The sequence below is a fragment of the Acinetobacter sp. ANC_7634 genome, from assembly GCF_056779875.1.
Window position 1 is genome coordinate 1 of sequence record NZ_JBWYIT010000003.1, and the last position, 57,671, is coordinate 57,671.

At 38.0% G+C, this 57,671-nt stretch carries 48 protein-coding genes, 4 tRNA genes and 1 other RNA gene (1 of these 53 running past the window's edge); 23 read left to right on the forward strand and 30 right to left on the reverse strand.

Annotation, left to right across the window (positions count from 1 at the left end; all coding sequences use genetic code 11):
• Positions 1-237 precede the first annotated feature (237 nt).
• From AC1M9A_RS05040 to cxpE, 7 genes are all read right to left on the reverse strand, one after another.
• Entirely contained in the window at positions 238-1,158 is a 921-nt protein-coding gene (locus tag AC1M9A_RS05040; protein ID WP_481609775.1) for a hypothetical protein, read from the reverse strand.
• Between the two features lie 17 nt (positions 1,159-1,175).
• Positions 1,176-2,306 carry a toxic anion resistance protein gene (locus tag AC1M9A_RS05045; RefSeq protein ID WP_481609776.1) on the reverse strand — a complete coding sequence of 377 codons (1,131 nt, stop codon included), beginning with the start codon at positions 2,304-2,306 and terminating at the stop codon, positions 1,176-1,178.
• Positions 2,307-2,314: 8 nt separating this feature from the next.
• Entirely contained in the window at positions 2,315-3,097 is a 783-nt protein-coding gene (locus tag AC1M9A_RS05050; RefSeq protein WP_180027900.1) for a tellurium resistance protein, read from the reverse strand.
• A gap of 128 nt (positions 3,098-3,225) precedes the next feature.
• Positions 3,226-5,637 carry a CSLREA domain-containing protein gene (locus tag AC1M9A_RS05055; protein WP_481609777.1) on the reverse strand — a complete coding sequence of 804 codons (2,412 nt, stop codon included), beginning with the start codon at positions 5,635-5,637 and terminating at the stop codon, positions 3,226-3,228.
• A gap of 12 nt (positions 5,638-5,649) precedes the next feature.
• Positions 5,650-7,440 (reverse strand): rhombotarget A, encoded by a 1,791-nt coding sequence (gene rbtA / locus AC1M9A_RS05060; protein WP_481591830.1) that lies wholly within the window; start codon positions 7,438-7,440, stop codon positions 5,650-5,652.
• A 179-nt stretch (positions 7,441-7,619) separates the two neighbouring features.
• Entirely contained in the window at positions 7,620-8,327 is a 708-nt protein-coding gene (hda, locus tag AC1M9A_RS05065) for a DnaA regulatory inactivator Hda (protein WP_035266869.1), read from the reverse strand.
• Positions 8,328-8,342: 15 nt separating this feature from the next.
• The gene (gene cxpE, locus AC1M9A_RS05070) at positions 8,343-9,566 is read right to left on the reverse strand and encodes a chloramphenicol efflux transporter CxpE (RefSeq protein WP_481591829.1); all 1,224 of its coding nucleotides are present in this window, start codon (positions 9,564-9,566) and stop codon (positions 8,343-8,345) included.
• Between the two features lie 135 nt (positions 9,567-9,701).
• On the opposite strand from cxpE, the gene purM reads away from it, so the two are divergent.
• On the forward strand, positions 9,702-10,772 hold the full coding sequence (gene purM, locus AC1M9A_RS05075; protein WP_481609778.1) for a phosphoribosylformylglycinamidine cyclo-ligase: 1,071 nt from the start codon (positions 9,702-9,704) through the stop codon (positions 10,770-10,772).
• A gap of 18 nt (positions 10,773-10,790) precedes the next feature.
• Positions 10,791-11,420, forward strand: a complete 630-nt coding sequence (gene purN, locus AC1M9A_RS05080) for a phosphoribosylglycinamide formyltransferase (protein ID WP_481609779.1) — start codon at positions 10,791-10,793, stop codon at positions 11,418-11,420.
• 15 nt (positions 11,421-11,435) lie between these two features.
• Here the strand turns inward: purN and AC1M9A_RS05085 are convergent, their stop codons facing one another.
• On the reverse strand, positions 11,436-12,245 hold the full coding sequence (locus tag AC1M9A_RS05085) for an alpha/beta fold hydrolase (protein WP_481591826.1): 810 nt from the start codon (positions 12,243-12,245) through the stop codon (positions 11,436-11,438).
• The gene (gene sppA, locus AC1M9A_RS05090; protein ID WP_180027906.1) at positions 12,242-13,255 is read right to left on the reverse strand and encodes a signal peptide peptidase SppA; all 1,014 of its coding nucleotides are present in this window, start codon (positions 13,253-13,255) and stop codon (positions 12,242-12,244) included. The genes AC1M9A_RS05085 and sppA overlap by 4 nt, the downstream gene beginning before the upstream one ends.
• A 131-nt stretch (positions 13,256-13,386) precedes the next feature.
• On the opposite strand from sppA, the gene AC1M9A_RS05095 reads away from it, so the two are divergent.
• Entirely contained in the window at positions 13,387-14,322 is a 936-nt protein-coding gene (locus AC1M9A_RS05095; RefSeq protein ID WP_481608706.1) for a lysophospholipid acyltransferase family protein, read from the forward strand.
• Here AC1M9A_RS05095 and AC1M9A_RS05100 read toward each other — a convergent pair.
• From AC1M9A_RS05100 to AC1M9A_RS05110, 3 genes are all read right to left on the reverse strand, one after another.
• A complete protein-coding gene (locus tag AC1M9A_RS05100; RefSeq protein ID WP_481609780.1) occupies positions 14,319-16,808 on the reverse strand; it encodes a DNA internalization-related competence protein ComEC/Rec2 in 2,490 nt (829 codons plus the stop codon). The two genes, AC1M9A_RS05095 and AC1M9A_RS05100, sit on opposite strands and share 4 nt — an antisense overlap.
• Before the next feature lie 82 nt (positions 16,809-16,890).
• Positions 16,891-17,568: a lipoprotein-releasing ABC transporter ATP-binding protein LolD gene (gene lolD / locus AC1M9A_RS05105; RefSeq protein ID WP_035266856.1), complete on the reverse strand. Its 678-nt coding sequence runs from the start codon at positions 17,566-17,568 to the stop codon at positions 16,891-16,893.
• On the reverse strand, positions 17,561-18,796 hold the full coding sequence (locus AC1M9A_RS05110; RefSeq protein ID WP_092766794.1) for a lipoprotein-releasing ABC transporter permease subunit: 1,236 nt from the start codon (positions 18,794-18,796) through the stop codon (positions 17,561-17,563). The genes lolD and AC1M9A_RS05110 overlap by 8 nt, the downstream gene beginning before the upstream one ends.
• Before the next feature lie 23 nt (positions 18,797-18,819).
• On the opposite strand from AC1M9A_RS05110, the gene AC1M9A_RS05115 reads away from it, so the two are divergent.
• Positions 18,820-19,395 carry a PilZ domain-containing protein gene (locus tag AC1M9A_RS05115; protein WP_481588954.1) on the forward strand — a complete coding sequence of 192 codons (576 nt, stop codon included), beginning with the start codon at positions 18,820-18,822 and terminating at the stop codon, positions 19,393-19,395.
• A gap of 9 nt (positions 19,396-19,404) precedes the next feature.
• Here the strand turns inward: AC1M9A_RS05115 and AC1M9A_RS05120 are convergent, their stop codons facing one another.
• Both AC1M9A_RS05120 and AC1M9A_RS05125 read right to left on the reverse strand, forming a co-directional pair.
• Positions 19,405-20,313 carry a DMT family transporter gene (locus tag AC1M9A_RS05120; protein ID WP_481588953.1) on the reverse strand — a complete coding sequence of 303 codons (909 nt, stop codon included), beginning with the start codon at positions 20,311-20,313 and terminating at the stop codon, positions 19,405-19,407.
• A 23-nt stretch (positions 20,314-20,336) separates the two neighbouring features.
• Positions 20,337-20,804 (reverse strand): YaiI/YqxD family protein, encoded by a 468-nt coding sequence (locus AC1M9A_RS05125; protein ID WP_035266848.1) that lies wholly within the window; start codon positions 20,802-20,804, stop codon positions 20,337-20,339.
• 270 nt (positions 20,805-21,074) lie between these two features.
• Between AC1M9A_RS05125 and AC1M9A_RS05130 the strand changes: the two genes are divergently transcribed.
• From AC1M9A_RS05130 to AC1M9A_RS05155, 6 genes are all read left to right on the forward strand, one after another.
• Positions 21,075-21,150: transfer RNA gene (locus AC1M9A_RS05130), tRNA-Glu, on the forward strand.
• A gap of 108 nt (positions 21,151-21,258) precedes the next feature.
• Positions 21,259-22,671 (forward strand): amino acid permease, encoded by a 1,413-nt coding sequence (locus AC1M9A_RS05135; RefSeq protein ID WP_180027912.1) that lies wholly within the window; start codon positions 21,259-21,261, stop codon positions 22,669-22,671.
• A 214-nt stretch (positions 22,672-22,885) separates the two neighbouring features.
• Positions 22,886-22,961, forward strand: a tRNA-Glu gene (locus AC1M9A_RS05140).
• Positions 22,962-22,985: 24 nt separating this feature from the next.
• Positions 22,986-23,061 (forward strand) — tRNA-Glu (locus AC1M9A_RS05145).
• 45 nt (positions 23,062-23,106) lie between these two features.
• Positions 23,107-23,182: transfer RNA gene (locus AC1M9A_RS05150), tRNA-Glu, on the forward strand.
• Between the two features lie 158 nt (positions 23,183-23,340).
• Positions 23,341-24,744, forward strand: coding sequence for an iron-containing redox enzyme family protein (locus AC1M9A_RS05155; protein ID WP_481609781.1), 1,404 nt, complete (start codon positions 23,341-23,343; stop codon positions 24,742-24,744).
• Positions 24,745-24,803: 59 nt separating this feature from the next.
• Here AC1M9A_RS05155 and AC1M9A_RS05160 read toward each other — a convergent pair whose 3' ends face one another.
• The 6 genes from AC1M9A_RS05160 to AC1M9A_RS05185 form a co-directional block, all read right to left on the reverse strand.
• Positions 24,804-26,048, reverse strand: coding sequence for an NADH:flavin oxidoreductase/NADH oxidase family protein (locus AC1M9A_RS05160; protein WP_481590238.1), 1,245 nt, complete (start codon positions 26,046-26,048; stop codon positions 24,804-24,806).
• 102 nt (positions 26,049-26,150) lie between these two features.
• Entirely contained in the window at positions 26,151-27,728 is a 1,578-nt protein-coding gene (locus tag AC1M9A_RS05165) for a dipeptide ABC transporter ATP-binding protein (protein WP_481609782.1), read from the reverse strand.
• Positions 27,706-28,716: an ABC transporter permease gene (locus AC1M9A_RS05170; RefSeq protein ID WP_180027916.1), complete on the reverse strand. Its 1,011-nt coding sequence runs from the start codon at positions 28,714-28,716 to the stop codon at positions 27,706-27,708. The genes AC1M9A_RS05165 and AC1M9A_RS05170 overlap by 23 nt, the downstream gene beginning before the upstream one ends.
• 2 nt (positions 28,717-28,718) lie before the next feature.
• A complete protein-coding gene (locus AC1M9A_RS05175; RefSeq protein WP_180027917.1) occupies positions 28,719-29,789 on the reverse strand; it encodes a microcin C ABC transporter permease YejB in 1,071 nt (356 codons plus the stop codon).
• An 11-nt stretch (positions 29,790-29,800) separates the two neighbouring features.
• A complete protein-coding gene (locus tag AC1M9A_RS05180) occupies positions 29,801-31,654 on the reverse strand; it encodes an extracellular solute-binding protein (RefSeq protein WP_481609783.1) in 1,854 nt (617 codons plus the stop codon).
• Positions 31,655-31,687: 33 nt separating this feature from the next.
• Positions 31,688-34,900, reverse strand: coding sequence for a lytic transglycosylase (locus tag AC1M9A_RS05185; protein WP_481609784.1), 3,213 nt, complete (start codon positions 34,898-34,900; stop codon positions 31,688-31,690).
• A 215-nt stretch (positions 34,901-35,115) separates the two neighbouring features.
• Between AC1M9A_RS05185 and dnaQ the strand changes: the two genes are divergently transcribed.
• From dnaQ to nudC, 3 genes are all read left to right on the forward strand, one after another.
• Positions 35,116-36,531, forward strand: coding sequence for a DNA polymerase III subunit epsilon (gene dnaQ, locus AC1M9A_RS05190; RefSeq protein WP_481609785.1), 1,416 nt, complete (start codon positions 35,116-35,118; stop codon positions 36,529-36,531).
• A 119-nt stretch (positions 36,532-36,650) separates the two neighbouring features.
• Positions 36,651-38,291, forward strand: a complete 1,641-nt coding sequence (locus tag AC1M9A_RS05195; RefSeq protein WP_481609786.1) for a chemotaxis protein — start codon at positions 36,651-36,653, stop codon at positions 38,289-38,291.
• Positions 38,291-39,049, forward strand: a complete 759-nt coding sequence (gene nudC / locus AC1M9A_RS05200; protein WP_481608714.1) for an NAD(+) diphosphatase — start codon at positions 38,291-38,293, stop codon at positions 39,047-39,049. The genes AC1M9A_RS05195 and nudC overlap by 1 nt, the downstream gene beginning before the upstream one ends.
• Positions 39,050-39,072: 23 nt before the next feature.
• Here nudC and AC1M9A_RS05205 read toward each other — a convergent pair whose 3' ends face one another.
• The 4 genes from AC1M9A_RS05205 to AC1M9A_RS05220 all read right to left on the reverse strand — a co-directional run bounded on the left by AC1M9A_RS05205 (position 39,073) and on the right by AC1M9A_RS05220 (position 42,071).
• Positions 39,073-39,954: an alpha/beta hydrolase gene (locus tag AC1M9A_RS05205; protein WP_092766808.1), complete on the reverse strand. Its 882-nt coding sequence runs from the start codon at positions 39,952-39,954 to the stop codon at positions 39,073-39,075.
• On the reverse strand, positions 39,954-40,646 hold the full coding sequence (locus tag AC1M9A_RS05210; RefSeq protein ID WP_035266827.1) for a BON domain-containing protein: 693 nt from the start codon (positions 40,644-40,646) through the stop codon (positions 39,954-39,956). Before AC1M9A_RS05210 ends, AC1M9A_RS05205 begins: the two co-directional genes overlap by 1 nt.
• Positions 40,647-40,710: 64 nt before the next feature.
• Positions 40,711-41,127 carry a YraN family protein gene (locus AC1M9A_RS05215; RefSeq protein WP_180027924.1) on the reverse strand — a complete coding sequence of 139 codons (417 nt, stop codon included), beginning with the start codon at positions 41,125-41,127 and terminating at the stop codon, positions 40,711-40,713.
• 14 nt (positions 41,128-41,141) lie between these two features.
• Entirely contained in the window at positions 41,142-42,071 is a 930-nt protein-coding gene (locus AC1M9A_RS05220; protein WP_481609787.1) for a penicillin-binding protein activator, read from the reverse strand.
• An 11-nt stretch (positions 42,072-42,082) separates the two neighbouring features.
• Between AC1M9A_RS05220 and rsmI the strand changes: the two genes are divergently transcribed.
• The gene (gene rsmI, locus AC1M9A_RS05225; protein ID WP_481595865.1) at positions 42,083-42,925 is read left to right on the forward strand and encodes a 16S rRNA (cytidine(1402)-2'-O)-methyltransferase; all 843 of its coding nucleotides are present in this window, start codon (positions 42,083-42,085) and stop codon (positions 42,923-42,925) included.
• Between the two features lie 40 nt (positions 42,926-42,965).
• Here the strand turns inward: rsmI and AC1M9A_RS05230 are convergent, their stop codons facing one another.
• From AC1M9A_RS05230 to AC1M9A_RS05250, 5 genes are all read right to left on the reverse strand, one after another.
• Positions 42,966-43,214 (reverse strand): hypothetical protein, encoded by a 249-nt coding sequence (locus AC1M9A_RS05230; RefSeq protein WP_035269751.1) that lies wholly within the window; start codon positions 43,212-43,214, stop codon positions 42,966-42,968.
• Positions 43,215-43,384: 170 nt separating this feature from the next.
• Positions 43,385-44,623: an FAD-dependent monooxygenase gene (locus tag AC1M9A_RS05235; RefSeq protein WP_481609788.1), complete on the reverse strand. Its 1,239-nt coding sequence runs from the start codon at positions 44,621-44,623 to the stop codon at positions 43,385-43,387.
• Complete coding sequence (locus tag AC1M9A_RS05240) at positions 44,620-45,828, reverse strand: FAD-dependent monooxygenase (protein WP_481609789.1); 1,209 nt, start codon at positions 45,826-45,828, stop codon at positions 44,620-44,622. Before AC1M9A_RS05240 ends, AC1M9A_RS05235 begins: the two co-directional genes overlap by 4 nt.
• A gap of 196 nt (positions 45,829-46,024) precedes the next feature.
• Positions 46,025-47,344 carry a Xaa-Pro aminopeptidase gene (gene pepP, locus AC1M9A_RS05245; RefSeq protein ID WP_481609790.1) on the reverse strand — a complete coding sequence of 440 codons (1,320 nt, stop codon included), beginning with the start codon at positions 47,342-47,344 and terminating at the stop codon, positions 46,025-46,027.
• A gap of 82 nt (positions 47,345-47,426) precedes the next feature.
• Positions 47,427-48,047 carry a UPF0149 family protein gene (locus AC1M9A_RS05250; RefSeq protein ID WP_092766815.1) on the reverse strand — a complete coding sequence of 207 codons (621 nt, stop codon included), beginning with the start codon at positions 48,045-48,047 and terminating at the stop codon, positions 47,427-47,429.
• Positions 48,048-48,112: 65 nt separating this feature from the next.
• On the opposite strand from AC1M9A_RS05250, the gene AC1M9A_RS05255 reads away from it, so the two are divergent.
• The 4 genes from AC1M9A_RS05255 to AC1M9A_RS05270 all read left to right on the forward strand — a co-directional run bounded on the left by AC1M9A_RS05255 (position 48,113) and on the right by AC1M9A_RS05270 (position 50,612).
• A complete protein-coding gene (locus tag AC1M9A_RS05255) occupies positions 48,113-48,664 on the forward strand; it encodes a hypothetical protein (RefSeq protein WP_035269763.1) in 552 nt (183 codons plus the stop codon).
• Between the two features lie 2 nt (positions 48,665-48,666).
• Positions 48,667-48,951 (forward strand): cell division protein ZapA, encoded by a 285-nt coding sequence (locus tag AC1M9A_RS05260; RefSeq protein ID WP_180027932.1) that lies wholly within the window; start codon positions 48,667-48,669, stop codon positions 48,949-48,951.
• A gap of 101 nt (positions 48,952-49,052) precedes the next feature.
• Positions 49,053-49,236: non-coding RNA, 6S RNA (ssrS, locus tag AC1M9A_RS05265), on the forward strand.
• A 401-nt stretch (positions 49,237-49,637) separates the two neighbouring features.
• Positions 49,638-50,612 (forward strand): hypothetical protein, encoded by a 975-nt coding sequence (locus AC1M9A_RS05270; RefSeq protein ID WP_481607591.1) that lies wholly within the window; start codon positions 49,638-49,640, stop codon positions 50,610-50,612.
• A gap of 253 nt (positions 50,613-50,865) precedes the next feature.
• On the opposite strand, the gene AC1M9A_RS05275 is transcribed toward AC1M9A_RS05270, so the two are convergent.
• Positions 50,866-52,122: a putative solute-binding protein gene (locus AC1M9A_RS05275; protein ID WP_481588933.1), complete on the reverse strand. Its 1,257-nt coding sequence runs from the start codon at positions 52,120-52,122 to the stop codon at positions 50,866-50,868.
• A gap of 225 nt (positions 52,123-52,347) precedes the next feature.
• On the opposite strand from AC1M9A_RS05275, the gene AC1M9A_RS05280 reads away from it, so the two are divergent.
• The 5 genes from AC1M9A_RS05280 to AC1M9A_RS05300 all read left to right on the forward strand — a co-directional run.
• Complete coding sequence (locus tag AC1M9A_RS05280) at positions 52,348-52,962, forward strand: 5-formyltetrahydrofolate cyclo-ligase (protein ID WP_481609791.1); 615 nt, start codon at positions 52,348-52,350, stop codon at positions 52,960-52,962.
• Between the two features lie 116 nt (positions 52,963-53,078).
• Complete coding sequence (gene lon / locus AC1M9A_RS05285) at positions 53,079-55,505, forward strand: endopeptidase La (protein ID WP_481609792.1); 2,427 nt, start codon at positions 53,079-53,081, stop codon at positions 55,503-55,505.
• Between the two features lie 156 nt (positions 55,506-55,661).
• On the forward strand, positions 55,662-56,144 hold the full coding sequence (gene rlmH / locus AC1M9A_RS05290) for a 23S rRNA (pseudouridine(1915)-N(3))-methyltransferase RlmH (protein ID WP_035268469.1): 483 nt from the start codon (positions 55,662-55,664) through the stop codon (positions 56,142-56,144).
• A 100-nt stretch (positions 56,145-56,244) separates the two neighbouring features.
• On the forward strand, positions 56,245-57,021 hold the full coding sequence (locus tag AC1M9A_RS05295; protein WP_481609793.1) for a DODA-type extradiol aromatic ring-opening family dioxygenase: 777 nt from the start codon (positions 56,245-56,247) through the stop codon (positions 57,019-57,021).
• A gap of 153 nt (positions 57,022-57,174) precedes the next feature.
• A protein-coding gene (locus AC1M9A_RS05300) for a DUF4377 domain-containing protein (protein WP_481586469.1) crosses the window boundary here: on the forward strand, positions 57,175-57,671 show its 5' portion. It continues 280 nt past the right edge of the window; the window shows 497 of its 777 coding nt (coding positions 1-497); its start codon is at positions 57,175-57,177; the stop codon falls past the right edge of the window.

A 57,671-nucleotide genomic window follows, 5' to 3' on the forward strand; every position in this document is an offset into this window, starting at 1 on the left:
TTCGATTGGACCTTCAAGGCGTTCTAAAAGCGTTTTTAATTGAGCTGAAGTATTTTGATCTAACATTGCTAACGTCTCCAAAGGAGTAATATTTATTTGATAAAGCTATATTAGAAGAAATACAAAAATAGGTAAAACAGTTAGTTTGCATAAAGACTATCGAAAAATTGAATTAAAAAATCATTCATTTAAAAATGAATGATTCTTTTATGATGGTCGTAACAGTACAAACTTTAACTATATCTCCAAACGTTGAGTGATCGTTTGAATTCTGCTTTTAAAACTACGAGCTAATCCAAAGAAAATAAGTATTAACAATAACATGATGGCTGAGAACACCATTAATATCATCTTGACGACTTCTGAAATTAGTCGTGCCTGATTTGCCCGATGATCTATCGCTTTTGCCCAAGGAGTAATAGATTGACCATAAACTTGTTGCTGCATTGACCATAACTGCTCTGCATTAAAACCATATTCGACAAACTGTTTTTCATTTCTTTCAGCTTGCGCAAGTCGAGCTAAATATGTAGTTGCTAGCTTGGTATCTTCAGGTTTGTGAATCAAAGCCACTTGCGCAAGGACGTAGGCTTGTATAATTGGATTGACCTGTTGTTCAGTCATGATGACAGCAATCAGACTTTCGTGAATCGATTTATCATAATGACTTAATTGATATTGTTGTTCCAACGACTCATCATTCAAGTCATATTGAACATAGGTCAAACCTGACCAAATTAAAATGACAGCAATTAACCAACCAACAAACTTAAGTACAAATGATTGAAAGCGCACATAGAAAAAACGTATTTTCTTTAAAAAATGAACGATAAAAAAAGCACCAATGACTGAGCTAAATACTTTTAGAATGAACCAACCTAACCAAGATATTAAATTAAAAAAATAGTCAGGCTGATGTTGGTACACGTTTACGACTTCATCTAAACTATGTGGCAAATGAAGCTGCTGAACAGTTTCACTCATGCCCATAAAACCATAAATCATGTCCTGATGAATAAAAAGCGACACGACTGAAATGATGAATACACTGGTACTCAAAAATCCCCATAAATTAAGTATGCGATTTCGTTTGTACAATTCAGGCAATCTTTTCTGAATCTCAGTCTGCGCCACAAGATATTCATTGGTTTTATTCAAATTTAAACCTCAAGAAATTAGTGTTTTAGCTGATTTTGACTCGAATCCAAAACAAGTTGTTGAAGATTTCCTTGCAAAGCCTTAATACGGATTGATGCCTCTTCACGTTTTTGCATCCCTTCTTTCTGAATACTAATAACATCATTCACTGTTTTAATGAGGGTATTTTGAACATGTTCAAGTGTTTCAATGTCAATCACTGAACGTTGATTTGCTCGAGCAGTATCGACTGAATTCTGGTGTAATAAATCTGCATTCCGTTTAAGTAACTCATTCGTCGCATCATCAATAGTATTAGCCAATTGGACGCTATTTTTTTGCTCCTGTAATGAAATCGCTAAACTAATTTGATTTTTCCAAGCAGGAAGCGTGATATTTTTTATCGCATAAAACTTATCCACCAACATTGAATTATTTGATTGAATAATTCGAATCATCGGTAATGTCTGCATCGCAGATTGTTGCAATACCTGTAAATCACTCACTCTTTTTTCCAAATTGTTTGCTAAGTGATTTAAGTCGTAGATTTTTTGATTGGTTTGCGCATCTTGTTCTAGCGTACTCAATTCAGCTATTTGCTCTTGAACTTCTTGTTGTTTAATTTTCCCTGCAGCAATATAAACCCCTAATTGTTTATATTCATCCTGCACACCATCAAACATACGATCCAATGTATTTACACGGTCTTTTAAACCTTGTTGAGAGGTTTCAATTTCTTTAACTAAAGCATCTATTTGTTCTTTAGTGGTATTGAACTTTTGATCAAAACTCTGTTTAGCACCCCTAAATCGATTTAAGATACTACCCAAGAAGCCTGAACTTTTAGCAGGACTTAAAATACTGTTTGTATTGAGCTGTTGAGCCACTGTAACGACTTCATTTAACTTTTGACCTGTTGCATCTAAATCTTTATTTTTAACTAGATCCAGTAATTCATCCGTATAAGTCGCTGTTTTAGTCGCGATATTTTTCCCATATTCAGCAACCGTAGCATGATTCATATCAGCTAGTTCTTGGTGAACTGATTCGACTGCTGCAAGGTCTGACGTCGTCAACCCAATTTCTTTTAAATCTAACTTGGAAAACTTTTCCTCCGTAGAGATTAAGCTTAAGGATTCATTTTTCTTTTGAATTGGAAAATCAGACATAACACACCTTATTCTTTAATTAGTGATTTTTTTAGAGATCGAATCAGTTGTTCGCGACTTTGATCTAACTTTTCAATATCGACTGCGCCATTTTTAATTTGAGTTTGCTCAAGATGATATTGCCAAGCTGGGATTAATACTTGCTGCGCTTCACGAAAACGATCCGTCAGAGTTAATGAAAGTTGTTGAGTCAATTGCATTTGCATGAGAGAAATATCATTGTTTGCTTGTACCGACTCTAATGTTTGTATTTTTTTAGCCAATCGCTCCTCAAAGTTATCGAGTGGATGGCGATGATGAGAAAAATCTGTGTATTCTGTTAAAAATTGTCTTGCTGCTTGAATGTAGCGCGCCATTTGCTCTCTCAAACCAACTGCTTGCTGAAATCGAGAACTAGACTTTTGGATTTCAATGTGAATACGTTGGGACAGCTGATCAGCATCTAGAATGAGTCTATCTAAATCACGAATATAAGAAATTTGACCCGCACCGAACTCCAAATCCAGACCTAACCACTTTTGGAGAGCATTAAATTTTTTTTGTTTTAATTTCTTTTTGGATTGATTCAATTTTTGAATAATATCTGAAATTGTTTCGCTTAATTTTTTATTTAAAGTGGGGTCTATACCTACCAATAGAGCATTTTGTGCCTGCACAATATGTTCAGCATATAAATTAAGTTTAGACGAATCAGTCAATAAAGGAACAAGATCATGCCTCTTAATTGAGAGCAAATCCGAAGGATTAACTTCAATTTGATTTAAGGGTATAAGCTCATTAAAGGATGACATGGGTGTAATTTAAGAAAGTGATCAGCAATCTTCAAATGTAGCAATAAACTGTTCAAAATATACTATTTTTTTGCAAAATATTACACAAAATCAAACACAAAAAAAGCCAGCAAATGCTGGCTTTTTTATTAATGAGGTTTAGATTTTCTCATTCTAAGCCAACTTAAACCAATGAGTCCTAAAAGCCCAAACCCACCTAGGCTACCCCCTCCACTCGTACGAGAACTTCCAGGACCTGTTTCCGTATTTAGAACAGCTAATGTTCCCTCACCTGATGAAGCGCCGTCTGCGTCCAATACTGAGTACTTCAGATCATAGGAAAAGACATCCAAATTATTGTTCAACTGAACTCGAATGTTTCCACCATAGCACTTTTTAAAACGGTCATTAGCACATGGCTCTACCCGATCCGCGATAATTGAAACGGGATTCGGTACTCTTGCAAAATAAATTGATACCTCATCCCCATTAGCATTATGGTAAAACTCCTTTTTATTTGGAGGATTGATTGCATTTCTGTTGCCATCACCAGCATCACTCGCTTCAGCCAGTAAATTTACACTGATTTGAGTCGATTTTTTTGGATTGATTGTATATTCCACACGTTCAGGAACAGTTGGCACGATATTGATAAAATTACCAATTAAATATGCACTTGATGTTTTTTTACTGTCGCTTTTTGAAGTAAGCGTATATGTACAGAATTCAGAGTCTCCACTCGGTGTTATGCGACCATCTGTTCTATACATCACTATCTGCTTAAGCTGCGGTTTCCACTCACATTTCAACCGATCATCAAACTTACCTAAGAACGTTTTATCGATATCTAATTTCCCAACTCCCACAACCTCAACTTTGACATCATAATTATCAACATTAAGATGCTCAATTTTTCGCACCTTACCATCAGGAGAAACAAATTCATCCGGTAAATTCAATTTAAATGGATCGAACAAAATTGGACGATATTGATTAAGATTATTTAACTCATTCAAAAATGCTTTTTGATCGGTGAGCTCCTTATTATAATAATCAATCACTTCTTCTTTGGTTTCAGGATCGGCAATAGCTTCTTCGAATGCTTTAATTCTATTCTCAGTTGATTGCTTTATCTGAACCAGTGATTCATTTGCTTTACTTAAATTGGAAACAGTCAACTTTAATGTTTCTATCGCACCAATATCGCAAGTATTGGGAGTCGCATCTAAACTGTTGAGCGAGTCCAATCCAATCCGATTAATACCTCGTTGATCAAGCAGCGAACAACCATCAGTACCAAAATCAACTAAATCTGTACCACTAGAATTAATCTTCGGAAAAAAGACAGGATGAAAGTTAGTATTCTCATCATTAACTGGTAACGATGTTGAAAACAGATCATTGATACTCAATTGACTAACATCAAGACTATTTTTTTGTGCATTTTCTGACGCTTTTGCTGGTAGATCACAGTCTATAGATGGATTACTCAGTGGAATAGCATTTGCCAATAATTCAATACCTGCTGACTCAACTTGGCTCACATCACCGGGACTATATATACAGGCTTTAGCCTGATTAAAACCTATCACATTATGATTTAAGGCTTTTGCACCTGTATTTCCATACCAAAGCACAGATCGCGCGGTATTCGCGATAATCGTATTACTATCGAGCTTCAAAATAGAATTGGGACTCAAATTTATTTGCCCCCCATCTGTTAAATGATCACTAAATTGAAAAATTTGACCTTGTGTAGTATTTAATACATTGGAAGAGATTGTATTTGCTTGCAATTGAGTTGTAGGTTCACCACAAAATGAGAATAAACTGTTTGAAGCTGTATTTCCATTTTCGGTAATAGACATACGGGATAAATCAATCTTACGACGTGTGAACACAAGATTATCCAAACAAGACATCGCGATAACAGCGCCTTGCTGAGCTGTATTACCACTCACCCACCCGACTGAATAACTTAAAGAGCTATCACTGTCATTCAAAAATATCGCTCCACCTCTTAATGCAGAAGAGCTAGTGATATTTACATTATATAAATCAGTCTCGCCTCCCAATAGCAAAGCGCCACCGTTGGTAGATGATTTACCATTTCTCAGCTCTATATTTCTTAAACTCAAACTCGGTCGATTTAGATTGGTCGTATTGAAAATGCGATGTGTATTTTGACCATTAATTATAGTTTGAATTTTAGTTTGCGCAGGATAACTATTTGAAATGACATTCGGTTTGGAATAATCGACAGGCTCTTTACCCCTAATAATCACTGAAGAAGTTGGCTGAAGCTCTGCATTCAAGCTATAGGTACCAGCTTCAAGCTGAATAATGTCAGTTTGTACTCGATCCGTATTACCTTTAGCACAACCTCCATAAGCTCGATTAGTCGAAGCAGCCGTCAACGCTTCTCTGAGTGAACACTTTGCATCATTAGTACCGTCTTCATCATCAAAGGTAGTGACATAAATTATTGTATCTTCAGCAGCCATCAAGGACATTGCAGAAAGGACTGCTAAGGTCAAAAAAGCTTTTCTACTTTTCAACATACGATTCCCTTATTATTTTTTTCTACGTATCGCGATTAAAGTCATCAGACCTAATACGGAGATTAGACCTAGCCCCCCACCAGAAGTTTTTACTTTATCGCTTGTATAAGTATCTCTGGGGTCTTGTTTAATGACAGTTGGAATTTCGATATAAGGATTCATTGACTCATTCAATTGACGTGTAGATACAACGACCAAAACTTTAAAATCATCAGTTCCGTGCCAATTCCCTTGAGGTGTATAAGTAAACTCTCCATTTTGGAGTAGTTCAGCTTTACCTTTACTAGGAGAGTTATTTTGTTGGATGATCATACAGCCCGCTTGCCATTCTTCTTTTTTGGGATGAGGTCCGACTAAGGCATCACATTGACTAGCAGGTATTAGCTCACCATCTCCTAGAAAATCATTAATATTTAACTTAACAATTTCTCCGTAAAAGATATCCTTGCCAAATCTGCCTGAAGACGTACTTGACTGAATAAGTTCGATCGCGCCTCGATCACACAAAATACGATCCTTACGTGCGTTGCCACGCTGATCAACTGTTTCACATGATGTACCATTTGAATCTGGTCCACGATTAATGATCGGAGAATCTGTTAATTGTCGATAACTAGGCAACACTCTTGGGCGGAAATATCCTAAAGCATAGCCAGAATAGACTTTGAATGGACATAAAATGCCAGATGAATTAACATCACACTCACCTTCTACATCAGTCCCAGCTAATAATGTGCGCTCGCCCAGTTGTTCTGAAGCTGTGCCCTCACAACCAAAACCATATAAATTATTGTTTAAATTTGATTGATCTATTGCAGTCTCTACACGACAGTCTCGATTGCCATTTTTTGCAATTATATTGTTAGTAAGCAATGCCTTCTTAAACGGCGCATTAAAAATCAAGCCAAAATCATTAAAGACCAGCGTATTGTTATTAAGTGCAATACCATCCTTAACATTGATAATATAGCCCTTATTATTAAAAATTGTTGAATTGGTCACTTTGGCATAATTGAGATTGGTCACCTTAGTTTCATCTTCACTCAACACTTTATGGCTATAGATTGCGAAACCTTCTGAATCTGTTGTCTTATTACCTTTAATAACAGAAGCACTAATGTCAAAATCAGGATATTCACTATACAAAACAGCACCTTGTTGTGCTTGATTGTTTTCCAATAACGAATTAACTAGATTCACTCGCGCGGAACGAATTTTGCTAGTTTCGGATTCAATAAATGATTCAACATTATAAATCGCACCGCCAAAATTCGCTTTGCCATTGATAAGATGGCTTTTATCAAATTTTAGCCGTTCATAATTGAGAATTAACCCACCTTTTTCTTTGCATACTGATGCGGCACAACCTTGCAAGGTAATTTCGTAAAATTCCACACCAATTGCAGCATCTCTAATTTCATCATCAGCTTTAGGACGAATTCGCTCAATATGGAAAATTCGATCAGTACCCTTCATTGTTATGACGGCATTTTTTGTACCAGGAATATCGTCAACAATGGTAGTTTCATACTGCGTTCTAAAAACCATCGGTTTAGAGATGCGAACTTGCTCGTTTAGGAGATATTCTTTCGTAGATAAGATAATATTATCTGTGGCATCTTTACCACCACAGCCATTGAGACCTGCTTCAGGTTTACCCTGATTAATATATTCAATTGCTTCACGCAACGAACATTGATCATCATTTTTGGTGATATCTTCAGTGGTCGTAACCACAATATCTGCACTGAATACATGCCCTGTTGCACACAACAATACAAGACCTAAGCCCCGTCTGAGCATTACCATCTCCTTAATTTTTCTTTATTTTTTTAAGTAGCGAACTTTAATTATGTAGCGCTATTTGTCCATTTTGACTAATCTGTCACAAATTTTTAGAATTCTCAATTATTTTTAAGTAAAAAATTGCCGAGTTCAGATAAAGTCTACATTTTGAGTTTTGAATAACATTTAAAAAGCATTTAAGCACTATACTGATCGATGAGCGCGTAGATTTGCTTAAGGGTTGCGTTGGATAGCTTAACTTTTTCACCCTGTAGTAACTTTGATAATTGATCAACCGTTTGTAATAAGGTACTGGTCTGTATCGGGCCATTGGTCAGCAGATAATCAATAATTAAAGGATCAAAATGCACACCTTTACGATCTAACACAGAATGTAATAAGGCATAGCGGTCAGCGTAGGATTGACCTGTTGGCACTTTAACACTCACCGCTTGAGTTAATCTCGACTGAAGATCTGGTAATTCAAGTTTCAATTCAATTGGCGCAGATCTAGATGAAAAGACTAGTTGTCCTCCACCATCATTATTATTATTTATTAAATGAAATACCGCCTTTTGCCAATGCGGTACACCACTGATCGCTTCAATATCGTCTAGAGCGACCAAATCATAGCGATCCAATGAAGTAATCGCCTCAATTGGAGCATCGAGCAATTCTAGCAATGACACTTTAATTGCAGATTTCCCCACATCTAGATATGAGTCACATATCGCAGTTAATAAGTGACTCTTACCTGTGCCCGCACCGCCATAAAGGTAAAATCGATTCATTAATCCAGCATGAAGTTGGCGAACTGCATCAATGACGGGTCCCCAACCTGGGCCGGAAAAATCACTGATCCGTGCATCAAGTTGAGGTTCTATATCAAGTTGCAGTTGCCGCATAAATGCTTGGTCACCTTAAGGTTCTTTATTTTGTTTCTGCACATCGATTTTTTCAGATGTTGCAATATCTTGTTGATTATTGATTGATTGTGGTTTGAGATCAAGCTCAATATCAACCTGATCGGTTTGGATTGTAATTTCACCCCCACCATGATCAGCTAAGGCAACAGCTGGCGTACCATAAATTGTACTCCTTTCATAAGTGTCACGTGCATGTCGGAGCAGTACCACGATTACAGCTGCAACAGGTAATGCAATCAACATACCCAAGAAACCAGCCAATTGTGCACCAGCCAATACAGCGAATACGACCGCTACTGGAGAAAGACCAATTTTATCTCCCAATAAGAATGGCTGAAGCACATAACCTTCAACAGCTTGCCCTACCATGAACACCACTGCAACTAAAAGGAGTTGAGTCCAATCCATACCAAATTGGAAGAAAGTTGCGATCACGGCAGCAATAATTCCTACTGCAAATCCTAAATATGGGATGATACTTGCCAAGCCTGCAATCATGCCAATAATCAAACCAACTTCCAGACCAATCAGTTGTAAACCAACGGCATAAACAATCCCCAAAAGGATCATCACGAGGAATTGTCCTTTTACAAATGCGCCTAGTACGCTATGGCATTCACCTACGATTTCAAGCGTTGAAGCTTCATAAGGACGTGGAATGAGTCGACGCAAACTATTGAGCATTCGATCCCAATCTAAGAGGAAATAAAATGCAATAATTGGAATCAGTACAATTGTCCCACCAATCTGAATAAAATTCAGACCAGATTGTGCCAATTTGAGTGCCATCGCTTGGATACTGTCAGCACTATAATTGGTTTGAACATACTCCATAACAGCTGCTGAAATCTGGTCTACATCTAATTCTAGTGGCACTATATTGAAAGTATCTGATAACCACGGTAAGAAGCTATAATTTACCCAATGAACTACTTTCGGGATACTGGATTTAGCATACATTAGCTGTTCCCAAATTAATGGAACCAAATACCACATTGCCCATGTGATCACGACGCCAATACCAATAAATACCAAACTGATAGACAACCAACGAGGTAAACCTATCTTATGCAATCGATCAACCAATGGACTGAAAAGATAAGCTATTAAAAATGCACCAATAAATGGGATTACGACCGGTTTTAATAAGTATAAAATCCAGAGAAATAAAGCTATCCCTGCAAGGATAAAAACACGGCGTAGGGTACGATCTACCATAGAAACTCGCCTTTTTTAAGATTATTCGTTATGTAAAGGAAAATATTTTAGTAAAGATAACATTTTAGTGCATAAATAACATAAGAGTTTCGTATATTCAGGTTATAATCCCCGCGCGAATGCGGAGACTTCAATATGAGCAACTCAACTTCTACCCCAAACACTGGTTTAAGCTACAAAGATGCAGGTGTCGACATTGAGGCGGGCGACGCGTTAGTCGATCGTATCAAATCTGTCGCTAAACGCACGACTCGTCCTGAAGTAATGGGCGGTCTTGGTGGCTTCGGTGCACTTTGTAAAATTCCTAAAGGTTATGAAGAACCTGTTCTCGTATCTGGCACAGACGGTGTTGGTACAAAATTACGTTTAGCATTGAATTTAAACCGTCATGACACAATTGGTCAGGATTTGGTTGCAATGTGTGTGAACGATTTACTTGTCTGTGGTGCTGAACCACTCTTCTTCCTTGATTATTACGCAACTGGTCACCTCAATGTTGATGTCGCAGCAAATGTAGTGACAGGTATCGGTCAAGGTTGTCAACTTGCTGGATGTGCGTTGGTCGGTGGTGAAACTGCTGAAATGCCAGGCATGTATGAAGGTGAAGATTACGATTTAGCTGGTTTCTGTGTAGGTGTTGTAGAACATAGTAAAATTATTGATGGCTCTAAAGTTAAAGCTGGTGATGTATTAGTTGGTGTTGCTTCAAGCGGCGCACACTCTAACGGCTACTCTCTTCTTCGTAAAATTTTAGATGTAAAAAATGTTGATTTAACTCAAATTGTTGATGGTCGTCCACTTGCTGATGTTGCAATGGAGCCAACTCGTATCTACGTTAAACCTATTTTAGAGCTTCTCAAACAGGTTGATGTTCACGCGATGGCACACATCACAGGTGGCGGTTTACCAGGTAACTTACCTCGCGTATTACCAAATGGTGCCCAAGCTGTAGTAAACGAATCTTCTTGGGAATGGCCTGAGCTGTTCAAACTTCTTCAACGTGAAGGTGGTGTAGAACAATTTGAAATGTACCGCACATTCAACTGTGGCGTAGGTATGGTTCTAGTTGTTGATGCTGCTGAAGCTGATAAAACAGTTGAATTCTTAAATCAACTCGGTGAAAAAGCATGGACAATGGGCCACATTGTTGACAATGCTGAATCTGTCGAAGGTGCAGACGAAAAAATTCGTGTGATCTTCGCTTAATCAGTTTATTGTTAAAACATGATTAAAATTGCTGTTTTAGTATCTGGTAACGGATCAAACCTACAAGCATTAATTGATGCAAACCTTTCAGGTCAAATTGTCGGTGTGATCTCGAATAAACCTGATGCTTACGCACTTGAGCGTGCTGCTCATGCCAACATTGCAACTGCAGTGATTGAACATAAAAACTTCCCAGATCGTGAAGCGTTTGATGATGTTCTGCACCAGCAACTGCTCGACTGGGAAGCTGATCTTGTGGTTTTAGCGGGCTTTATGCGCATTTTAAGTGCTAAGTTCGTTAAAGCATGGGAGGGTAAAATGATCAATATCCATCCCTCTCTGCTGCCCAATTACAAAGGAATGCATACACATCAACGTGTATTGAATACTGGTGATCTATGGCATGGTTGTACAGTACATTATGTCACTGCAGAACTAGATGCAGGTCAAGCACTAGCTCAAGGCGTACTCAAAGTTTCTCACCATGATAATGTTGAATCTTTAGCAGATCGTGTACATCAACTTGAACATTTAATTTATCCTCAAGTTGTAGAATGGATTTGTAATCAAACCATTCAAGTCACATCCGAAGGCGTGCACTATAAAAATCAAATTTTGAAAGGTCCAATACAGTTCTGTCATATTTGATTTAAAAAACGCAGCTTAGGCTGCGTTTTTTTGTGGCGTCAAAATAGTTTTTAAATGCGCAGCCAATTGCTCAGGATGTTCAAGTGGGAACATGTGTCCACCTTCAAAAATACTAAAAGGCACACCAAACTTTTTCCTCACTTTATGAGGGAATTTACGTGCTAAGAATGGACCTTGAGAAGCAACAATTAATTGACTTGGAACTTTGAGCTTAGGTTGAGGCAGCCACCATAATGAAGGATTGGTTCTAAAAATATCCACTTCAATAGATTTTGGAATCGCCAACTCAACGCCGCCACGCGTTGGATCTTCAACTAATGCAAATTGAATATAGTCATTAAAACATTGCTCATCAAATGCTGCATATAGGGCTTTTGGTCGAAGTAATGTTGCAGCTTGCTCTCGACTATCCCAATGATCACGTCGACGTTTAGACAATGCCGCTGGCGACATTTGATCCACTGCTTTTAACTTCAAAGACTTTGCAATATGCATAGCAAATGATTCTAGCCCCATAATAAGAGGTGGATCGAGAAGAATAGTTTGACTAAAAAGTTCTGGGCATTTCAAAGCAGCTTTGAACGTCAAAACTCCTCCTAAGGAGTGCCCGATACCAATCACTTTACGACCATGGGATTTCTGAACAATATTATCAATCACTTGCTGTGTCATACTTTCCCAGTGTTGATCTACAGGATAACGTTGATCAACACCAAGATTGGTCGTATAAATCACATCGAATTGATCAGACAAAGCATCAAAAAATTTTTGATAAACTTTCGATGGAACCCCGTTGGCATGAGCAAAATGGATCAATGGTTTCATTGGATTCGATTCACCTGCTCAGATTGAATCTGCTTGGAAATTGAAGAAGCAAAACCTTGACCAAATTCACTTCCAAGTCGTCCAATCACAGAATCAAAGGGGCTACGTTGAATAGTATAATCTACCGTTTTTTCGACTTTTAATTCGCGTTTCAGTGTGTGAATACTGCCAATCCGATCTGCGATACCGAGCTTCACAGCCTGCTCACCAGTCCAAAACAAACCTGAAAATATAGCAGGATCTTGCGATTTCAATTTATTGCCACGACCTTTTTTAACTGCATCAATAAAATGTTGATGAACATTATCCAATACACCTTGTACGTGTGCACGTTGTGCAGGATCAACTGGTTGTGTCATCGACAATAATGCTTTGTTCTCACCTGAAGTCATGGTGCGATCTTCAACGCCAAGTTTTTGCATCAAACCACTCACTCCATAGTTTGGCATAATGACGCCAATTGAGCCGACTAAACTTGATGGATTAACAATAATTTCATCCGCTGCAGACGCTATGTAATAAGCACCTGAAGCACCTGTGTCACCAATTAATGCATAAAGTTTTTTATCTTTATAAACCGACTTTAAATATTGGATCTCTTGCCAAATTTCATCAGACTGAACTGGAGATCCACCCGGAGAGTTAATATTTAAAACAACAGCTTGCGATTGCTTGCTTTCAAATGCTTTTTTCAAACCTTTGATCGTATCTGCACTATTCACACTTTGCTGGTCTGCAGCAATCGTTCCTACAATATCGACTGTAGCAATATGCTGTGATGACACCGCACTATCAGTGGAAGTCGTTGAACAACTTTTCCCCATGACCAAAACTATAAACAACAGATATGCGAAAGTAAGAAATTTAAAAAAGATTCCCCAACGTCTTGCACGTCTCTGTTCTTCTACAGATGCGAGAACAGCTTTTTCTAAAATTTGCCATTCTTTTCCGTTCGGTTGGTTATTTGGTTTTTGATTTTCATTTTGTGGTTCAGGCGGCCAAGCGGACATACATACCATCCAAATTAAATTTAAGCTGACATTATATACAAGGAATGAGGTCAAACTATTTATAAGTCAAGATTTAACATATAATAAACCCAAATCACAATATTCTATGAACTTACCAAATTTTGAATCTAATGCCTGAAACCAAAACATCGACCACAACCCGCCTGTTAAATTTCTTCAGTCGCCGTCCGATTCGTTTTTCTCGTTTTTTTGCAAAAATGCTTGCAGGGCTGATTAATACGCTAAAAATTACAAAAACTACGAATACCATCCGCCTCAATATCGACATTTGCTTACCGCATCTTTCTGATGAAGAAAAACATTTAGTGACTCGTGCAGCGGTAAGAAACGAACTTCAATCTTATATGGAATTTTTTAGTATTTGGGGAAGCTCAAACGAAACCAATATTTCACGAATACGCAATGTCACTGGTGCTGAATATTTTCATGAAGCAATGGCTGAAAAGAAAGGTATTATTTTACTCGCACCACATTTTGGTACATGGGAAGTCATGAATGCGTGGTTCGCACAATATACTAAGATGACCATCATGTATAAACCCATCAAGAATGAAGAAGCAGATCAATTTGTGCGCCAGGCTCGTAGTCGAGAACAAGCAACTTTAGTCCCTACAGATGAGAGTGGTATAAGACAAATTTTTAAAGCCCTTAAATTAGGGGGGACAACTGTGATTCTTCCAGATCACAATCCTAAACACGGTGGTGAAATGATCGATTATTTCGGCATACCACTCGAGTCCAGTAATTTAAGTGCCAAACTCATCCAAAAAACTAAAGCCAAAGGCCTTTTAGTCTATGCAATTCGCAATGAAACTGAAGATTTTGATGTATTTATTGAACCAATGGATGCTTCGATTTATGAAGGCACTCCCGCTGACGGAACGTTAGTAATTCACCGTGCAATAGAAAGCCTGATTCATCGTTATCCTGAACATGCTCATTGGAGCTATAAACGTTTCCGTGCAAATCCTGATCTACATAACATTTATCGTATCCCTGCAGAACAAGCCAGAGTAAAAATAGAGCAAGTCAGAAAAGTAAGTTAATCTATGGGGATATTCCGAGTTAACCACGCTTTTTGATCTCGATGATATCGAAATTGTACATCTCTGTTTTTATCGAAGGTCATTCGAATGCTGCCCTTCGATTGGGTATCGAGTAGCGGAATATTAAGCGCTTTTAAACGCTCTTTGACAACAGGATGGGGATGATTATAGCGGTTATCAAAACCAGCCGATGCAATGGCAATTTTAGGTTTGGTATTTTTTAAAAAGTCGTAAGATGAACTATGTCGACTGCCATGGTGTCCTAAGATTAAAATATCTACTCTAAGTTCAGGATACTGCTTTAAAATACGATACTCTGTCTCCCACCCTGCATCCCCCATAATCAGAATATGCTTAAAATCGTTAGCATAGGGTAATGTCAGATACATTACGCACGAAAGCTCATTACGATTTTGACTGACAAAATTTAATTGTGATTCAACTGGTGAAAGAAATTGTATATTGATCTTACCCAATTGTACCTGTTGATGCTGTCGACAATAATCAAATTCAACATACTGAAACCTATCATCTTTTTCATTTGAGATAACTTGATCAATTTGTATATGTTTTCCAATAGTGCGGTATGCTCCAGCATGATCTTGATCAAGATGACTGATAAAAACTTGATCTAATTTTGATATGCCACGTTGAATTAAGAAAGGGACAACTACATTTTCTCCGATACTAAATGTATTCTCATCAAAGCTCCCGCCTGTATCAACTAAAGCAGTTTTCCCTGATGACTGTAAGAGTATGGACTGCCCCTGCCCTATGTCCAAAATTTCAATGATATCGTATCCATCATCACGTTTAGGCATCAGCAATGCCACACCTAATACGGGTATCCATAATCGAGGGATTACATTCTTTGGCATAAAGAACATGAATACTGCCAAAGCGAGCAAAAACATTTGTGCTTTCGTTAACGCTACCCATTTCAATGGATTGTCTAATATTGCTCCCAGCTTAGTCAGTAGCACCAAAAGAATCGATATCAATACATCAGCCAGATGAAATAAAAATTGACCAACAAAAGGAATAAAGCTGAGACAATAGCCCAGTACTTCCAATGGCACGATCAAGGTACCAATCATTGGAACAGCAACTAAATTAGCAAATGGCGCAAATAAAGAAATCTGTTGAAATATCAGTAGAGTGAGTGGTATCAGTGCAATAAATATTTTCCATTGGGATTGCAAAAGTATTTTAAGATACATTTTTGCTTTATCTATAAAACGATGCTTATTGATTAAAGCAGTGTTTTGCTGTTCATGAACGATCGTTTGGTATACACGAATCAAAATCAAACATGCGCCGTACGAAAGCCAAAATGCAGCAGATAAAATACTAAAAGGGTCTAAATAGAGCATTAAGCTTGCACTGATAAGTAATAGTACAAAAGGCTTAATCTTAAATTTAAATAAAATAGCGATACTAATTAGACAAACTGACAATGTAGTTCTTAATGCAGGAATTTCGAGCCCTGAAAAAAAACTATAAATAATTACCCCACATACGAAAGGGATTAAAAGTAAATATGGTTTGGGAACTTTTAGAAAAATATGAGGACGAAAAATTGATACAAGATACCTCATGAACCATGATAATAAGCCAGCAAAAATTAGAACATGTGGACCTGAAATAGCCAATAAATGCGTAATGCCTAGTTTTTTAAATAATTCTTCTTGTTGCTCCGTCAATAGACTCTTATCACCTGTGAGTAACGCGACTAGCAAACCCTTATTCCTGAATACTCCCTGTTCGATATCATCCCTAAAAGCTAAACGTGCTTTTTCAATGCTCAGGCTCAATCGTGCGATAAGGCTCCGATGCACATCGGTTGAAGATAAATAACCTTCAGAATATAACACCGCTTCACTTACAGGTACGATCCAATCTACACGCATTGTTCCAGCTATATTTTGCTGCAACAACCATTTCTCTTGATCAAAGACCCCATCTACTGCATAACTATGTGCGGGTCTTAATTTTCCCGTAACTTTATAATAGCGCCCTAGTTCTAATGTCGTATCAAGTTTTGACTCTCGCAAATATAATAATAGCGTTTGAGATTGTCCTTGCTTCTTGTCGATCACTTGCGCACGCTGCTGTATTGATCGACCTTCCTGATCCATTTTCAGCTGATTAATTTTATTGATATAAACAACTATTTCTTTTTCTTCAATATATTGAACACGTTTATCTAAATAATCGTGTAAGGCTGTTTTTGCATGTTGATGCCCCAAAACAAATGTGATCAGACAAATTCCCGTTAGCACAAGCATTCTTGATGATGACTGGACAATACTTGAGGTGTGAGGATAAATGAATCGATCAGGTTGCCTTATTAATCGTAAAAAGTAACCCATGATCAAAATGATACTTGCCATACCCAGCAAGAGAGTTGAATATTCAGCTTCACCCTGAAAGCTGATCGTAGCAACACCAATGATCCAAAAGATGAGAATAAATATTAAAAACATCTAACTTTTATGTTTATTTTTCTTAAATAGATTAAAGCCCACCTAAGTGGGCTTTAACAAGACTGTTAATCCGATTTTGAGCCTATACCCACAATCCATCTTGCATATGCAAAATCTTATCAGCAGTTTGTGCGAGCTGTTCATCATGGGTCACGATGAGCATTGCCATATTAAATTCTTTACGCAGATCTGAAAGCAATTCAAAAATTGTGACGGCAGTTTTACGATCTAAATTTCCAGTAGGCTCATCTGCCATCATCAATTTAGGTTGAGCCACTAAAGCTCGTGCAAGCGCAACGCGTTGTCGCTCACCGCCAGATAACTCACCTGGTTTATGCGTTAAACGATGTGATAAACCCACTTTATTCAACAAATATTCTGCACGTTCTTTTACTTCTTTAAAATTTGCATCTTTACGTAACATCAGCGGCATTGATACATTTTCTAAAGCCGTAAACTCAGGAAGTAAATGGTGAAATTGATACACAAATCCGAGGTGTTCATTACGTAGGAAACCGCGTTCAGCTTCGCCTAAAGTGTCAAAACGCTGCCCATTAAGCATCACTACACCTTCGGACGGACGATCAAGCCCCCCTAATACATGTAACAGCGTACTCTTACCCGAACCACTTGATCCAACAATTGAAACAAATTGTCCTTGCTCAACAACTAAATCCAATCCCTTAATCACTTCAACAGTTGATTTACCATCTGTAAAATGTTTATGAATATTTTTGGCTTCTAAGACAATATTACTCATAGCGTAAAGCCTCTGCTGGTTGAACTTTGGCAGCACGCAGCGCTGGATAAATTGTTGCAAGGAAACTTAGCGCTAGTGATAAGCTAACAATCACCACCACATCTTGCCAACGTAGATACGATGGTAAATAGTTAATGAAATATGCATCGAATAAATTTAGTCCAAAAGCGGTGTTCAGCCAGCCAATAAATCCACTGATACTCGTTGCAAAGATGATACCTAGTGCTGCTCCTGCCAGTGTTCCTACAACACCAATCACCGTACCCTGTACCATAAAAATCTTAGTGATCGTTGCTGGTGAAGCACCTAAGGTTCTTAAAATAGCAATGTCGGATTTTTTATCAGTAACCACCATCACCAGTGAAGATACAATATTAAATGCTGCAACCAAGACAATCAGGAAAAGTAAAAGGCTAACCATTGCTTTTTCCATCTGAATCGCACTAAAGAGATTACCGTGCGTATAAGTCCAATTTGATGGATAGAAATTGCCTGGTAAATCCATAACAACTTCTTCAGCGACTTGTGGTGCTTTGAAGATATCATCTAGCTTCATACGGATACCTTGTGCACCATCCGGCAGTCTCAACAATGTCGAAGCATCATTTAGCGCGATGTAACCCATCATCGAGTCCACTTCCGCACCAATACTAAAAATACCGACAATTTTAAAACGTTTAAATCTTGGAACAACGCCAGCGGGTGATGGTGTCGCTTCAGGTAATACCAATGTTACATTGTCATTGAGACTTAAACCTAAAGCATCCGTCATCTGCTTGCCCAAAACAATCCCGAACTCACCTTTCTTTAATGAGTTGAGGTCGCCTTGAACCATATGATTTTGAATAATAGATACATTTTTTTCATAGTCAGGCTCAATACCCGTGACCATTATCCCTGCGACCTGTCCTTGGGCTGTTAACATCCCCTGCAACTGTGTAAAAGGTGCAACACCCGTCACATGTTCATGTTGGTCTATTTTCTTTGCAAGCTCAGGCCAGTCTGTTAGAATTTGTGTAGAGGAAACAGTCGCTTGAGGTACCATTCCCAAGACACGGTTTTTTAATTCACGATCGAAACCGTTCATTACAGATAACACAGTAATGAGAACAGCGACGCCCAAAGTCAGACCGATCATGGAAACTAAAGCAATAAAAGAAATAAAGTGATTACTTCGCCGTGCGCGAGTGTATCTCAACCCTATATACAGCGAGATCGGTTTAAACATACCATCTAGTCCGAGGTGTTTTAATGAAAAATCTTCAGCATCAAAGTGGCAATATTGAAAGACGCGTCATGTCACGTATTGATGCTGCCTTAAGAATAAATTATCAGATCATCACTAAAGATGTCGCTTTGAATGATCCCTATGATTCAAATTTTGTACTACCGCGCTATTTTCTCTTACTTGCAGAATTAGATCAATTTGATCATGCGCTTATGTACGAATTAGAACAATTAAATCAAAAAGATCAACAAATTGCTCGGATATTATCCTTATTTAATCAAAAATTAAACCTGATTACGGGCTCACTTTACGACTCTATTGTACAAACCATGTTACCAGTACCTACTCAAGTCAATTTGTCTGAAACGGGTTTTAGTTTTTATGCTGAGCAACATATCCCTGAACAAACCTATATTCATATCACATTGAGTCACCCTGAAAATGATTTTCATATCGCTGCAACTGCACAGGTTGTCTACAGCAATCAAGAAGAAAATGGGCTGTTTAGAACCGGTGCATATTTTCTAACGTTACATCCCCAAGACAAAGTAAAGTTAACAGAAGCCTTGAAGCATTTAAAAAACTCACAGAATCGCTGAGCATCCAACTTAAGGCTTTAATACTTTTTGTTTAAATTTCTGATTCGCTTCTATATCCCGATAAAAATACATAAACAATCCCAGAAGTAGGATCATTGCTCCCAGTATCATACCTAGCGTTAATTTCTCATGATTAAATGCAGCGCCTACACCAAGTGCTAGAACTGGAGTCATTACATTTGTCAGTGACAATGTCGTCGGTTGGATTTTTTTGACCAAATAGAAATAACAAAACATAGCCACTAATGAAGCCATAACAACAGAATATATGATCGCAAGTAATGACTTCATTGAAGGTAATTCAGTAGGTAAATATTTCCATATAAATGGCACAATTAAACATGCAACAAAGGTAGAAACCAGTATTGAACCTGTCGCCTGTGCCATCGGTGCTACATCAGCATTTATTTTTTTTACCCAAAAAATTGACATTGCGTATGAAAAAACGCTAAGCAACATTAAACCAATTCCAATGGGATGGATATGTTGTGATGATCCAGTAAAACTGATCACTACGAGCCCAGTAATCGCGACGATCATTCCTAACCATTGCAGCTTATGCAAATCTTGTTGAAAGATAAATTTTCCAATAAGCCCCGCCATAATTGGTGCTAATCCAAACATCAGTGCAATCATGCCAGAACTTAGATAATCAGTAGCTACATAAGTAAAAAATTGTGAACCAATCAAGCTAAATGAACCAGCAAAATAACTATGCAATGCAATTGAATTTAAAGGAAATTTTACCTTTAAAACAATGAGAAGCAATGCCGCGATAGGCAGTGCCAAGCCTAATCGAATCACCAATGCCCACATTAAATAAATATCTTCTACACTCCACACAATCGCAAGTGGAGTTGTTGCCCAGATGATGACCAATAAGGCATAAATGAGCATAAGTTTAGATTTTTCTGGCATGTGAACTCGATTGATAAGATAAATCAGGCAGTTTTTCTTTTTTGTTTTTGAATCGTTTGATCCAAAGCACTTGAAAATTCACGCTTATCTCTTTCTGAAATTGGCGGTGGTCCACCGGTTTGAACGCCAGCCCCTCTCAAAGTTTCCATGAAATCACGCAAATGTAATCGTGCCTTAATATTAGCTTCTGTCCAAATTTCACCACGTGGATGAATTGCAACGCCACCCTTTTCGATGACTTGAGCTGCTAGAGGAATATCCTGCGTCATGACAATATCATGCTCTTTCATACGTTCGATAATTTCTTTATCAGCTTGATCTGCTCCACTCATCACCTGTATTGAATTAATACGAACAGAAGGAGTTATTCCTACATTTTGATTGGCGACAAAAGTTACTTCAAGTTGATAACGATCAGAAGCTCTTAAAATGACTTCACGCAAAATTTTAGGTAATGCATCAGCATCCACCCAGAGTTTAAATGGCAACACGCCTCTTTCCTTCGTTGTCTTACCACGTCATCTTATCAAATTTTACAGATGGCTGGTTTGATATGATGAATATAAAGCGGATCGTTTTTTTATAGTGAGGACCTTCTTTCCATGTTATTTAAATACATGAAAAATCTTATTGTTGTCAGTTTAATCAAAATTAAAACTAATTGATTGTTTTTGCTTAATGTATGAACGATTAAAACTTTTTTTGATACGAAGCTTTTGACAATTGAAATGTCTATCCTTAATATACAAGCACCTCGCAACGTCCCTATCGTCTAGAGGCCTAGGACATCGCCCTTTCACGGCGGTAACCGGGGTTCGAATCCCCGTAGGGACGCCATTATCGTTTCATACGATCACTCAATATTCAAAATTACTATTATTTCATTGAAGAATTGTAGTTTTTCACTACAATAACTCGCTTCATTTGTTTCGAATTTTCAATCCTATGCACTCATCTCCGAATGATGCTTCGCATCAGGGCAATTCTGCGCCTTTACAACGCGCTATGAGTACTCGACATCTGGTTATGATTTCGCTTGGCGGCGCAATCGGAACTGGACTTTTCTTAGGTTCGGGTGAAGTCATTGCACAAACGGGGCCTGTTGGTGCCATTATTTCTTATATCCTTGGCGGGATTATCGCCTACATGGTTATGCTGTGTTTAGGTGAGCTTGCCGTTCATATGCCTGAGTCTGGTTCGTTTGGTGCTTATGCCAAAAGATATATTGGACCAGGAACAGGCTATACCATCACTTGGTTATATTGGTTAACTTGGTCGGTTACATTAGGAACTGAGTTTACAGCCGCCGCCCTCCTCATGCAGGAATGGTTCCCAGATAGTTCCATGTGGATGTGGACTATAGTCTTTGGTGTATTCGTATTTGTTTTAAATATGATTTCCACAAAATGGTTCGCAGAATCTGAATTTTGGCTGGCCTTAGTTAAAGTTATTACTGTTGTTGCATTTATTCTCTTAGGCCTACTCGCAATTTTTGGTGTAATTGGCTATCAAGGTTACGAAGCTGCGCCTTTATTTAGCAATTTAACTGCACAAGGTTGGTTCCCTGAAGGTCTATTCCCAATTTTTGCTACGATGCTTATCGTAAACTTCGCATTCTCTGGAACAGAATTAATTGGGGTTGCTGCTGGTGAAACTAAAGACCCAGCTAAAAATGTTCCTAAAGCGATTAATACAGCGATTTTTCGTCTGTTGATTTTCTTCGTAGGTACAATCATTGTAGTAACGTCACTTCTTCCACATCAAGAAGCTGGCTTAGCTGCTGAAGGTGTGAGTAGCTCTCCATTTGTGACTGTTTTCCAGCATATTGGTATTCCCTATGCAGAAGATATCATCCGTTTTGTAATTATTACCGCTTTATTATCAGCTGCTAACTCTGGTTTGTTTGCTGCGTCACGCATGATGTGGTCTTTATCTTACAAAAAGCAGCTCCCTGCAGTATTTTCTAGAGTGAATGCACGTGGTATCCCCTATGTTGCAGTGATCGTGACAATGATCGGTGGGTTACCAGGCTTATTGTCAGAACAATTCGCACCTGAGACTATTTTTACCAATTTATTAGGTATTGCTGCTTTTACAATGGTCGTTGTGTGGATGAGTATTTGTTTAAGCCAATTTAATTTCAGACGCGATTGGTATAAGCAAGGGCGCAAAAAAGAAGAGCTGGGCTTTGCTGCTCCATTATTTCCAATTGTCCCAATCTTAGGTTTTGTGTTCTGTTTTATCACATGCTTAAGTATGGTATTTGATCCAAGTATGCGTATTAGCTTTTTCGGGTGTTTAGCGTTCATTGCTGTATGCTATGCCAGTTATTACCTGTTTTATCACGATAAATCTTGATTTTGAAATAGCGACTTCGGTCGCTATTTTGTTGCTTAGACAGTTCCTATTTTTCCAATGCTTTTCTAATATTTCTTGGAGATTTGATCTAAATTTAGCCTTTAAATTCAATATTGTTTTATTTTCATACGAACACACCATTTTTTTAATTTTTTTGCTGAAATGCGTTTGACACCCCCCTATTTTCACCCTATTATACGCCCACCTCTGAAACGTCCCTATCGTCTAGAGGCCTAGGACATCGCCCTTTCACGGCGGTAACCGGGGTTCGAATCCCCGTAGGGACGCCAATTTTCAGAAGTAGATTTTATTAAGTCCCTATCGTCTAGAGGCCTAGGACATCGCCCTTTCACGGCGGTAACCGGGGTTCGAATCCCCGTAGGGACGCCATTAATTTCAATTGAAATAACATGGTTTAAAATATATTTCTGCACTGTCCCTATCGTCTAGAGGCCTAGGACATCGCCCTTTCACGGCGGTAACCGGGGTTCGAATCCCCGTAGGGACGCCATATTCGAGATGATACATCTCATAAAAAAGCCCAAGCATTTAAGACTTGGGCTTTTTTTTTATAACTTAGTCACCCTAAAAATCGAACACAAAATAAACAACATTATCATCTTTGCAGGTTATGGTGGTTTAAACCCTTAATAACGCTTGGAGAAGATGATGTTGGACAACACCGTACTTAATCCCCTAGCATCCCCATCACAATTAAATACAATTAGTCCTAAAACAAATAAAGACTGGGTTGAGTTTTTTTTAGACCCTAAAGTGAATCGTGAATGTAAAACAGAATATGCCGAAAGCTATGTTCTTTCACTATTCGATCAACTCAATACGACTCATTTATCGTGGATTGATCAGGTAGACCAAGTTAGGCAACATATACAACACGAACATGATCAAACTTGTTCTAAATTTCAAAGTTATCTAGATCAACGAAAATCAGGCCTTGGGCGTGACTACTTTCCAACCATCTCTCATGCTTTAGAGTTTTTATATAAAGTTGCTCCAGTTAAATATGCAGATGGCTCATGGCTATATTCATCTCTTACGCACCCCTCTTTGTTTGAGAACAAAGATCTAAGCTATATCTACTTAGAAGAACTTGGCTTGGGAGATGCTAAAGCAAATCATGTTTGCATGTATCAAAGCTTACTACGACATTTCGAGCTTGAACCGTACATTAATTATTTAGATGATATTTATTTTGAACAAGCCGCTGTTCAACTTGCTCTCGCATATATATCACATGATTTATTTCCACTGGTAATTGGATTTAACTTGGGTTATGAACAATTACCACTACACCTGTTAATCACCAATTATGAGTTAGCAGAACTTGGAATTGATCCTCATTATTTTAATATTCATATTACAATTGATAATGCACACAATGGACATGCTGAAAAATCAATACAGGCATTTATTGATCATTATCATCAAGCTCAAGATAAATCAAAATATCTTGAACTGGTGAAAATGGGTTTCCAAATGAATGATCTTGGCTTGAGCTCAACAAATATCATCCGAGAAATTGATCTGACTCAAAGCGTTTATCAACTTCTGCAAAGAAAAGCAGTTGTCGGTCAACATATCCATAACCAAAAATGTCAATTTAATGGCAGATCAATTAACGAATGGCTCGCTCAACCTGAATTAATATCTGAATTTATTCAAATCTTAATTGATAAACAATGGATTATTAAAAACAGGCCTGTCGAAGAAAGTCGTTTTTGGAAACTTATTCACGATAGTGATGGCAAAATGTTTGGTGTGTTTAATGCAACTGAGAAAATGCTGATCAAAGACTGGATTCAAGGGGAATCATTAACTGTTCGTTTAAAAAGAATGCCTGTAACAGGAGATCAAAACTGGCTATCAAAATACAATAATCAACATGAACTTGAACAGATCAAACATCAATGTCATTCATTAGATGATACAAACGATAAACTCGCATTATTAATTCCATATCTATCACCTTACTATCATCCACGAGCGATCGGATTATGGGCAACCCAAGAAGTCTCTAAGTTACTTTTCCCTTTTCAAACACTTGCGCTTTAGTTTTAACTCGCCGCATAAAATAAGGAGCCATAAAGGCTCCTTATATGTATTGATTTATACTATGCAGATTTTCTTGAATTAACTTTGCCCTGAATGATAGCCTTCACATTTCCTTTTGCATAATTCAGAAAAACTTTTAAAGGTGAAAGTTTTGGATTAGGTTGATTACCCTCACCAATCGCTTTGAATTGTGCCGCATACCAAATAATTTCCATAATTGCCATTTTATCAATAAATGGAATCCCTGTTTTAATTGGTTTTACTGCATATCTAACATCGTGTCCTGCAATCAAACGATCAGTTAAATCCGTTTCTACAGCGAGCGGGCGTGCAATTCCAATAAAGTCACATGCACCACTTTCTAAAGCATCATTCATCCCTTTAACGGTTCTGAATCCACCTGTAACCATCAGTTTGCATTTTACTTCTTGACGTATTTTCTCTGCGAAATCTAAAAAGTAAGCCTCACGTGCAATGGTACTTGCTTTACGCTGTTCAGCTTTAGCACCTGCCATTGCGGGCGCTTCATACGTACCGCCTGAAATTTCAATTAAATCGATTCCTGCATCATCAATAGCTTTAAATACTTGAATCACTTCTTCTTCAGTAATTCCACCTCGTTGAAAATCTGCGGAATTCAATTTCACTGAAACGATAAAATTCTCGGATGTTGCAGCTCGAACAGCTTTATAAATTTCTAATAAGAAACGCATACGATTTTCAATGCTGCCACCCCATTGATCATTACGCTTATTGGTCAGTGGCGATAGAAATTCACTGATTAAATATCCATGAGCACCGTGTAATTGAACACCTTCAAAGCCCGCTTTTTCGCAAATCGCTGCAGAGGTTGCAAACCTTTGGATTAGATCTAGGATTTCCTCATGCTCGAGAGCCCGTGGAGTAGCAAAGGTAGTAGCCAACATAGCACTAAATGGAACAGCAGACGGTGCAACAGTTTCTTTATTTAAGCCTTTAGGACACTGTCTGCCCGGATGAGACAATTGAACAAGCTGGACCATACCATAACGTTTACCTAGGTCAGCCCATGCCTTTAATTTAGGTAAATCTCGCTCATTTTCGACCACGACGACACCAGGCTCATTCTTCGCACGTAGATCAACCATCACATTTCCTGTGATTGAACACCCTAAACCTCCTCTTGCCCAAGCTTCATACAAGCCTGTGTGCAAATGATTTGGTTCACCAGCAGCATTCGCTAGAGCTTCACTCATTGCGCCTTTAATAATGCGATTTTTGAAAGTTGTATTGCGAATTTGAATCGGCTCAGCAATTTTACTCATCTTGAAGTTCTCAATTTTGTGCTTATCTAAACCTAAAACCAATTAGGCGTGACTTCCCTGAATTTCAGTCTAGAATTGACAATCCTTCTTGTCAAATAACTTTTATAAACTACTTTGTATAAGATGTTGCGTATAAGCATGAATCGGTGCACGGAATAAACGTTCTGTCTCTTGAATTTCTAAAACTTTTGCATCTTTCATCACCATAACTCGATGGCATAACGCTTTCACAATTTTCAGATCATGACTAATAAAGATGTAACTGATCCCTGTTCTCTGCTGTATATCTTGAAGTAATTTCACCAATTTTATTTGTGTATTGCGATCTAATGCAGACGTTGGCTCATCTAGAATGAGTAATTGAGGTTTCAGAATCAGTGCTCTGGCCAGCGATACTCTTTGTCGCTGTCCACCCGACATTTGATGAGGATAACGATCAAGAAATTCTTTTGTGAGATTAACCTCTTCAAGGGCTTGAATCGCGAGATTTAATTTTTCACTCTTTCTCAATTTTTTTAATCTTAACCCTTCAGTTAATAATGACAAAACATCCATTCTTGGATTGAGACTCGAAAAAGGATCTTGAAAAACGATTTGAAAATCTTTTCGATGCGCTCTTAATTTCTTGTCAGACAACTGATTGAGATTGATACGATTTAATTCAATGGTACCTGTTGACTCTATGAGTCGTGCAAGCGCGAGTGCAGCACTGGTTTTTCCAGACCCACTTTCACCTACAATACCAAGCGACTCTCCTTGTTTAAGCTGGAAACTTAAATCTTCCACCGCTATAAATTGAGTTTTAAATACATTCAGAAAATTCAGCTTAGGTGGATACCGCACTCGAAGATGTTCAGTATTTAAAAGTTCTTTGGCCTGTTCACTGATAGCTGAAATCGAATCAAACTGCTGATTAAGGAGCAGTCGAGTATATTCATGGCGAGGCTGCAGGAATATTTGAGAGACATCACCCTGTTCAACTGTGACACCTTTAGACAAAACCAATACCTGATCAGCATATTGTTGCACCAACCTTAAATCATGACTAACCAAAACTAAGGCCATATTTTTTTGATGCGCTTGGTCTTTAATTAAATTTAAAATTTGTTTCTGTAGTGATACATCAAGGGCTGTTGTTGGTTCATCTGCAATTAAAATTTCAGGTTCTGAAATCAGAGCTGTTGCGATCATCACCCTTTGACGCTGTCCACCAGACAACTGATGTGGATATCGCTTGAGGATGTCTGATGAATTCCCCAACCCTACATCACAAAGCACTTCTTCTATTTTTTTTCGAATGGTTTTTTTCTTAAGCCCCATCAGCCATAAAGGTTCTGAAATAATTTTTTCAACGGTATGTAATGGATTAAGTGCCGTCATTGGCTCTTGAAATATCATCGCGATCTTATTGCCACGTGTTAAGCGCAACTGATCTTCGTGTTTTAGACGCAGATCTTCATTTTGAAATATGATTTCACCACTTAAGTCTAGAGCGCGATCTTGAAGACCTAGAAGACTTAGACAAGCTAGAGATTTTCCTGAACCACTTTCACCAACAATCGCTACTGTCTCACCCGCATTTAGCTTAAAAGACAAATCAGTTAAGATTTTTTGTTCATTCAACTGAATATTGAGCTTGTTGACTTCAAGTATTGGTTTAGCCTCTTGGATCAAATGCATCTCGAGCTGCCTCTCCAATATAAATAAGAATAGATAACAAAACTGCTAGACTAAAAAATCCAGATAAAACCAACCACGGTGCTGATAGATTATTCTTACCCTGTAATAAAATTTCACCAATTGAAGCTGTATCAGGTGGCAAACCATAGCCCAGAAAATCCAAAGCTGTAAGTGCGGTAATATTAGCGGTAAGAATGAAAGGAAGCTGTGAGAGTGACGAACTTATAGCATTGGGTAAAATATGTTTGATAATAATTTGACTATCTGTAGCACCGAGTGATCTCGCAGCTCGCACATAGTCCAAATTTCTGGCTTTCAGAAACTCTGCACGAACAAGACCAACTAACGCAGTCCAACCAAACATCAGCATAATTAAAAACAGCCAATATACGCTTGGTGTAAACATGCTCACTAAGATCATCACAATAAATAACATTGGTAGACCACCCCACACCTCTAACAGCCTTTGACCGATCAGATCCAACCAACCGCCAAAGTAGCCTTGGATAGCACCAATGGTAATTCCTATGAATGCAGATCCAATAGTAAGTGCAATGCCGAACAGCAAAGAGATACGAATACCATATATTAATCTTGCCAAGACATCACGACCTTGATCATCTGTGCCTAACCAATTCACGGAGGTCGGTGGAGATGGTACAGCTTCTGCCAATTCATAATTAGGTGTTTGATATGAAAATGGGATGATAGGCCAAATCTGCCATCCATGCTCATTAATCAATTCTTGAACAGCTGGATCTTTATAATCAGCCTCAGTCTCAAAGACACCACCGAATGTTGTTTCAGGATAAGGCTTAAAAATTGGGAAATAAATTTCTTCTTTATAATAAATAAGTATAGGTTTTTCGTTGGCAATAAACTCTGCCCCCAAGGATAAAATAAAGATCGCGATAAATAAAATGAAGCTGAAGAATCCGAGTCGATGTGACTTAAATTTTGAAATTCGTTGATCGAAAAGTGGAGACATTATTATGCTCCTCGACGATCAAAATTGATTCTTGGATCAATCAATTGATATAGAACATCACTGAGTAATCTCAAAATTAGACCGACCAACGTAAAGATAAACAATGTTCCAAAAATCACGGGATAATCACGCTGCTGAATTGCCTCAAATCCGAGCAATCCCAAACCATCAAGATTAAATATAATTTCTACAAATAGATTGCCAACAAAAAAAATTCCGATCAGTGCTTCAGGTAATCCTGCAATAACGATTAACATGGCGTTACGGAAAACATGATTGTATAAAACGCGTTGCTCGGTCAGACCTTTAGCACGAGCTGCCGTCACATATTGTTTATTTAATTCTTCCATAAAAGAGTATTTTGTTAGATATGTGAGGGTCGCAAATCCACCTAATATAATAGTAAGGACAGGCAATGTAAGATGCCAAAAATAATCTCTAACTTTATCAATAAAACTGAGTTCTGCAAAATTCTCAGAGACCAATCCTTGTAATGGGAACCATTGTAAATACGATCCCCCCGAAAAAATCATAATAAGTAGAATAGCAAATACAAAAGTTGGCACTGCATAACCTACCGCCAATATTAAGGAGGTCGTTTGATCAAACAGACTGCCATGTCTTTTCGCTTTGCAGATCCCTAGAGGAATGGCGATACTGTAGATCAGTAAGGTACTCCATAATCCAAGGGAGATCGTGACTGGCATTTTTTCCAAAATTAATGTTGTTACTGATTTATTTTTAAAAAAGCTCGTTCCAAAATCCAGTTGAAAATATCCTTTGAGCATTTGAAAAAAGCGCTCATGCACAGGGCGGTCAAATCCATATTGCGCTTTGATCTGCTCGACCATTTCAGGACTGAGTCCTCGCGTACCCTGATAATGACTCTGAAACTCATTAATTTGAGATGCCGAACCAGACACAACACCAATGCCTTGAAACTGCTCAGCTCTCTGTATTGCCTGTTCAACAGGTCCACCAGGAGCAATTTGAACGACGGCAAAATTGATCAGCAGTATCAAAAATAAGGTGGGAATGATCAGCAAAAGTCTTTTAAGTATATAAAGACCCATAAATTTAACCTTTAACGTGAGCCTTTACTTCGACCAAGATAAGCAGACACTTTGCGAGCTTGCTGTTGATCTACCCACCAATAATCTTCACCAACAGCGAGTTTGGGTTTAATCTGTGGCTGTTTATACATATTCCAATACGCATACCATTCACGATCATTTCCATAAGTAAGTATCTGATAATATCCAGCACGTAATAAACGATCCAAGACACGTGTATTTAATATTAATTTTTCACGATTAGGTGCATGGATAATACGTTGTATAATTTCATCTATAACGCTATTTTTCACACCAGAAAAATTATAATTTCCCTCTTCATTTGCAGCATGACTACTCCAAAATTGCGCTTGCTCATTCCCAGGATTTAGTGACTGAGGCATCACCATCGTGGTTAAATCAAAATCATATTGACGCATCCGCTGTAAATATTGAGGCATATCGACTTGCCGAATCGAAACTTGAATACCCAATTTTTTTAAATTTCGAATATAAGGCATGAGCGTCCGTTGTAAGCCCTCTTGATGAAGAAGCAATTCTAATTGAATTGGTTTTCCATCACGCGCATGCAAACTACCATTTTTAAATGAATACCCCTGCTCAATTAAAATTTTCCGAGCAGTGAGTAAGCCTTTACGATTGTAACCTGTACCATCAGTGACGGGATATTTCCACGCTTTTAATACCCCTTCTCGTTGTAAAGGATGTAACCGAGATAAATAAGGTTTTAATATTGTTAATTCTTTTTGACTTGGTACTGACTTTGCTTCGAGCTCACTAAACTGAAAATGACTTTGTAAACGTTGATATTGTTGATAAAACAATGCTTTATTTTGCCATTCAAAGTCATAAGCATAGGTCATTGCTTGTCTAAAATAGATATCGTTTAGGGGTTTTTTTCGTGTGTTTAAAACGATACTTTGTGTCGGAGCAGGGTTTTGTAAAGCTACACTATATTTTTTAACCAATCCTGAGTTAAATGCTGGAAAGTTGTATTCCGTCTTCCATTTACGAGCAAATTTCTCTTGGTGAAATGTATATTGTCCAGCTTTAAATCCTTCAAATGCAATGTCCGAACTACGGTAATAAACATATTTAATTTGATCAAAATTATAACGACCGCGATTTACAAGTAAATCCTTAGCCCAATAATGGGGATTACGCTGATAGGTAATACTACGACCAGCATCAAGATTTTTAATTGTATATGGCCCTGATCCTAAAATGGGTTTGAGTGTTGCTCGACTAAAATCTTTAGATTGCCAATCTTTTTTAGAAAAAATTGGCATCTGTGAAAGTATTGCTGGCATTTCAGTATTTCTTTCTGATTTAAATACCATTTTTACGGCATGTTTAGACAGAACCTGAATTTTATCTAAATCAGACAAATACATCTGTAAACCGGGATTGGTTTTGGTTAAATACATTTCAAACGTGAATTTAACATCCTCAGCCAGTACAGGAGATCCATCACTAAATCGAGCACGTGGATTTAAATAAAAAATCACAAATTTTGTTCGGGTTGGATCAAACTGAATTTTCTCAGCCAAAAGTGGATAAAACACATTTGGTTCATCTAATGACTTGGAAAATAGCGTATCGAACAAGTAATTTGTACCTTCAACCCAACTTCCTTGCCCATTCATACCGTTTAGATTATCAAATGTCCCATCAGCCGCTTTTACCAACTTTCCACCCTTTGGTGCGTCTGGGTTGGCATATGGCATCGCATCTAAATTCAGATATTTCGGTTTTGACTGTAAAGCAATATAAGACGTCGTTTGAAGATTTGCCCATGCACTGATATGAATGGGCAAGAAGAGGAAAATAAACTTTGCTTTTGACAAAGTTGATGAAATGCGCATCTCGATATGAAATTCCTGATTGCTTAAGCAGACTTAAGAATGTGGAACTTTAATCGTAGCACCAATCTGTAAAGGTGTGTTTGGTTTCAAACCATTCATTTCTGCAAGCTGATCAATGTCTATACCAAATCGATTCGCAATTCTGTACAGGGAATCACCACTACGGACTTTATAATCTGTGACCACTTTAGGAACTTGAATAATTTGGCCTCTTTGCAATCCAGCACGTAGGTTTAACTTATTGAGATCTGCAAGTTCTTTTGCAGTCATGTCAAATCGTGTAGCAATAACATGAAGAGACTCGCCTGATTTGACAGCATAATCCTCTGTATCACGCGATTTTGATTGACGGACTGGTGTTTTTTCTGTACTTGCAGCCGTCTTTTCAACATCGCCACTTACTTTTAATTTTTGACCAATTTGAAGGACTGATCTCGCATTTAGATCATTCTGCGTAAGTAATGATTGAAGCGGCATATCATATTGTCGCGCAATACTTGCTAAGGTCTCTCCACTCTTCACAGTGTGAAACTCCACTTTCTCAGCAACCGAATTATTTCGTGTCGAACTCTGCTTAGTGGAAGCTTTATTTTCATCTTCTTTCAAATTCAGCTTTTGCCCAACTTGTAATCCAGCATTCGTTCGCAAGCCATTCATTTCTGCTAACTGTGCAACAGAAAGATTATATTTGCTTGCAATGGCATTCAGGCTATCGCCTGATTGAACAACATATTGCTCTGGTACTTTAGATCCCGTTGGTACTTTAATGGTTTGACCAACCATCAATCCTTTTTCAATATCCAAATTATTCAGTGTCGCCAACTCAACAACTGTTAACTTATTCGCATTTGCAATGTTGTACAACGTATCTCCTCGTTGTACGCGGTAAGTTTCAGTCTGAATTTCAGGTACAGTTTTAGCATTACTCGCGCGAGTCGTTGATGAAGCTGTAGCAGATTGCACTTCTTCTAAAGGAACATTAATTTTTTGCCCCACGTACAGGTTACTGTCAGCTTTTAGTCCTGAGCTTAATGACGCTAACTCTTGAGTCGAAAGTCCGTATCGATCAGCGATTAACTTTAAGTATTCGCCACGTTTAACCGAATAAGATTTCGTTTGAACCTTTGTTGCAGCTTGTTCAGTTTTGCTTGATTTAGATGCTTGAGACTGGATTAGATTTAACTTCTGCCCAACCAGTAAATTACTATTGATAGTTAGACCATTCAATTCAGCCAATTGTTGGACACTCAAATCAAACTGGTTTGCAACACTAGTCAGACTATCATTTGCTTTTACAATATAACTTGTTGGCTTTATATCCGTTTTCTGAGCAGATGTCACTGGCTTAGCATCGTAGAGATATAGGGTCGCACCTACATATAAGGTTGCATTTGGATCTACTTGGTTCCATTTTGCAATATCTCTCCAACTTACGCCATTTTTCATTGCAATAATTGCCAGCGTGTCACCAGGGAGTACCGTATACGTACTACGCTTACCCTTAGGTGGTTCTACAACCACTTCACTTTCAGTTTTCTTAAATGCCTTACCTTGATTAAGCTGGGCTTCCTCAGAAGTAGGCAATGTACTTTCTGCTACAGATTTAGGATAAGCAAAGCCAACTTTAACTTCTGAACCTTGTCCTGCTGCCACAGACTGACTTGTCTGAATCGCAGTTAATTTAATCTTGCCATCTAAAGGATCGACGATCTCAGTACCTTGAGGTGCAATGGCACTAATCTCTCTAACGACTTCCGCTTTTTCTGCTTCAGTGGCCTGTGGCTCAATGACCGAGGCAATAATTTGATCAGAACTCGTAGTTGTTGTGGTTTTTTCAGGTGCAATTGAAGCTAAGATTTTGGCTTTTTCTTCAGCAGTGATTTCGGGTTCGACACGTACAGGTTTAACATTTTGCGCCGGTGTAACAGCAACAGGTATACGAGGTGCGCTTGGCACCACTGCCGAAGCAGCAAAAGCTGCCAATGCATCAGAACCAGAAGGAGTCCTACCCTTCGAAGTTGAAATTGTTGTAGATACTGAAGGTGTTTGAGTATTATTAACTGGCTTCGCTGTTTGAGTTGCCAATACGGAAGCATTTGAAGCTTTTGGTGTATTTACTGTCGTTGTAATTGTCGTTGCTGGCGTAGATGTAGAAACAGGGCTTGAAGCGCTCGCCCATAGACCTGTACTGCTTGGTTTAAGTGCTTTCAATTTACGATCAATATTTGGATTTAAATCTGCTGGAATTAAAATTCGCTGTGGACTTTGAGGATCAATAATATCACCACGATGCCCTGGATTCAGTTGATAAAGTTCTGCACGACTTAAGCCTGTCAGAGAAGCAATTTCGTTTAAACTCGCACCTGCTGGAACTGGAACTTCTCTAAAGTGAGGACGATTCGCAATTGGTGGTAATCTTACGCCATACTTTTCAGGGGATTTGATAATCTGTGCAACCGCAAGGAAACGAGGTACATAGTTCATTGTTTCTTGAGGTAAACGTAATGACCAATAATCTGTAGGCAAGCCAGCAGCCTTATTACGGTTAATCGCTTGTTGAATACGTCCAGGACCAGCGTTATAAGCCGCTAAAGCTAATTCCCATGAACCGAATTGGTTATATAAACTTCCTAAAAACTCGTAGGCTGCACGTGTAGACTCAACTACATCACGGCGTCCATCATACAAATTGGTCTGTCTTAATCCATAAATACGACCTGTACTTGGGATAAATTGCCACATCCCTGCAGCTGCCGCTGAACTCGTTGCAGCAGGATCATAGGAACTCTCAATAACGGGAAGTAAAGCAAGTTCAGTAGGTAATCCACGGCGCTCTGCTTCCTTTACAGTATGATAAAGATAACGAGAAGCTCGAGCGGATAAACGATCCAGATAAGGCTGACGCGTAATAAACCAACTTCTTTGAGCATCAATCCGTGGATCCCACTTTGTTTCATCCATTTTAAAACCAACGGTCATACGTTTCCAAACATCGCCGTGCTTTAAAATAAGTAAACGATCACCTTCAACTGCACGCATATCAGTTGCAGATAAAAGATCTTCAAGTGAATCTAAACTACTGGCATCTAACATGCCGAGTTGATTCGACTTTTGCGTCTTTGCGGAAGTGGGACTCGCTGTACAGCCAGTCATTACGCCTAATCCGGTTACTGCGGAAGTAATTACTGAAATTTTAAATAAAAAAGTTGCAGATGGCTGCCACACTGCGGTGGTTGTTTTAGACATACAAATTCCGAAAGACGCATAGTAAATTTATTGTATATAAGCCATTTTAGAGGAGCTCGTTGTTCAGGCAAGTCTCTTCTTGATGAGTAATTGCTTATAAATGTTACAAGACATTAAAAAATATCCAGTTATCGCACTGATGTTTCGCATTTACGTATACAATAAAATTTCCGAACTTGATGTTCAACACTTTATTCGATTGATTGGTTCAAACTATGTCTGAAATAACACTTTATGTTGATGGCGCATGTCGTGGTAATCCTGGGCTAGGTGGCTGGGGTGCTTACATCATCACTAAGGATACAGAACATAAAATATGTGGTGGTGAACCTGACACGACCAATAATCGTATGGAGTTAACAGCCGCAATCGAAGGAATTAAATTTTGTCCTGTTGATGCAAAGCTGATCATTTGGACAGATTCAAACTATGTAAAGCGTGGCATTACTGAATGGATCAGTGGTTGGAAAAAGAAAAATTGGAAAGACGTTAAAAATCCTGATTTATGGCAAACTTTGGATCAAGTTTGTCAAGGTCGAGACATTGAATGGAACTGGATTAAAGGTCATGCAGGATATCCAGGCAATGAAATGGCAGATCAGTTAGCTAATCAAGGCGCTGACCAAACGGCTGAACAATTAAAAAATTCCCTGCAAGCGAATGATAAAAAAAAACAGTCTGAAGATTGGTTGCTCAATGATCCGTTTGGTTTAGATCTCAATGATCAAGATGAAGAAGTTGAAATTGAATTAGCAGAAAATGTTGATCAAGTTGAATACAGCACGGACGAAGTCACCTCTAATTCCTCAGATATTATTAAGACAGTTGATGCACAGGACTTAGATTCTGAATCTGTAGATCAAAGCCTTCCTCAGTTAGCTGAAAAATCGCATCCACATATTGTGGTCACGCCTGCTCGTTTAAATTTACAAGGACCACGCCAACTGATTTTAGATACGGAAACTACAGGTTTTTATTATCAAGATACAGACCGTATTATCGAGGTGGGTGCGATTGAAATGATCAATCGTAAACTGACAGGAAGTTCAATTCACATTTATATCAATCCCAAAAAACCAGTCGGTGAATCTGAAGCAATTCACGGTATTTCTGATGATTTTTTGAAAGATAAACCTATATTTGAAGAAATCGCTGCTGAACTTTACAAGTACTTAAAAGGTGCAGAAATTATCGCACACAACGCAACTTTCGATATGAACTTCTTAGATATGGAGTTCAAACGTGCTGGCTTTGGTACGCTTTCAGAAGTCTGCGCAGTCACCGATACACTTGCAATGGCAAAAGCGAAACATCCAGGTCAAAAGAACTCATTGGATGCATTAGTGAAGCGCTACGAAGTTCCACAGCGTGATCGTACCTTCCACGGTGCTTTACTGGATGCAGAAATTCTGTCAGATGTCTATTTAGCCATGACAGGTGGTCAAGTTTCATTTGATATCGATGCACTCTCAGCGCATGATCATCATTCTGAAACTGGACAAAATCAGTACCAAAAAATTGAGGTAGATTTACCAATCATTTATGCTTCTGATGAGGAATTAGCAGCACACCAAAAATGGATCGAAGATTACCAAGAAAAAAATGGCGAGCCGTGTTTATTTGCTAAATAATCTTCCATCTGCTTGATTCATTTTGTAAAGTACGATCAGTTCGGCTATATTCATTTAGAGCAAAAATTCCCCTTATCTGGGCTCTGAGCAAAATTAACGGCCAACATAGGTTTCGATCGATGTCTTATCAAAGTTCAATTTATTTTGACCCTACAGCATTACTTATTGTTAAAAAAGAAATTGATCAAATCATCGATCAGGTCGAAAATACAGTATCAGAGCTTATTGAGGATCAAACACTTCCTTTTGGGATAGATGACGCATTCATTCGACTTGAACAATCCAATCAAGTTTTTGCCATGATCGAGCTTCCTCATCTCGCAAAACTTGCACACTACTGTGCGCAAGTCATGTCAAAGATGATGCAAAATCCAACTGCAAAAAACCTGAAATACGCTGCTGCATTAAGTGATGGTACAACGATGCTAAAGCGATATATCGAATTTATTTGCTTACGTGAAGTCGATGTCCCCCAATTTCTCTTAGATACACTTAACCATCTTGAGCGAGTATTGAACATCCCTTGCACAGCTTTGGGTAATGGAATTCAGACCACTCAGAAACAATTAACTTTAACACCGCAAGCTTCATCGAATCAGATTAATTCATCTGATTATTGGAATACACTATATAAAGATTGTTTAATAAAATTAGTAACGCAAAATGAAACTGAAGACGATTTTGATCGTTTTAAACTCATTGTAGATCATATAGCACTGCTCTCTCTTGAAACACCGAGTCAACAATATTGGCTTCTAATGCAAATCGCATTTAATCAACTTGACCAACTCATTCTCAGTGATGCACGCCTAAAATGGTTGGCTAAAGTTGGCAGTCAGATCCGAGAGTTTTTAAATGCACCCCAGCATTTTCAGGTCGATGAAACTGACTTTGCTGATGCTTTAGCGATTTGTATTAGCCAAGAAAACTACGATTCACAAATGCTTCGTGAGTATTTTCAAATCTCGGACAACATTTTGACTGATGTTCAACTACAAATTTTTAGTCGCCATCTGTTTGGACCTGATCAAAGAACAATCGATACCGTTGCTCACTTGATTACAGAAGAATTGAATCAATTAAGGTTAGATATTGAAAGTCACTATCAAAGTTTTACTGACGATCAAATTTTAGATATTCGCTTAAAGCTCTATCGTATGGCAAATATCTTTTTAGTGATGAATCTTAATGAAGCTTATGCAGAAATGAAACTGCAAGCAGAGCATTTTCATCGAACCTATATTCAACAAAATGCCGATTTTGCTCAACGATTAATGAACAGCATGCTGTCGGCTATGAACTCTATCGGGATTTTGAAGCGAAATTTTGCACCAACTCGCATTCAACTTGATGTGAATAATATGAATATATCACTGGATCGGTTAGATGATGCGCATGAAACGCTGCAAAAAGAAGCTCGAATTCTCTTGCAAGAACTAGGTGATAAACTTTTTCAAAACAATGATGCTCAAGACACAAATGATTTATTAAACATCACAACCAATTTAAGACAATTAAGCGGTGCTGCTCTATTTCTTGATGCTCAAATATTAAGTAATGCGCTAAAAAATAGTGCTGAGGCGGTTGAACACTATTACGATATTCAGAAATCACTCACCCACCAACAACTTCAGCACATTCTAGATGTGCTTGCCAGTCTAGAACTTCATCTTGATGGCTTGAAGTATGATTATCCTATTCATAAATCAGTATCTGAGACTGCACTCATCAGCAGTCAAAAAATTAAAGCGGTTGCCTAATGTCTGAACTCTCTGTTGCTTATATTTTTAAACAACATCAACTTCTCGTCGATGAAAACTTCCAATTACCACGTGTTGAACGTTTAGAGAGTGATCTGATTTTCCAATCTGGTGATCAAGTAATTGCACGAGATCTACATATTGAAGAAGCAATTCCTAAAGGTTATCAACTTGTGCCAATCCGACAGTTGATCACTCAATGGTCTAAGCAACAATTTGAACAAGCGAGTCGAGCAGTTCAATTATTAGAATGGCGTCGTAATCATAAATTTTGCAGTCATTGCGGTACAGAAACAGATGTGCACCGTTCAGAATATGCCATGATCTGCCCAGCATGTAATTATCACCAATACCCTCGTGTTCAACCTTGTGTCATTACGGTAATTACACGAGGTGACAATGAAATTTTGCTCGCGAAAAATGCAAAAAATAAATCCAATATGTATGGTTTGATTGCAGGTTTTGTCGAAGTTGGTGAAACTTTAGAAGAGGCTGTGCAACGCGAAACCATGGAAGAAATTGGTCTAAACGTTAAAAATATTCAATATCTTGCCAGCCAACCTTGGCCATTCCCAAGTAATTTAATGATTGCTTTTCGAGCCGAGTATGATTCAGGTGAAATTGTGCTTCAAGAAGATGAAATTAGTGATGCCCAATTCTTTAAATTTGATGACTTACCAGAAATTCCATTTGCAGGAAGTATTGCGCATGCCATGATTCAACATGTCATTCACAATACTCCTTTCAAATCTGAATAAATCAAATCCGAATCGTTATAGATTTATTTGAAGGACTCTTCTAAAACTTTCAGGATGAGAGATCGAGTTTTGAAGAGTCGATCAAATAATGTGGCAGTTGTTGCCATGATTGATACATGTCCAGTACGAGGCACCCGAATGAGCTGGCTATGATTCTCTACAGCTAACAGTGCTTGATGCATCTCTTCAGAATTATGATCTTTTACCAACGTATCTTGATCTGCTAGAAAAATATAGTGCTGAATATTATTTTTCTCTACAAAATAGTATGGCATCACCGCTTTGAAATTTACTGCTTTATCGAATGCATGTTCAGATAAATGATCACCTAGATAGTTAAAGTGATAGGGTCCAGCCAAACCAATCAACGCTTTAATTCGATCTCGTCCTTCAAAGTCAATGAATGAAGGATGGTAAATCAGTGACATCACATTAAAAGCACCAGCAGAATGTCCGATAAGCGCTATTTGATCTGCACAAATACCATATTTATCAGCACTTTTGATTAAATATTGAATTGAATCTGCAAGGTCAGTTACGTAACGAGGAAAAATATGTTCTGGCGCCAGATGATAGTTTATTACGGCGAGGTTATATCCAGCACGTGTCAAACTTTCTCCAAGAAACTTGTAATCGTCCTTACTTCCTCTACTCCATGCACCACCATGCACGAATATAACTAAAGGTTTATTCGCTGGCGCTTGGCAAACATAAAGATCCAGTCGTTGCCGAGCTTTAAGACCATAAGCAATATTTCTTTTTACAGAATAGCCTTTATTTGAGGTCAATTGATTTAATGCCAAACCACCCAAATTATATGGGCGAAAAGCATTCAGTTTTTGATTCAACTGGGTAAGTTTTAACTGAACTGATTTCGGAAAAAATTGCGCAATCTTATTCGACATTATTGGTAACTAACACCAGCATCAGGATCAATTGCAACGGGTGTTTCAACATAAGGTTGAGTACTCACCGCTGAAGGGTTCATAAGTGATGATGATTGAACACCTGCGCCTACTTGAGCAGATTCCACGTTATCAATCAAAGTAACAATTTTCGTGACATTCCCTACTCGTTGTAAAACTTCAATGAGATCTTGCTCTTCAGCTGTATTTAAGCGTCCCATCACATATAACACGCCATCTTCAGTATGAACCAAGACTTTACTGTCTGAAACAACTGGCGCACGCATAATTAAGCCACGTGTATTCGCTGTCGCAGTCGCATCTTGCATGATGGTAGAGTAACCAATTTGAGGACCAACTGTGATGTAATTATGAATAGATTTCACATCACTCATCGCTCGAACGTTATCTTCTGCTAACTGTTTCAAATGCGCATCAGGCACTTGACCTGTTAACAAGACATTACTGTGAAAGCTATTCACATTGACTCGAGATTGTTTAAAACGAGCATCCAATTTGTATAAATTGATCTTTGCTGTACGTTCAATTGAAGAGTCAATAAATACCTGACCTAAAGAACGAGCTCCACTCACCACCCCAACTGGTTCTGCGCCAGTTCCACCTGAAATAAAACTTGCACAGCCTGAAAGACTAGCAACACACGCCATCGAAATTACAATACGCTTCAACACTCAATCCGTCTCCTCGTGAAACTTGAATTTTTTCTATTGTTGGAAATGGCTTAGCTCATTCGGTTCATAGATTAATCAAGTCTGCATTTATTGTAAATGCATTTTCAATCCACTCGAGATCATAATCCATATCAGAAATTTCATGCTGTAACGGTTTTGCAATTTTTTTATGAAAATCAAAACAAAACACATCAAAACGATAATAAAACTCTGTATAGCTTGGAAATTTTTGAAGAAATGACATTGCTGTTTTCGCAATTTTAATTTGCTTGCTCGATGATATTGATTCTAGGGCTGAAGCATAGGTTGTTTTTGATCTGGCTTTGACCTCAACAAATATAAGCTCAAGATCACGTTGAGCAATCAGATCTATCTCACCATAAAGAGAATGAAAATTTCGAGCCAGCACAATATAACCCTGTGAGATCAAGATTTTTTCAGTTTGGTCTTCAGCCCATATACCTAATTGTTGAGAACTCATCCATTTAAGTCCTCTTAAATATTTTTTAATCTAAACCATGTTTTCTCGAAGCACGCAGGTTTTCTTTCGATCCGATGCTCTTTAAAATTCAAATGCCCGGTCTGACCTTGAATTGATATTTGATCAGGATTCTTCGTTTTCAACATCAAATCCGCCAAACGCCAAACATCTTGACCGAAGGCATTAAGACGTTGAAATGCAGCAGTATTTTCTGTTGTTTGATTAGTTTTTTTTAAAAATTGAACCATGACTGGTACATCACAGAATTTAGTTCCCTTCGGAATATCCATATTATGATCAATAGCAAAAGCCTGAACATACAATCGTTTTGAAGGCTTATTCTTCAATGAGTTGATCCACGCCATACTGCCTAAAAGCAACACCCCTTCATTTGACTTTATATCAGGCAATTGTTGGACTAGAGAAAATTTACCATGAAAATTTTTAAACACGGCATTTACAAAGCTTAAGCTCTCAGACTCAGTACCAGACTCACGCAATATATAGAGATGTTGAACTCGATCCTTTTCAATCTGTTTAATTAAAACTTGAGCATCATCAGTTTTCGATAAACTAAACTGCCACACTTTTGCATGCTTAGAAGGAACTTCATTCAGTGCTAAAACAGGAATTTTAAGCGGTTCTTTCATTATTGCTTCGACATCCTGTCTGGCTAATGGACCAATAATAAGTTTGGTGTTTTGACTGACTTGCATCTTTAGGATCTCTTTTAATCGTTTTTGATCCGAATTGACATATTTGATTGGCATTTCACTTTTAGACTTTTGATAAGCCTCATCAATACCATTTTTAATACTATTACTTGCTCGCGCCATAGGGCCTGAATCAGGTAAAATAACCAATACTTCCGCTTGGGCTTGGAAAATCATTCCACATAAGCCAATACCAATGAATTCTTTTTTTATTCTTAATAGATCCAACATGGAGAAACCTTATGAGTGCTCAGTTATTTGTTGTAGCGACGCCAATTGGGCACTTAGATGACATGACTTATAGAGCAATTGATGTTTTAAAGTCTGTCTCTCTTATCGCGGCAGAAGACACACGTCAGTCCGCTCTTTTAATGAAACACTATAATATCTCAACTCCGCTTACAGCGTGCCATGATCACAATGAAAGTAACAAAATTGATATAATTATCGATAAGTTAAAAAATGGTGAAAATGTTGCACTCGTCAGTGATGCAGGTACACCATTGATTAGTGATCCTGGTTTTAAATTGGTTCGTGCAGCTCAGGAGCATGGTATTCGTGTCGTTCCTGTTCCAGGTGCATGTGCAGCTATTGCAGCATTAAGCGCTGTAGGTCTACCCAGTGATCACTTTAGTTTTGAAGGATTTCTATCTTCGAAACAATCACAACGTCTTATTCAATTAAATAAACTGAAAGACAACACGCATACCATGATCATCTATGAGGCACCACATCGAATCCTAGACTCTGTAACGGATATGGTCTCTGTGTTCGGGGCTGACCGTGAAGTCGGGTTTGCACGTGAAATTACCAAAACCTTCGAAACAATCAAAAAAATGACCCTTGGAGATTTACAATCATTTATTGCAAATGATCATCACCAGCAAAAAGGTGAAATTGTACTGGTCATTGCTGGAGCAGCCACTGAAAAAGACATGCATCAAGAAGAATTAGATAAATTACTCAATCGCTTATTGCAAGATTTATCTGTAAAAGCAGCATCTCAACTTGCAGCTGATCTCACCGGAATCAAAAAGAAAGTCGCATATCAACGCGCGCTAGAGCTCAGTGGTGCGAATGATTAAGCAAAATAAAAAAAGCACCATATTGATGGTGCTTTTTTTATTAATCTTTTATTGATTCATCAGGTGGAACTTCAGTAATACGACCACCACGTGCTAGAAAAGCAGCAACTTCATCTTCCAGTGCCTGACGTTGTTTGAGTTTAGCTGTCACTGTTAATGTTTCAGCTTCCGCGACATCGGCATCAGATACAGTAACGTCACTTACGGCCGCACCTTTTTCTGCTGCTTGTGATTCATTTTCGTCTACAACACTGTCTTCGTTGTCATCAAAATCATTTGCGTCTGTCATTTCAAACTCCCCATCAATGTTTTCACGCACCTGATTGGAACGTGCTTTGATTTTTAGAGAAATGTATCAAGCTCTTTATCGTTCGCATAGTATCTAAAGCACCTCATTTGTATATTTTTTAATCATATTGGTAAAAAAATATATACTGATGATTCTTTTTAGATCAGATTTCAATTCACTTGATATCTTGTATTACTGAGCTGACTCAAACCATTCGCTTGCGACGTAAACGCCGATTTTAACGCACTGATATTTTCAACTTGTTTCAAACCAAAGTTTCTCGCCCAAACAATAGGAAAAACAGGAGCAGATTCCATCCACCCAATCATAGACATACTATGCATCATGGCATCGTTTTGAAATTTACGGCGATGCTCATATTTCAATAAAGTTTGCTCATGAGCCCAAACGCCACGTGCGTAGTCCGAAAGTAGCGCATCGCATAGAATTGCTGCATCAAGGCAACCAATATTCACCCCCTGACCTGCAAGTGGATGAATAACATGGGCTGCATCACCAATTAGCGCTAAGCCATTTTTAATATATCGTTGAGCAGCTCGTGCTTTCAGTGGGAATTTTGCTCGAGGCGTTGCGGCTAATACTTTGCCCAACATATGATGACTCTCTCGTGTCAGTAATTGTACAAAATCTTCATCTGAGAGTGACGCAAATTCGTCTGCATAATCATCTGGTAAAGTCCATACAATGGATTGCCAATGACCATATTCTTGATCTTCTAAACTTGCCATTGGGAGAAAAGCCAGTGGCCCTGTTTCTAAGAAGATTTGTCTCGCAACATGTTGATGCGCTTGTTCCGTCTTGATCGCACAGCTAATACCAGCCTGATGATAATCCAAAACATCCAAATCAATCATGGCTTGTTCACGTACGAATGAGTTTGCACCATCCGCACCAATTAAAAGTTTCGTTTTCAATTGAGTTTGATCAGCGAGATGAAGAATCCAACAACCATTTCCTTGCTCAATACGTTTCACTTGAATCTGAGTACGGTAATCATCAATCTGGTCGATCATCATGCTCTGAATCGCAAGGTTCAAGATACTTGGTTCGACCATTGAACCTAATATTTGTGCTTGATCAGGTTTAGAATGCGCTGATGTTCCAAAATTGATTTCACCAAAGCCATTTTTGTTCCACACCTGCATTCCCGTGTAGGGTTGTTGACGAGCTAACTTACCCCATACATCAACATGCTTAAGCAAATGAATAGTGGCTTGACTCAATGCAAGTACACGAGGATTCAATGATTTTAAGGTCTTCTCGTGATCCAATATCGGTGCTGCATCAAGTACAGTCGCTTGAACTCCACCTTTAGCCAACAATAAAGCCGTTAATCCACCAACTAAACCACCACCCACAATCACGACATCTAAAATAGCATCATTCATGCTTTTAACCCCATTGCATAATTGGCAACGAGTGGCTTAATACCTGGAATATTTTCAAAGCACATTAGACCTGTATTTCGCACAAATTTTAGAATTGGATTTTGATTACTAAAGCCTCGCACCACAGAATCACAAAACTTAATCACACGTTGCTGATCTTTGAGTCGAGATTTTTCATACTCTTTCAGTACAGCAGCTTCACCTAAATCGGCATTTTTGATGACTTGTTGTTTTAAATATCGGGTCAATACATATGCATCACGCATACACAAATTAAAACCCTGACCTGCGACTGGATGAATGGTATGAGCAGCATTACCCATAAGTACAACACGTCCTACTGCTTGTTTTTCAGCCAATACTTGAGATAAAGGAAAACTAAATCTACGACCAGTTTTCTCAAATTTACCAGCTCGGTCGCCATAGGTTTTTTGAAGAGCATCTAAAAAATGCTGATCATTTTCATCTCCTAACCACTCTCCCTCAGTACCTTTAGGCACTGGCCAAACAACAGAGCGATGGTATTCACCAGGTAAAGGCAACAATGCTAAAGGACCAAGTGGGCTGAAACGTTCAAAACCGACATGGGAGTGAGGTTTGGATGTCTGCACTGTAGTGACAATCGCCACTTGATCATAATCATGCACTGATGCACCAACACCGAGTGCTTTTCGACAGAAAGAATCACGTCCATCTGCTGCTATGACTAATTTGGATTTAAACTGCAAATGTTCATTCGCTTTTAATGCTTCGAGATAAGCTAAATTCTCATCCTGTTTAAGCGACGTCACTTGAACACCATCAATTAACTCAATGAGTGGATTTTTTTTGACTTCGGATAACAATACTCGTCCAAGCCATGCATTCTCAATCACTTGGCCAAAGCTTTCTACTTTCTCTTGAGCCGCGATTAAACGTGCCTTACCGAAGCTTCCTTCTTCTGTGATATTTACTTCTAAAATAGGCGTTGCATATTGTTGCAGTGAATCCCAAATTCCCAATTCTTGATAAATTTGCACGCTTCGACGTGACAGCGCACTATTACGGGCATCAAAACTTGAATGATATGGTGCAAGGTTAGCATCATCATAGTTAGGATAGCTGATCGCCTCTAACAATTTCACTGCAATGTTAGTTTTAGCCAGCATAAGAGCAAGGCTTAATCCGACCATTCCACCACCGACAATGATGACTTCTTGTTGCATGTTTTGATCCTTATAAAAGCAAGCAATAGCTGCATACACATAAACTCTTAATCAAATTCATCTTACAATAAAGTTTTTACTTTTTATAATGAATTAGCGTTATTGAAGATGAAGCCATAATTCATTTTTCAGTATTGAATATGGCATTTAAAAAAAAGCCGATGTTTCCATCGACTTTTGAGATTTGTGAAAATGGTTAACTCGCCATCAAGGCTTCGATATCTTCAATGGTTTTCACTACTTTAGCAGTCAGGTTTCTCGGTCCATCTTGAGTGACAACAATATCATCTTCAATGCGAATACCAATCCCTCTCCATTTTGGATCGACAGTTTCATCATCAGGGGCAATATATAAACCTGGTTCAATGGTCACCACCATACCTTCTTGATATGTTCGCCATTCTCCATCGACTTTATATGCCCCTACGTCATGAACATCCATGCCTAACCAGTGACCAGTTCCATGCATATAAAATTGACGATAGGCTTCTGTCTCAATGATTTCATCGAGATCACCCTGCATGATTCCAAGATTAAGCAAGCCTTGCACTAAAATACGAACAGCAACGTAGTGTGGCTCTTTGTAAGAGTTACCAATTCTAACCGCATCTATTGCAGCGATTTGAGCATCAAGCACTATATTATAAAGCGCCTTTTGTTCAGGATTAAATTTACCATTTACTGGAAATGTCCGAGTGATATCTGACGCGTAAAATTCATATTCACAAGCTGCATCTATTAAAACTAAATCGCCGTCATTAAGTTGATTGTTATTTTCAACATAGTGCAATATACAAGCATTTTCACCACCACCCACAATACTGTTATACGATGGTACACAACCATTTTTACCAAAAATATAATTCAGCTCCGCTTCTAAAGCATATTCCATCATTCCTGGTCGTACAGATTTCATCGCTTGCGTATGTGCTTGAGCAGAAATATCAGATGCGATTTGCATTAACTCTATTTCTTTTGGCTCTTTGTGTAGACGCATCTCATCTAAAATTGTATCTAACTGAATCAATTGTGTCGGTGCAGCGGTACCACGTCGGCTTTCACCACTTGCTTCTGCAATCCATTTTGTAATTTTTGCATCAAAACTGGCTTGTTGACCAATTCTATAAAATAATCTTTCTTTTCCTTGAAGCTTTGCGATCATTTCTTCGTCTAGTAGATCAATCGCATAAGCTTCATCCGCATCATAATCATCGACTGCACCATCAATCCCTGCACGGTAACCTGTCCAGATTTCCATCTCTCGATTGCGTTCACGACAAAATAAACTGTAGGTATAACCTTCTTCTTCAGTATCAAATGTTTCAATTACAGCAACTGCTTCAGGCTCTGCAAATCCCGTTAGATAAAAAAAGCTACTATCAGCGCGATATTTATAATCAGCATCACGATTTCTAAACATTTCTTCACGTGTTGCAATAATTGCAATGCTTCTTAGGCCTATTTCAGCGGCTAATTGATCACGTCGTTTTTGAAAATCTGATTGAGTAAGTTTCATATCTTTTCTGCAGCTTATGCTATTTAATTTAAGAAAATACAGTACTACTTATATGTTAAGTAGTACTCTTGATTAAATGTAATCAACTTGGTCGATGAGGTGTAAACATCTCAACGACACTTTGCTCATTTTTTTTCGAAATTGTTGGTTTTACATGTTTCAGTAATGAGCTTTCTTCAACAGCAATCTTGGTTCGTCCAACAGATAAACTCACTGGAATTAATCGAACAAATTCATAAAGTTCTTGATAGCTAATTTCACCTTCTTCATCATTATCAGAATCTTCAAACTCGACTGCTGCAATATCTTGCAAGTGTTCAATCAACTCAGCTTCATCAGCACGAATATGCCCAGACGCTAATCCAAACCCCAATACCACTCCTGCACACCAATCTGCTAAAGCTTGAACACGCTCAGACAATACATGTTCATCATCAGGCAAAATGGGTAAATAATCTAATTCATCTTCTGATAAAGCATGCGAAACATCTTCAGATTCCTCAGCCAGTAAATTAAGCGCAGTAGGTTCTAATTGAGGCACATTCAATGTAGACAAAATTTGTATCCACTCCTCATGAGATGGCGGTTCAGTTACACAAACAATACCTGTAAGTAGACCATGTAACTCACTAGGACTAGTAATTTCCTCAATTGAACCGAATTGTTGGTTCCAATCTGTCCAACCTGAAATATCGTCTTGCATTCGCTTTTCCAATCTCTATACTTCTGTATATATTACCTTTGATTGCGAAACTACGCGACCTCGTTATGTTAGAACAATTACAGCGTTTACAAACGCATTTAGGCACGCTTAAACATCGTTTGTCCGAAACCGAACAAATGAATAGTTCTCTTGAAGCTAAGCAGAAAGAACTTCAGGAAACTCATCAAACTCAAACTGCTCAAAAAAATAGCGTCATCACTCAAAAGCAAGAACAGATTGAAAGTCTAAATGACAAATACAATCAATTGGATGGTATTTATAAAACTTTAAATCAAGATGCTACTGCTTTAGCAGAACGTTATAGTCGTTTAGAAAAGAGTTGTACTGATTTAAAAAATAGATTTCAGGAAATCTTGGCTGAAAGGAATGAGTTGAGAGTCATCAAAGAAAAAATGTTGGCTGAACAACGTCAAGCTCAAAAAGAAATTGATGAATTGAAGGCTGAAAATCAACGTTTAATCAAAAAAAATGAACTCGCTAAAACTAAGGTTGAGCAAATCATTCAACGATTGGCCATTTTAGGTACTGATCAAGATCATCATGCCCAAGAAATCCAACAATTAGAAAATCCGGCTGAACAAAATGAGGAAGCATAATTATGTCTGAAGTCGTTACAGTCGAGTTAAGACTAATTGAACAAACATTTAGACTTTCAACCACTCAAGATCGGAAAGATGATTTACAACGTGCTGGTGATTTGCTGAATGAGAAATTTCAAGAATTTCGTAGAAAAGCACCTAACGTAGAACACAATAAGCTCGTTATCATGGTGGCTTTAGAGCTTATGCAAGAAGTTTTAACAATGAACAAATCCTTACAAGAATATTCTCATTGTGAACGCTTACTTGCAACAATCTTGGAAGACGTTGAAAAAACTGTATAAATTTGATCTAAGTTTGCACAGTCAGTTTTACTGAGTGAATTATCACGCAAATAATGGGTACACCAAGGTTTGCCAATCTCACTCATTTCGTTATACTTAATTTAACTCTGGGATGTTCGCCAGCGGGTCTATTCCCCTGCCGATACTTAAACTTATGGATTGTGTTCTGTATATTTAGAGCGTATGCCCACCTCGAGTGGGAAACCCAGCAAGTATACGTCGCGTCCACCTTGAACTCGTCGGGTTCAGGGTAACGACACATGCAGCGGCATCTCCGGAGTCTTTATTTTATTTTCTCTTTTTTCTTATTTTTGAATAAACATCCTTGCGCTTTATCCCAAATTAATAATCAATATTAATAATTTTTGATTTTTATCACATTATTTTCACTATAAACAACTTATTAGACACTAATCTAAAACAAATATACTTAACTCTCAATATTATTTAATTATTTAAACCTATTGCTTTATATATATTTAACAATATAAAAAAATTGACATATTATTTGTAAATTTGGTTAATAATGACCTAGTAACTTTTCTAAAATTTAAATTATTATTCCCCATAATAGAAATTACACAAAAAGTATTTCATTTTAATGTCTTCTTATTGTTTAAAGACTTCATATTATTAGTCAAACATTATAAACAATGAGAATAGATTTATATTTAAAGGAAGAGAATATGTCTAAATTAGCAAAATTGGCTGGGGTTGCGAGTATTGCTGCAATACTAAGTGCATGTGGTGGTGGAAGTGAATCGAAGCTTGACACGCCAAATGATAATTATATTAAACCAGGCGATGTGAGCTCTACATTTATACCTTTTAAAGATAAGGATTTTTTAACAAAACTTAAAGAAAAGCTTGGTTTTTCAGAATCTTTGAATGTCATGGATGATCGATTTAATCAAGCATTAGGACATATGATTGGCGAAACATTGGGTGATGGACCCATTACTCGTACAGGTAGAGTAATTGAATTAACAGATCAAGGAACAAGTGCATTTACAATTTTTAGAAATTCAATTTGTACTGAGCTCACTAAAAGTGGAACTACTCAAACAATCAAGCTAAAAAGTGGTAATGATTCTTGTGCAACTAGTTTCGGCAAGGAAGTCGTAACATTTAAAGGAGGATCTATTTCGCTTACTGAAACATTAAGCTCTACCACAGTTGAGTTTAATAATGCGCTTTATACACCGTGGACTGATACATCTAAACTATATTTAGTCACTGGTAAAATTGTAAAAGATACAGTTGGTTCTAATGGCGCAATTTATTCTGTAAAAGATCCTTTAAAATTCCAGATTGTAGATAAAAATAACCCTAGCACTACATTGGAATATATGGGGCTACAGGATTATGAATACCGTTTTTTTGATGATCAATTACAAAGTGTGTCAAGTAAAGGTACAATCGTTGGCCAACCTAAAGATGCTAATTTTTCATATGCATTTAACTTCAGTGTAACTCAACCATTCGAAAAAGAGTGGTGGAGAATTTACCCGAAAGCAGGCGGTAAGTTAGAAATTATTGATGAGTACAATCAAAAGATTGTCGTTGAACAAACTAAAGATTATTCATCATCCGCATCAGTTCGCTTTAACTCAGGCGTGCCAACTAATGTGTCTTGGAGCGATATCGTTAAAAAGAAATAGGCATAAAGCCCCCATCTGGGGGCTTTTTTAACCATTTAATTCCATGTGTTGCGCGTTCTCTGACATTCTAAGCTGCTCATAATGCACTGGATCATATGCGCATGCACTTATCAACAAAGTATAAGTAACTACTGCGATAAAAATTTTCATCTCACATTTACTCATGAACCAATATGTGGGTAATTTAAAGCATGGCTAAAAACAAATAAAACCGATTAAAATTATAAAAACCATCTATTTTTTAGATTATTAGTTACTCATCTTGAAGCGCACACTCATAATTCTTAGGATCATCACTACATCGTATCTTTTTAAGGATAGACATCATTTCAGGATGATAATGCCCTTCTTTTGTCATCTGAATTCTAGCTTCGCGCATAATTTTCAAATATCCAGGTTTCTCAGCATCTCTAATATTCATCCAAAATTTAGGATCAATTTTAGATTCAGTTTGATCAATAAATTTATAAGCTGGTGTTAATTGCTTGGAAATAATCTCCCTTGCTATGGGCCCCATTCCAGCAGGAAATTTATTTCGATGCATAATCAATGTACCCGTCACTTGAACCAGTGGAAAACGAATAATTGCGCCTCGTACCTCGCCCTTGTTTGTCATTCCACGATAGAGTTCCAAAGGTTCAAATAAGATTGCAGGTGCTGCGATAATATCAACTTCCTTATTGTTGAATTTTCCGCCTACAGAAGTTAAATCCACTGAAACTGGTTGAGCACCAACATTTTGGACTAATTTTTTTTGGGTTGCGTCAAAACTCATTACAGCAACTTTTTTCCCAGCTGCTTTAGATAAAGTATCAATTTTACGATCATTTACCATAATATAAGCAGCACCCAAAGGCACAATACCGACAACCTCATAATCCTTATTGACCATTTTCGAGTCAAATTCAGGTCTTGCTAACAGCTGAATCACTTTAGTCAGTTGTTTATAGTTTTGAACTGCACCTATTGCATCAATACTTCCAACAAAAGAGTTGAATTGCTTAGCACGTAAATTACTTATTCCAGCACCATCACAACGTTTACTTCTAAAGTCTTCAGTTAAAACCCGTTCATCTGTATAGACTTTTAAATTAACTTCAGTGGATGTTTTTTGCTTTAATTTTGGATAATTCAAATCTATCTGCATTTGTAGCTTAGCCGTACGATTGACCGTCATTTGCACGCCGAAATCTTGAGCAACTTTAGCAATTCGTGGTAATTCACTCATATAGCTCGTCGCCTGCTCAAATGCTTCACCATGAGCACCGCTCGGTGAATACACACATAAGGTGACTTGTTTCGGAATCTGTTGCCAAACTTTTGGATCATTCAGTAGTTTTTTTATTTTATTCACAGAATGGCTGGACAATGATAAATCCAACTTAGAGTTAGTTTGAGCATTTACATGATTTGTGATTAGACCAGAAAGACTAATTACTGTCGTGAGCATAACCATACGATAAGCATGCTTGCTCTTTTTAAATAGACTACCGTTTTTTTTATTTTTCATTATCGTTCCCTTTTCTATTCTTTATGATCAGAGCTTCATTGATCTGATAGAGTTCAGCTTATCGGCTTCAATTAAAAATTAAATTGACCCCAATCTTTTATTTGTTACACCTAGAGTAAATGAAAAATATACTATCGAAAATATTCAAATCAGGTTGAATAAACCTGAGTAAAAATCGATAAACTACTTACCCTTACACATGCACTTAGATTGGTACAGTTTGAAATGCAGTTGCAGACACAACTTTTAAGAAAAAATCTACGTTCTCGTAGAAGACAACTCTCAATTTTTACGCAACGACGTTCTGCTTTTCAGATTTTGTCAAAAATCCAATCTCATTCTAAATTTAAATCTGCACAAAAAATTGGGATTTATTTAGATGCATTCGGTGAAGTTCAAACACATATCCTAATCATGCATTGCTTTTCAAAGCATAAAGTCGTCTATCTCCCAAAAGTCTCCAGACTTGATTCAACTTTAAAATGGGTTCCAATTTCAAAGCATCAATATCTAAATAAACGTTTTACTAAACATAAATTGGGAATGTATGAGCCTATGCATAGATTGGGGCAAAATGTAAAACAACTTGATGTACTGTTGATGCCCCTTGTTGCGTGTGATCATCATGGAACACGTATGGGCATGGGAGGTGGCTTTTATGATAGAACGTTAAAGCATGCGAGCAATCACCCCTATCGCATCGGTTTAGCGCATGACTTTCAATTAATTTTAGATCCTTTAAATCGCCAGCCTTGGGATCAGCCATTAGATGAGTTAATCACCCCTAAAAAACGATTAAAATTCAAACGGAGAATGTTAATTAACCCTAAATCCTACTGAATTTATCAAGATTAGTAGAAATAAATCGAATTTTATCGATTTTCACCCTTGTATTTTTTAAATTACACATCACTATAAAAATATGGCAACACCGTTGTCACTCATTAGGAGTGCTCATGACTGATATTATTATGAATGAAGAAAACTTAGAACTTCAGACCCCTAGCGTGTTACCGCTATTAGCTTTGCGTGATGTTGTGGTTTATCCACACATGCAAATTGCGCTTTTTGTCGGCCGTGAAAAATCGATTAAAGCAGTTGATGTAGCTCGTAACAGTGACAATTTAGTTTTTGTAGTAGCTCAACAAGATTCTCTTACAGAAGAAATTGATCACGACAATTTATATCAATACGGTACTGTCGCGAAGATTGTGCAAGTCGTAAATCATGAGAACGATGAAAACTGCATTAAGGTTTTAATCGAGGGTATTTATCGCTCTAAATTGATTAATATTTACGATCAAAACGATTATTTAGAAGCTGAGCACAGCCTTAGCCCAATGACGATCCGTATGGAATCGGCAACTCAACAAACTCGCCTCGAAGAATTACGTGGTCTTTTCAGCCAATACGCTGAAGCAAAACTACGTAATGCGCGTGAGTTAATTAATGCTGCAAATAAAATCGATGATTTATTGCAACTCATGTTCTTCGTCGCAACACGCGTGCCGTTAAATATCGAAGTGAAACAAAAATTCCTCGAACACGATGAATTTGAAGCTCATTTACAAGAGTTAATGACTTATTTGCTTCAACAGTCTGAAGAACAACAGATTGAGCAAAATTTACATGACAATGTAAAACGTCAAATGGAAAAGAATCAGCGCGAATATTTTCTAAATGAAAAAATGAAAGTTATTCAGCGTGAACTTTCTGACATGAATGGCGGTGCTGAAGATGACATTGCTGAGATAGAAAAACGCTTAGCTGAAGCGGATCTTCCTGAGCATGTTCGTAAAAAAGCAGAAGGTGAATTCCGTAAGCTCAAAGCAATGCAGCCTGCATCGAGTGAAGCAGCCGTAGTTCGTAATTACATCGAAACTATTTTAGATACACCATGGAATAAGGCGAGCAAAGTAAGTATCAATCTTGCTAAAGCTCAAGATATTCTTGATGCTGATCATTATGGTTTGGATGAAGTTAAAGAACGTATCGTTGAATATCTTGCTGTTCAGTCACGTGTAAAAAAACTACGTGGACCAGTATTGTGTCTCGTAGGTCCTCCTGGTGTAGGTAAAACCTCATTAGGTGAGTCTGTAGCTAAAGCAACAGGTCGCGAATTCGTTCGAATGGCACTTGGTGGTGTTCGTGATGAGGCTGAGATTCGTGGACATCGCAGAACTTATATTGGTGCGATGCCAGGTAAGATTGTGCAATCACTTTCTAAAGTTGGTGTAAAAAACCCTTTATTCCTACTCGATGAAATTGACAAAATGGCTCAAGATCATCGTGGTGATCCTGCATCTGCCTTGTTAGAAGTGCTTGATCCTTCACAGAATCACAAATTCAACGATCACTATCTCGATCTTGATCTTGATTTATCTGAAGTCATGTTTATTTGTACTGCAAACAGTATGAATATACCTGAAGCTTTGTTAGATCGTATGGAGGTCATTCGCCTTCCTGGTTATACAGAGGAAGAGAAAATCAATATTGCTGAGCGTTACTTAGTACCTAAAGCAATCAAGAATAATGGCTTACGTGCTAAGGAATTAAGTGTACACGAAGAAGCAATTCGAGATATCGTACAACGCTATACACGTGAAGCTGGTGTTCGAAGTTTAGAGCGTGAAGTCTCTAAAATTGCACGTAAAGTGGTTAAAGAAGCGGTTAGTAAAAAAGCGAAAAATCTTCAAATTGAAGTTAATTCGGCAAATCTACCTGACTACTTAGGGCCGCATAAATTCGATTTTGGTATGGCGGAAGAAGAAGCTCAAGTCGGTCGTGTTAATGGTCTAGCTTGGACTTCAGTTGGTGGTGAACTACTGACAATTGAAGTTGCAGCAATGAAAGGTAAAGGCAAATTTGTAACCACTGGTTCTTTAGGTGATGTTATGAAGGAGTCTATTACTGCAGCGATGACCGTAGTGCGTACACGAGCTGATGCTTTGGGTATCGATTCTACTCGCTTTGAAGAAACCGATATTCACGTGCACTTACCTGAAGGCGCTACGCCTAAAGATGGTCCTTCAGCTGGTCTTGCTTTGACGACAGCATTAGTTTCAGCGTTTACTGGCATTGCGATTCGACCTGATATTGCAATGACTGGTGAAACTAGCTTGAGTGGCCGTGCAATGCGTATTGGTGGTTTAAAGGAAAAATTACTGGCTGCACATCGTGGCGGTGTAAAAATGGCCTTTATTCCACAGGAAAATGCACGTGATTTAGTCGAAATTCCCGATAATGTGAAAGAAGGTTTAGATATCAAAGTTGTAAAATCAATTGATGAAATTTTACCACTAGCATTAACCTCTATGCCTAAACCATTAGTAAAAACACCCATTGTGAAAGCAGTTGACGAATCAAAATCTGCACGACACTAATCGGTCTTTTAACTGAAGAAAGAGAGCTTAGGCTCTCTTTTTTTATAAGATATCAATGGATGCAAATTTAACAACTCATTATGTTTTAACTTTTGATTTTATAAATTCATCACTTTGAAATGTATAATATCGTGAAACTTCTAGTGACACATTTTCATGAAAATTCGTATCTTGACCATTGGTCAAAAAATGCCAGCATGGGTTCTTACTGGTTTTGAAGATTATTTCAAAAGAATTCAACCTTTTGTACAAACTCAAATTGTTGAGCTTCCTATGGCGAAACGCGGAAAGAATGACTCTGAAGCTGATATTTTAAAATACCGTAATATCGAAGGCGATAGCATTTTAAATGCACTGAAAGGAAATGAACTTTTAATTGCACTTGAAGTGGGAGGAAAAGAGTTTAGTACAGAAAAATTAGCTGAAACCATGAAAGGTTGGATGCTTGAAGGGAATGATGTTGTGCTCGCGATTGGTGGACCTGATGGACATTCTGATGCAGTTCGTAAAGCTGCTGCTTGGCACTGGTCTTTATCTAAATTAACGCTACCCCACCCTATGGTTCGCATTCTGTTGATTGAACAACTGTACCGTGCCATGAGCATTAATCATAACCATCCGTACCATCGTGCTGGATAATCGTTCCGAATTTGCAACATGATGTTCAAATTTAAATGGTTACTCTGATTTCTAAAATTTGCGATGATCACCTCATACATCTAAGAATGGAACTACCCTCATGACTATTCAAACGCTACCTGGCTTATTCATCTCACATGGCTCTCCAATGCTGGCTTTGAATCCTGAACAGGTTGGTCCAGCTTTACATCGCTTGAGTCTCAATTTGCCCAAACCTAGAGCGATAATCGTCATGTCTGCGCATTGGGAAAGCAATGCACTCGAAGTAAGTACAGGGGCTAGACCTGAAACATGGCACGATTTTCGAGGTTTCCCAGATGAACTCTATGAAATTCGCTATCCTGCCCCTGGTGCTCCAGATGTTGCTGAACAAGTTTTAAATTTATTCGCTGAGGCACAAATTACTGCACATGCCAATAGTACACGACCTCGTGATCATGGCGTATGGATGCCTTTATTACATATGTATCCAGAAGCTGATATCCCCGTAGTCGAAATCTCTTTACCCATGACGATGTCTGCTGAAGCGATATTTAAAATTGGTCAAGCTCTCGCTCCATTAAGAGATCAGCAAATATTATTAATTGGCTCGGGAAGCATTACCCATAATTTAAGAGAGCTTGCTTGGCATGGTGAAACGAGTGAAGTTCCAGAATGGGCATCAACTTTTAGAAACTACGTGGTGCAACAGCTCACTCATTCGGATTATCCTGCTATTTTAGCGTGGAATACGATTCCTTATGTTCATCGTAACCACCCTACGATAGAACACTTTGCACCTTTATTTTTCTCTATGGGCACTGGTGATCGTTTTAGCATTGTACATAGTAGTTTTACCATGGGTGCTTTAGGAATGGATATTTATCGCTTTGATTGAGAGAAAATAAAATATCATTTTTTAAATGACCATCACGAATTAATCATCGATCAATGGATACATTTTGATACTGAAAAGTGCAGAATGTATCCATATTTTTTTAGATGCCCTGCGTTATCCTTCTTCTGATCAATACAATTTAGAAAACTTGTTATGAAATTAAAATTAATTGCCTTGGCTATTTTGCCTATCACACTTGCTGCGTGTCAGACTTCCGATCTACAAAAAGCTGGGGATTTAGCTGTGTCTGTGCTTCAACAACAAAATGCTGATCAAACTCTCTCTGCATACCAATGGCAAGCCAATCCACAAAATGCGCCTCAACCAATCACTTTAAACTTCACCGCTGATAAAAAACTTTCAATTCATACGAGCTGCAATACTTTATTTGGCGGGTTTGAGCTAAAAAACAATACTATCGTAGCTGCTCAACTTGCATCTACCATGAAGGGATGTAATGGTTTGGCTGCCGAACAAGAACGCTTTGCTGGAAATCTATTTTCCCAAGCTGCTGTTCCTTTCGTGCTTAATTTAAATGATCGTGATAATCCAACGTTGACTTTGGTACAGCCGAATGGTGAAAAGATTATCTTCACGGGTAAAATGACACCTGAAACCAAATACAAAACTCAAGGTGAAACCATATTTCT

Bases quoted from the DNA above. Each gene is read 5' to 3' on its own strand.
- AC1M9A_RS05045 (WP_481609776.1), bottom strand. From the start codon at position 2,306: ATGTCTGATTTTCCAATTCAAAAGAAAAATGAATCCTTAAGCTTAATC.
- AC1M9A_RS05050 (WP_180027900.1), bottom strand. From the start codon at position 3,097: ATGTCATCCTTTAATGAGCTTATACCCTTAAATCAAATTGAAGTTAAT.
- AC1M9A_RS05055 (WP_481609777.1), bottom strand. From the start codon at position 5,637: ATGTTGAAAAGTAGAAAAGCTTTTTTGACCTTAGCAGTCCTTTCTGCA.
- rbtA (WP_481591830.1), bottom strand. From the start codon at position 7,440: ATGCTCAGACGGGGCTTAGGTCTTGTATTGTTGTGTGCAACAGGGCAT.
- hda (WP_035266869.1), bottom strand. From the start codon at position 8,327: ATGCGGCAACTGCAACTTGATATAGAACCTCAACTTGATGCACGGATC.
- cxpE (WP_481591829.1), bottom strand. From the start codon at position 9,566: ATGGTAGATCGTACCCTACGCCGTGTTTTTATCCTTGCAGGGATAGCT.
- purM (WP_481609778.1), top strand. From the start codon at position 9,702: ATGAGCAACTCAACTTCTACCCCAAACACTGGTTTAAGCTACAAAGAT.
- purN (WP_481609779.1), top strand. From the start codon at position 10,791: ATGATTAAAATTGCTGTTTTAGTATCTGGTAACGGATCAAACCTACAA.
- AC1M9A_RS05085 (WP_481591826.1), bottom strand. From the start codon at position 12,245: ATGAAACCATTGATCCATTTTGCTCATGCCAACGGGGTTCCATCGAAA.
- sppA (WP_180027906.1), bottom strand. From the start codon at position 13,255: ATGTCCGCTTGGCCGCCTGAACCACAAAATGAAAATCAAAAACCAAAT.
- AC1M9A_RS05095 (WP_481608706.1), top strand. From the start codon at position 13,387: ATGCCTGAAACCAAAACATCGACCACAACCCGCCTGTTAAATTTCTTC.
- AC1M9A_RS05100 (WP_481609780.1), bottom strand. From the start codon at position 16,808: ATGTTTTTAATATTTATTCTCATCTTTTGGATCATTGGTGTTGCTACG.
- lolD (WP_035266856.1), bottom strand. From the start codon at position 17,568: ATGAGTAATATTGTCTTAGAAGCCAAAAATATTCATAAACATTTTACA.
- AC1M9A_RS05110 (WP_092766794.1), bottom strand. From the start codon at position 18,796: ATGTTTAAACCGATCTCGCTGTATATAGGGTTGAGATACACTCGCGCA.
- AC1M9A_RS05115 (WP_481588954.1), top strand. From the start codon at position 18,820: ATGAAAAATCTTCAGCATCAAAGTGGCAATATTGAAAGACGCGTCATG.
- AC1M9A_RS05120 (WP_481588953.1), bottom strand. From the start codon at position 20,313: ATGCCAGAAAAATCTAAACTTATGCTCATTTATGCCTTATTGGTCATC.
- AC1M9A_RS05135 (WP_180027912.1), top strand. From the start codon at position 21,259: ATGCACTCATCTCCGAATGATGCTTCGCATCAGGGCAATTCTGCGCCT.
- AC1M9A_RS05155 (WP_481609781.1), top strand. From the start codon at position 23,341: ATGTTGGACAACACCGTACTTAATCCCCTAGCATCCCCATCACAATTA.
- AC1M9A_RS05160 (WP_481590238.1), bottom strand. From the start codon at position 26,048: ATGAGTAAAATTGCTGAGCCGATTCAAATTCGCAATACAACTTTCAAA.
- AC1M9A_RS05165 (WP_481609782.1), bottom strand. From the start codon at position 27,728: ATGCATTTGATCCAAGAGGCTAAACCAATACTTGAAGTCAACAAGCTC.
- AC1M9A_RS05170 (WP_180027916.1), bottom strand. From the start codon at position 28,716: ATGTCTCCACTTTTCGATCAACGAATTTCAAAATTTAAGTCACATCGA.
- AC1M9A_RS05175 (WP_180027917.1), bottom strand. From the start codon at position 29,789: ATGGGTCTTTATATACTTAAAAGACTTTTGCTGATCATTCCCACCTTA.
- AC1M9A_RS05180 (WP_481609783.1), bottom strand. From the start codon at position 31,654: ATGCGCATTTCATCAACTTTGTCAAAAGCAAAGTTTATTTTCCTCTTC.
- AC1M9A_RS05185 (WP_481609784.1), bottom strand. From the start codon at position 34,900: ATGTCTAAAACAACCACCGCAGTGTGGCAGCCATCTGCAACTTTTTTA.
- dnaQ (WP_481609785.1), top strand. From the start codon at position 35,116: ATGTCTGAAATAACACTTTATGTTGATGGCGCATGTCGTGGTAATCCT.
- AC1M9A_RS05195 (WP_481609786.1), top strand. From the start codon at position 36,651: ATGTCTTATCAAAGTTCAATTTATTTTGACCCTACAGCATTACTTATT.
- nudC (WP_481608714.1), top strand. From the start codon at position 38,291: ATGTCTGAACTCTCTGTTGCTTATATTTTTAAACAACATCAACTTCTC.
- AC1M9A_RS05205 (WP_092766808.1), bottom strand. From the start codon at position 39,954: ATGTCGAATAAGATTGCGCAATTTTTTCCGAAATCAGTTCAGTTAAAA.
- AC1M9A_RS05215 (WP_180027924.1), bottom strand. From the start codon at position 41,127: ATGAGTTCTCAACAATTAGGTATATGGGCTGAAGACCAAACTGAAAAA.
- AC1M9A_RS05220 (WP_481609787.1), bottom strand. From the start codon at position 42,071: ATGTTGGATCTATTAAGAATAAAAAAAGAATTCATTGGTATTGGCTTA.
- rsmI (WP_481595865.1), top strand. From the start codon at position 42,083: ATGAGTGCTCAGTTATTTGTTGTAGCGACGCCAATTGGGCACTTAGAT.
- AC1M9A_RS05230 (WP_035269751.1), bottom strand. From the start codon at position 43,214: ATGACAGACGCAAATGATTTTGATGACAACGAAGACAGTGTTGTAGAC.
- AC1M9A_RS05235 (WP_481609788.1), bottom strand. From the start codon at position 44,623: ATGAATGATGCTATTTTAGATGTCGTGATTGTGGGTGGTGGTTTAGTT.
- AC1M9A_RS05240 (WP_481609789.1), bottom strand. From the start codon at position 45,828: ATGCAACAAGAAGTCATCATTGTCGGTGGTGGAATGGTCGGATTAAGC.
- pepP (WP_481609790.1), bottom strand. From the start codon at position 47,344: ATGAAACTTACTCAATCAGATTTTCAAAAACGACGTGATCAATTAGCC.
- AC1M9A_RS05250 (WP_092766815.1), bottom strand. From the start codon at position 48,047: ATGCAAGACGATATTTCAGGTTGGACAGATTGGAACCAACAATTCGGT.
- AC1M9A_RS05255 (WP_035269763.1), top strand. From the start codon at position 48,113: ATGTTAGAACAATTACAGCGTTTACAAACGCATTTAGGCACGCTTAAA.
- AC1M9A_RS05260 (WP_180027932.1), top strand. From the start codon at position 48,667: ATGTCTGAAGTCGTTACAGTCGAGTTAAGACTAATTGAACAAACATTT.
- AC1M9A_RS05270 (WP_481607591.1), top strand. From the start codon at position 49,638: ATGTCTAAATTAGCAAAATTGGCTGGGGTTGCGAGTATTGCTGCAATA.
- AC1M9A_RS05275 (WP_481588933.1), bottom strand. From the start codon at position 52,122: ATGAAAAATAAAAAAAACGGTAGTCTATTTAAAAAGAGCAAGCATGCT.
- AC1M9A_RS05280 (WP_481609791.1), top strand. From the start codon at position 52,348: ATGCAGTTGCAGACACAACTTTTAAGAAAAAATCTACGTTCTCGTAGA.
- lon (WP_481609792.1), top strand. From the start codon at position 53,079: ATGACTGATATTATTATGAATGAAGAAAACTTAGAACTTCAGACCCCT.
- rlmH (WP_035268469.1), top strand. From the start codon at position 55,662: ATGAAAATTCGTATCTTGACCATTGGTCAAAAAATGCCAGCATGGGTT.
- AC1M9A_RS05295 (WP_481609793.1), top strand. From the start codon at position 56,245: ATGACTATTCAAACGCTACCTGGCTTATTCATCTCACATGGCTCTCCA.